General features: G+C 69.8%; 54 protein-coding genes and 1 pseudogene (2 of these 55 only partly in view). 27 read left to right on the forward strand and 28 right to left on the reverse strand.

Going from position 1 to position 55,914, the window contains the following annotated elements; genetic code table 11:
- From ACGFNK_RS23255 to ACGFNK_RS23275, 5 genes are all read right to left on the reverse strand, one after another.
- Positions 1–788, reverse strand: partial view of a cytochrome P450 gene (locus tag ACGFNK_RS23255; protein ID WP_393418704.1) — the 5' portion only. It extends 406 nt beyond the left edge of the window; 788 of the gene's 1,194 nt are visible here — the first part of the coding sequence; it begins with the start codon at positions 786–788; its stop codon lies beyond the left edge, outside the window.
- A 119-nt stretch (positions 789–907) separates the two neighbouring features.
- Positions 908–1,714 carry an SDR family NAD(P)-dependent oxidoreductase gene (locus ACGFNK_RS23260; RefSeq protein ID WP_393418706.1) on the reverse strand — a complete coding sequence of 269 codons (807 nt, stop codon included), beginning with the start codon at positions 1,712–1,714 and terminating at the stop codon, positions 908–910.
- Between the two features lie 86 nt (positions 1,715–1,800).
- Positions 1,801–2,664, reverse strand: coding sequence for a fumarylacetoacetate hydrolase family protein (locus ACGFNK_RS23265; protein WP_393418708.1), 864 nt, complete (start codon positions 2,662–2,664; stop codon positions 1,801–1,803).
- Positions 2,661–3,533: a fumarylacetoacetate hydrolase family protein gene (locus tag ACGFNK_RS23270; protein WP_393418710.1), complete on the reverse strand. Its 873-nt coding sequence runs from the start codon at positions 3,531–3,533 to the stop codon at positions 2,661–2,663. The genes ACGFNK_RS23265 and ACGFNK_RS23270 overlap by 4 nt, the downstream gene beginning before the upstream one ends.
- A gap of 82 nt (positions 3,534–3,615) precedes the next feature.
- Positions 3,616–4,230, reverse strand: coding sequence for a carboxymuconolactone decarboxylase family protein (locus tag ACGFNK_RS23275; RefSeq protein ID WP_393418712.1), 615 nt, complete (start codon positions 4,228–4,230; stop codon positions 3,616–3,618).
- Positions 4,231–4,349: 119 nt separating this feature from the next.
- Here ACGFNK_RS23275 and ACGFNK_RS23280 point away from each other — a divergent pair, with 119 nt between their 5' ends.
- Entirely contained in the window at positions 4,350–5,171 is an 822-nt protein-coding gene (locus tag ACGFNK_RS23280; RefSeq protein ID WP_393418866.1) for an IclR family transcriptional regulator, read from the forward strand.
- Positions 5,172–5,217: 46 nt separating this feature from the next.
- On the opposite strand, the gene ACGFNK_RS23285 is transcribed toward ACGFNK_RS23280, so the two are convergent.
- The gene (locus ACGFNK_RS23285; RefSeq protein ID WP_393418714.1) at positions 5,218–5,973 is read right to left on the reverse strand and encodes an SDR family NAD(P)-dependent oxidoreductase; all 756 of its coding nucleotides are present in this window, start codon (positions 5,971–5,973) and stop codon (positions 5,218–5,220) included.
- Positions 5,974–6,325: 352 nt separating this feature from the next.
- Here ACGFNK_RS23285 and ACGFNK_RS23290 point away from each other — a divergent pair, with 352 nt between their 5' ends.
- Positions 6,326–7,942, forward strand: coding sequence for an MDR family MFS transporter (locus tag ACGFNK_RS23290; protein WP_393418716.1), 1,617 nt, complete (start codon positions 6,326–6,328; stop codon positions 7,940–7,942).
- Positions 7,943–8,003: 61 nt separating this feature from the next.
- Here the strand turns inward: ACGFNK_RS23290 and ACGFNK_RS23295 are convergent, their stop codons facing one another.
- The 4 genes from ACGFNK_RS23295 to ACGFNK_RS23310 all read right to left on the reverse strand — a co-directional run bounded on the left by ACGFNK_RS23295 (position 8,004) and on the right by ACGFNK_RS23310 (position 12,537).
- Positions 8,004–9,353, reverse strand: coding sequence for an FAD-binding oxidoreductase (locus ACGFNK_RS23295; protein ID WP_393418718.1), 1,350 nt, complete (start codon positions 9,351–9,353; stop codon positions 8,004–8,006).
- A gap of 897 nt (positions 9,354–10,250) precedes the next feature.
- Positions 10,251–10,958, reverse strand: a complete 708-nt coding sequence (locus tag ACGFNK_RS23300) for a B3/4 domain-containing protein (RefSeq protein WP_393418720.1) — start codon at positions 10,956–10,958, stop codon at positions 10,251–10,253.
- A 49-nt stretch (positions 10,959–11,007) separates the two neighbouring features.
- Entirely contained in the window at positions 11,008–11,655 is a 648-nt protein-coding gene (locus ACGFNK_RS23305; RefSeq protein ID WP_393418722.1) for an FMN-binding negative transcriptional regulator, read from the reverse strand.
- A gap of 45 nt (positions 11,656–11,700) precedes the next feature.
- Positions 11,701–12,537 carry an EamA family transporter gene (locus ACGFNK_RS23310; protein ID WP_393418724.1) on the reverse strand — a complete coding sequence of 279 codons (837 nt, stop codon included), beginning with the start codon at positions 12,535–12,537 and terminating at the stop codon, positions 11,701–11,703.
- Positions 12,538–12,653: 116 nt separating this feature from the next.
- Here ACGFNK_RS23310 and ACGFNK_RS23315 point away from each other — a divergent pair, with 116 nt between their 5' ends.
- Positions 12,654–13,238 (forward strand): helix-turn-helix domain-containing protein, encoded by a 585-nt coding sequence (locus tag ACGFNK_RS23315; protein WP_393418726.1) that lies wholly within the window; start codon positions 12,654–12,656, stop codon positions 13,236–13,238.
- 231 nt (positions 13,239–13,469) lie between these two features.
- Positions 13,470–14,630 (forward strand): FAD-dependent oxidoreductase, encoded by a 1,161-nt coding sequence (locus ACGFNK_RS23320; RefSeq protein WP_393418868.1) that lies wholly within the window; start codon positions 13,470–13,472, stop codon positions 14,628–14,630.
- 77 nt (positions 14,631–14,707) lie between these two features.
- Here ACGFNK_RS23320 and ACGFNK_RS23325 read toward each other — a convergent pair whose 3' ends face one another.
- Positions 14,708–15,754 (reverse strand): LacI family DNA-binding transcriptional regulator, encoded by a 1,047-nt coding sequence (locus ACGFNK_RS23325; RefSeq protein WP_393418728.1) that lies wholly within the window; start codon positions 15,752–15,754, stop codon positions 14,708–14,710.
- Between the two features lie 107 nt (positions 15,755–15,861).
- Here ACGFNK_RS23325 and ACGFNK_RS23330 point away from each other — a divergent pair, with 107 nt between their 5' ends.
- The 5 genes from ACGFNK_RS23330 to ACGFNK_RS23350 all read left to right on the forward strand — a co-directional run bounded on the left by ACGFNK_RS23330 (position 15,862) and on the right by ACGFNK_RS23350 (position 21,413).
- Positions 15,862–17,019, forward strand: a complete 1,158-nt coding sequence (locus tag ACGFNK_RS23330; protein ID WP_393418730.1) for a phytanoyl-CoA dioxygenase family protein — start codon at positions 15,862–15,864, stop codon at positions 17,017–17,019.
- A 15-nt stretch (positions 17,020–17,034) separates the two neighbouring features.
- Positions 17,035–17,811, forward strand: a complete 777-nt coding sequence (locus tag ACGFNK_RS23335) for an SDR family oxidoreductase (RefSeq protein ID WP_393418732.1) — start codon at positions 17,035–17,037, stop codon at positions 17,809–17,811.
- Positions 17,812–17,908: 97 nt separating this feature from the next.
- Entirely contained in the window at positions 17,909–18,913 is a 1,005-nt protein-coding gene (locus ACGFNK_RS23340) for a Gfo/Idh/MocA family oxidoreductase (RefSeq protein WP_393418734.1), read from the forward strand.
- A gap of 143 nt (positions 18,914–19,056) precedes the next feature.
- Complete coding sequence (locus ACGFNK_RS23345) at positions 19,057–20,394, forward strand: protoporphyrinogen/coproporphyrinogen oxidase (RefSeq protein ID WP_393418736.1); 1,338 nt, start codon at positions 19,057–19,059, stop codon at positions 20,392–20,394.
- Entirely contained in the window at positions 20,391–21,413 is a 1,023-nt protein-coding gene (locus ACGFNK_RS23350; protein ID WP_393418738.1) for a Gfo/Idh/MocA family protein, read from the forward strand. The genes ACGFNK_RS23345 and ACGFNK_RS23350 overlap by 4 nt, the downstream gene beginning before the upstream one ends.
- Positions 21,414–21,488: 75 nt before the next feature.
- Here ACGFNK_RS23350 and ACGFNK_RS23355 read toward each other — a convergent pair whose 3' ends face one another.
- Genes ACGFNK_RS23355 through ACGFNK_RS23375 form a run of 5 tightly spaced genes read right to left on the reverse strand, consistent with a single transcriptional unit; the run spans position 21,489 to position 26,449 of the window.
- Positions 21,489–22,514 (reverse strand): Gfo/Idh/MocA family protein, encoded by a 1,026-nt coding sequence (locus tag ACGFNK_RS23355; RefSeq protein ID WP_393418740.1) that lies wholly within the window; start codon positions 22,512–22,514, stop codon positions 21,489–21,491.
- 16 nt (positions 22,515–22,530) lie between these two features.
- A complete protein-coding gene (locus tag ACGFNK_RS23360; RefSeq protein ID WP_393418742.1) occupies positions 22,531–23,433 on the reverse strand; it encodes a sugar phosphate isomerase/epimerase family protein in 903 nt (300 codons plus the stop codon).
- The gene (locus tag ACGFNK_RS23365; RefSeq protein ID WP_393418744.1) at positions 23,430–24,341 is read right to left on the reverse strand and encodes an ATP-binding cassette domain-containing protein; all 912 of its coding nucleotides are present in this window, start codon (positions 24,339–24,341) and stop codon (positions 23,430–23,432) included. The genes ACGFNK_RS23360 and ACGFNK_RS23365 overlap by 4 nt, the downstream gene beginning before the upstream one ends.
- A 9-nt stretch (positions 24,342–24,350) precedes the next feature.
- Positions 24,351–25,430, reverse strand: coding sequence for an ABC transporter permease (locus tag ACGFNK_RS23370; protein ID WP_386343520.1), 1,080 nt, complete (start codon positions 25,428–25,430; stop codon positions 24,351–24,353).
- Positions 25,430–26,449 (reverse strand): sugar ABC transporter substrate-binding protein, encoded by a 1,020-nt coding sequence (locus ACGFNK_RS23375; RefSeq protein WP_393418746.1) that lies wholly within the window; start codon positions 26,447–26,449, stop codon positions 25,430–25,432. The genes ACGFNK_RS23370 and ACGFNK_RS23375 overlap by 1 nt, the downstream gene beginning before the upstream one ends.
- Positions 26,450–26,737: 288 nt before the next feature.
- Here ACGFNK_RS23375 and iolC point away from each other — a divergent pair, with 288 nt between their 5' ends.
- From iolC to ACGFNK_RS23415, 8 genes are all read left to right on the forward strand, one after another.
- A complete protein-coding gene (gene iolC, locus ACGFNK_RS23380) occupies positions 26,738–27,688 on the forward strand; it encodes a 5-dehydro-2-deoxygluconokinase (RefSeq protein ID WP_393418748.1) in 951 nt (316 codons plus the stop codon).
- 30 nt (positions 27,689–27,718) lie between these two features.
- A complete protein-coding gene (locus tag ACGFNK_RS23385) occupies positions 27,719–28,597 on the forward strand; it encodes a deoxyribose-phosphate aldolase (RefSeq protein WP_393418750.1) in 879 nt (292 codons plus the stop codon).
- Between the two features lie 49 nt (positions 28,598–28,646).
- Complete coding sequence (gene iolB, locus ACGFNK_RS23390; RefSeq protein ID WP_393418752.1) at positions 28,647–29,537, forward strand: 5-deoxy-glucuronate isomerase; 891 nt, start codon at positions 28,647–28,649, stop codon at positions 29,535–29,537.
- An 8-nt stretch (positions 29,538–29,545) separates the two neighbouring features.
- On the forward strand, positions 29,546–31,417 hold the full coding sequence (gene iolD, locus ACGFNK_RS23395; protein ID WP_393418754.1) for a 3D-(3,5/4)-trihydroxycyclohexane-1,2-dione acylhydrolase (decyclizing): 1,872 nt from the start codon (positions 29,546–29,548) through the stop codon (positions 31,415–31,417).
- A 44-nt stretch (positions 31,418–31,461) separates the two neighbouring features.
- Positions 31,462–32,958, forward strand: coding sequence for a CoA-acylating methylmalonate-semialdehyde dehydrogenase (locus ACGFNK_RS23400; RefSeq protein ID WP_393418756.1), 1,497 nt, complete (start codon positions 31,462–31,464; stop codon positions 32,956–32,958).
- Between the two features lie 38 nt (positions 32,959–32,996).
- A complete protein-coding gene (locus ACGFNK_RS23405; RefSeq protein WP_393418758.1) occupies positions 32,997–33,782 on the forward strand; it encodes a GntR family transcriptional regulator in 786 nt (261 codons plus the stop codon).
- A gap of 137 nt (positions 33,783–33,919) precedes the next feature.
- Entirely contained in the window at positions 33,920–36,388 is a 2,469-nt protein-coding gene (locus ACGFNK_RS23410) for a SpoIIE family protein phosphatase (protein WP_393418760.1), read from the forward strand.
- 108 nt (positions 36,389–36,496) lie between these two features.
- Positions 36,497–37,300, forward strand: coding sequence for a VOC family protein (locus ACGFNK_RS23415; RefSeq protein WP_393418762.1), 804 nt, complete (start codon positions 36,497–36,499; stop codon positions 37,298–37,300).
- 61 nt (positions 37,301–37,361) lie between these two features.
- Here the strand turns inward: ACGFNK_RS23415 and ACGFNK_RS23420 are convergent, their stop codons facing one another.
- The 6 genes from ACGFNK_RS23420 to ctaD form a co-directional block, all read right to left on the reverse strand.
- Complete coding sequence (locus tag ACGFNK_RS23420) at positions 37,362–38,597, reverse strand: hypothetical protein (RefSeq protein ID WP_393418764.1); 1,236 nt, start codon at positions 38,595–38,597, stop codon at positions 37,362–37,364.
- 242 nt (positions 38,598–38,839) lie between these two features.
- A complete protein-coding gene (locus ACGFNK_RS23425) occupies positions 38,840–40,291 on the reverse strand; it encodes an FAD-dependent oxidoreductase (protein ID WP_393418766.1) in 1,452 nt (483 codons plus the stop codon).
- Positions 40,292–40,356: 65 nt separating this feature from the next.
- Positions 40,357–41,559 (reverse strand): polysaccharide pyruvyl transferase family protein, encoded by a 1,203-nt coding sequence (locus tag ACGFNK_RS23430; protein WP_393418768.1) that lies wholly within the window; start codon positions 41,557–41,559, stop codon positions 40,357–40,359.
- Between the two features lie 126 nt (positions 41,560–41,685).
- Positions 41,686–42,600 carry a GNAT family N-acetyltransferase gene (locus tag ACGFNK_RS23435; protein ID WP_393418770.1) on the reverse strand — a complete coding sequence of 305 codons (915 nt, stop codon included), beginning with the start codon at positions 42,598–42,600 and terminating at the stop codon, positions 41,686–41,688.
- A gap of 92 nt (positions 42,601–42,692) precedes the next feature.
- Entirely contained in the window at positions 42,693–43,436 is a 744-nt protein-coding gene (locus ACGFNK_RS23440; RefSeq protein ID WP_393418772.1) for an esterase/lipase family protein, read from the reverse strand.
- 260 nt (positions 43,437–43,696) lie between these two features.
- A complete protein-coding gene (gene ctaD, locus ACGFNK_RS23445) occupies positions 43,697–45,382 on the reverse strand; it encodes a cytochrome c oxidase subunit I (RefSeq protein WP_393418774.1) in 1,686 nt (561 codons plus the stop codon).
- A gap of 52 nt (positions 45,383–45,434) precedes the next feature.
- Here ctaD and ACGFNK_RS23450 point away from each other — a divergent pair, with 52 nt between their 5' ends.
- Positions 45,435–45,998 (forward strand): hemerythrin domain-containing protein, encoded by a 564-nt coding sequence (locus tag ACGFNK_RS23450; RefSeq protein WP_393418776.1) that lies wholly within the window; start codon positions 45,435–45,437, stop codon positions 45,996–45,998.
- A gap of 16 nt (positions 45,999–46,014) precedes the next feature.
- The gene (locus ACGFNK_RS23455) at positions 46,015–46,467 is read left to right on the forward strand and encodes a cytochrome c oxidase subunit 4 (protein ID WP_393418778.1); all 453 of its coding nucleotides are present in this window, start codon (positions 46,015–46,017) and stop codon (positions 46,465–46,467) included.
- On the opposite strand, the gene ACGFNK_RS23460 is transcribed toward ACGFNK_RS23455, so the two are convergent.
- The 3 genes from ACGFNK_RS23460 to ACGFNK_RS23470 all read right to left on the reverse strand — a co-directional run bounded on the left by ACGFNK_RS23460 (position 46,410) and on the right by ACGFNK_RS23470 (position 48,792).
- Positions 46,410–48,005, reverse strand: coding sequence for a cytochrome bc complex cytochrome b subunit (locus tag ACGFNK_RS23460; RefSeq protein WP_393418780.1), 1,596 nt, complete (start codon positions 48,003–48,005; stop codon positions 46,410–46,412). The genes ACGFNK_RS23455 and ACGFNK_RS23460 overlap by 58 nt on opposite strands.
- 58 nt (positions 48,006–48,063) lie before the next feature.
- Entirely contained in the window at positions 48,064–48,414 is a 351-nt protein-coding gene (locus ACGFNK_RS23465) for a DUF3140 domain-containing protein (RefSeq protein ID WP_393418782.1), read from the reverse strand.
- A gap of 90 nt (positions 48,415–48,504) precedes the next feature.
- Positions 48,505–48,792: a hypothetical protein gene (locus tag ACGFNK_RS23470; protein WP_393418784.1), complete on the reverse strand. Its 288-nt coding sequence runs from the start codon at positions 48,790–48,792 to the stop codon at positions 48,505–48,507.
- 142 nt (positions 48,793–48,934) lie between these two features.
- On the opposite strand from ACGFNK_RS23470, the gene ACGFNK_RS23475 reads away from it, so the two are divergent.
- The 5 genes and pseudogenes from ACGFNK_RS23475 to ACGFNK_RS23495 all read left to right on the forward strand — a co-directional run bounded on the left by ACGFNK_RS23475 (position 48,935) and on the right by ACGFNK_RS23495 (position 52,298).
- Positions 48,935–49,636, forward strand: coding sequence for an SDR family oxidoreductase (locus ACGFNK_RS23475; RefSeq protein WP_386342762.1), 702 nt, complete (start codon positions 48,935–48,937; stop codon positions 49,634–49,636).
- Positions 49,637–49,705: 69 nt separating this feature from the next.
- A pseudogene (locus tag ACGFNK_RS23480) lies at positions 49,706–49,819 on the forward strand (alpha/beta fold hydrolase); the annotation flags it as partial.
- A 37-nt stretch (positions 49,820–49,856) separates the two neighbouring features.
- Positions 49,857–50,831 carry an NmrA family NAD(P)-binding protein gene (locus ACGFNK_RS23485; RefSeq protein ID WP_393418786.1) on the forward strand — a complete coding sequence of 325 codons (975 nt, stop codon included), beginning with the start codon at positions 49,857–49,859 and terminating at the stop codon, positions 50,829–50,831.
- 265 nt (positions 50,832–51,096) lie between these two features.
- A complete protein-coding gene (locus ACGFNK_RS23490) occupies positions 51,097–51,987 on the forward strand; it encodes an SDR family oxidoreductase (RefSeq protein ID WP_393418788.1) in 891 nt (296 codons plus the stop codon).
- Between the two features lie 56 nt (positions 51,988–52,043).
- Entirely contained in the window at positions 52,044–52,298 is a 255-nt protein-coding gene (locus ACGFNK_RS23495) for a hypothetical protein (RefSeq protein WP_393418790.1), read from the forward strand.
- Between the two features lie 89 nt (positions 52,299–52,387).
- Here the strand turns inward: ACGFNK_RS23495 and ACGFNK_RS23500 are convergent, their stop codons facing one another.
- Positions 52,388–52,624: a DUF6480 family protein gene (locus ACGFNK_RS23500; protein ID WP_386342755.1), complete on the reverse strand. Its 237-nt coding sequence runs from the start codon at positions 52,622–52,624 to the stop codon at positions 52,388–52,390.
- 223 nt (positions 52,625–52,847) lie between these two features.
- Between ACGFNK_RS23500 and ACGFNK_RS23505 the strand changes: the two genes are divergently transcribed.
- Both ACGFNK_RS23505 and ACGFNK_RS23510 read left to right on the forward strand, forming a co-directional pair.
- Positions 52,848–53,744, forward strand: a complete 897-nt coding sequence (locus tag ACGFNK_RS23505; RefSeq protein WP_393418792.1) for a glycosyltransferase family 2 protein — start codon at positions 52,848–52,850, stop codon at positions 53,742–53,744.
- Positions 53,745–53,858: 114 nt separating this feature from the next.
- The gene (locus ACGFNK_RS23510; RefSeq protein WP_393418794.1) at positions 53,859–54,176 is read left to right on the forward strand and encodes a DUF2795 domain-containing protein; all 318 of its coding nucleotides are present in this window, start codon (positions 53,859–53,861) and stop codon (positions 54,174–54,176) included.
- Between the two features lie 80 nt (positions 54,177–54,256).
- Here ACGFNK_RS23510 and ACGFNK_RS23515 read toward each other — a convergent pair whose 3' ends face one another.
- On the reverse strand, positions 54,257–54,457 hold the full coding sequence (locus ACGFNK_RS23515; protein ID WP_386342749.1) for a hypothetical protein: 201 nt from the start codon (positions 54,455–54,457) through the stop codon (positions 54,257–54,259).
- A gap of 341 nt (positions 54,458–54,798) precedes the next feature.
- On the reverse strand, positions 54,799–55,203 hold the full coding sequence (locus tag ACGFNK_RS23520) for a DUF2267 domain-containing protein (RefSeq protein ID WP_393418796.1): 405 nt from the start codon (positions 55,201–55,203) through the stop codon (positions 54,799–54,801).
- A gap of 194 nt (positions 55,204–55,397) precedes the next feature.
- On the opposite strand from ACGFNK_RS23520, the gene ACGFNK_RS23525 reads away from it, so the two are divergent.
- Positions 55,398–55,914, forward strand: the beginning of a protein-coding gene (locus ACGFNK_RS23525) for a molybdopterin oxidoreductase family protein (protein ID WP_393418798.1). It continues 1,952 nt past the right edge of the window; the window shows 517 of its 2,469 coding nt (coding positions 1–517); the start codon lies at positions 55,398–55,400; the stop codon falls past the right edge of the window.

The raw sequence follows: 55,914 nt of genomic DNA on the forward strand, positions 1-55,914 counted from the left end.
CGGTCGGAGCGCAGGGCCACCCACGCGGTCGGGTGCTCGGCGAACAACCACAGCGCACTGCTGATGGCGTTGATCGTCGTGTCCATGCTCGCGACCAGGTAGGCGCGCAACAGCCGTCCCACCTGATGCTCCTCGATCACGCCCCGGTCGGCCGCCCGATACAACGCCTCGCCCCAGCCACCTGGCGCAAGGCTGTCGCGGTTCATCATCGAGATGAGCTCCTCGAGCAGCCGGTCGGAGACCTGCACCGACGCCGTCGTCCGCTCGTTGAGGGGGCCGAAGGTGTTGAAGAACGCGTCGGCGAATACGAGCACCTCGTCCCGCGCGCGCAGGGGCATCCCGATCAGATCCGCCACCACCGTCAGCGGGAACACTCGCGCGAGATCACTCACGACGTCGAATGAACCGCGGGCCACCACGGACTCGACCAGCTCAGTCGCACGCCGGCCGATGTCGTCTTTCAGGCTCGCCAACGCACGCGGTGCCAGGCTCTCCGACAGCACCGCGCGCAGCACCTCGTGCTCCGGCGGGTCCGTCGCCAGCACACCACCCCGGCGGCGTTCGTTCAGCGACGGCTCGTAGCCCACGCTGTCCACGGAGGAGAACCGTTCGTGGTCGCGCAGCGCCGCCCGTACGTGCTCGTACCGGGGCAGGGCCCAGCAGTCGTAGCGCTCCAGGTACACGGCGGCGCCCGTCTCCCGCAACACCGCGTAGGCGGCGTAGGGATCGGTCAGGACATCGTCGGCGAAGATGTCCACATCGGATACCGGAGCAGCGGCCGTAGTCATCCTTGACTCCCGTCATTCATCGCGGTCAACCGCATCCGTCCGTGTTTGCACTTCATTCGTCTCCCACTGAGTCGTGGTGAGGTCATGCGCCGGGCCGGCTTCCGGGGCCGGTGCTCTCCTCAGGCGCCGATCATGTTGAAGCCGCCGTCGGCGTTGAGGTAGGCGCCGGTCATGTGGGCGGCGTCGTCGGTGGCGAGGAAGAGGGCGGTGCCCGCGAGTTCGGCCGGGCCGGGGATGCGGCCCATCGGGGTCTTGGCGATCATGTCTTCGCGGCGGCCGGACTTCCAGTCTTCCCGGCCCAGGAGTGTCTCGGTCTCGATGAAGCCGGGTGCGAAGGTGTTGACCCGTACGAAAGGGGCGAAGGCCTGGGCGTAGGACTTGGTGATGCCGAGGATGCCGTACTTCGCGGCGGCGTACTGCGGGGCTCGCGCGCTGCCGCGCACGATGACGGTGGAGCCGATGTTGACGATCGATCCGTGGCCCTGGTCCAGCATCCGGGAGCCGAACTCGTGCGTGCAGAGCATGGTTCCCTTGATGTCCACGGCGAGTACGTGGTCGATGGACTCCTCGGTGAGGTCCCGCCAGGACATCTGGTCGCCCGCCACGTCACCGACGTTGTTGACCAGCACGTCGAGGCCGCCGAACTGGAAGAAGACCTCCTCGGCCATGCGTATGACGTCGGCGTGGACGGCGATGTCGGCCTGCACGGTGAACGCCTCGCTGCCCACTTCCTTGATGCGGGCGACGGTCTTCTCGGCTCCGGCGGCGGAGCTGCGGTAGTGGACCGCGACACGGGCGCCCTCCTGGGCGGCGCGGACGGCGATCTCGGCGCCGTAGCCGGTGCCGGCGCCGGTGACCAGGACGGTTCGGCCTTCGAAGCGGCGGGGAATCTGCGCGTTGTGCGGGGTGGGAATGCGCTCGGACATGGAGGTCCTTGTCTGCGATGGTCGGACGCCGTCGGACGCGGGTTCCGGGGCGGGGTGACGAGACAGTCGGCGGGCTGTCCCGGCTGTCAGCTCCCAGGCGGCCGCTGGGCGCGGCCGGTGAAGTGCTGGCGGATCTCGCCGATGCCCTCGATGCGGCTGACGAGTTCGTCGCCATCGGTGAGGTAGCGCGGCGGGTTCATGCGATTGCCGACGCCCGCCGGGGTGCCCGTGAAGACCAGGTCACCGGGGAAGAGCGGCAGCACGGCCGAGAGCCGGGCGATCAGCTCAGGCACCGGGAAGATCATGGACTTGGTGCGGTCCTGCTGGACGATCTCGCCGTTCAGCAGTCCGGTGATCTCCAGGTCGTCGGGGTCGTCGAGTTCGTCGGGGGTGACCAGGACGGGGCCGATGGGGCCGAAGCCGGGGAAGGACTTGCCCAAACTGAACTGGGCTGGTTTTCCCTGAAGTTGGGTGACGCGTTCGGAGAGGTCCTGACCCACGGCCAGGGCGGCCACCGCCTTCCAGGCGCGGTCCTCGCTCACCCGGTACGTCTCGCGCCCGATCACCGCGACGAGTTCGACCTCCCAGTCGACCTTGCCCCGGGGGAGGACGACGCTGGTGTGCGGGCCGGTGACGCAGGCCGGGAACTTGGTGAAGACGAGCGGTTCCTCGGGTGGACTGAAGCCGGCTTCCGCGGCGTGCGGCGGGTAGTTGAGGGCTATGGCGAACACCTGGCGGGGGCGGGGCACCGGCGCGCCGAGCGCGGCGGGGTCGACCGGGATGTCGTACGCATCCTCGGGCAGCCCGGCCGCCCAGTCGCGTAGGCGTGGCCAGTCCTCCAGCAGTGCCATCGGGTCGGTGGGCAGTCTGCCCTGCGAAGCCCAGCGGACGTTGGCTGCCCGGTCGCCGCTGACCACGACGGTGTGGCCGTCGAGGACGCCGAGCCTCACCAGTCCACCCTCTCGGGTACGGGGGTCCCGTGCCCCTCCTGCCAGCTGACTATGGGCGTGCGCAGGACGCCGAGGCGCTCGACCTCGGCCTCGACGACATCGCCGGGCTTGAGATACATGTCCGGGTCGCCGCTGAAGCCCGCGACTCCCTGGACGGTTCCGGTGGTGACCAGGTCGCCCGCGCTGTAGCCCTGCGGGGAGTGGTAGGCGACCAGGTGCGGGATGGAGACCGACATGCGGTTGGTGTTGGACTTCTGCCGGACCACGCCGTTGACGCGCAGTTCCATGTCGAGGTTCTGCGGATCGGGGATCTCGTCGGCGGTGACGATGTAGGGGCCGATGGGGCAGAAGGTGTCGATGGCCTTGCAGAAGGAGAAGACCCCGGACTCCATCTCGCGGCGCTGGATGTCGCGGGCGGTGATGTCGTTGAAGACGACGTAGCCGGCGATGTGACCGGGCGCGTCGTCCACTCCGAAGAACTTGCCCGGCCTGCCGAGGACAACGGCGATCTCCAGCTCGTAGTCCAGCTCGCTGGTCAGGTGCTCCGGGTAGATGACCGGCTCGTCGGGGCCGACGATCGCGTCGACGTTCTGGAAGAAGACGATGCCCTTGTGCATGGGGTGCGACCAGTCGACGTGCTTCGACTCGTCCTCGTGCTCACGGAAGTTGCCGGATGTATGGAAGAACTTCTTCGGCACGATCGGCGCGCGCAGCTTCACGTCGTCCAGCAGCAGCCGCTCACCGCTCTCCAGGACCTTGCCGTCGCGCTCGAAGTACTCACGGGTGCTGGGGACTTCGAGTGGCAGCACGAGCCGTTCCTCGAGTTCCAGCCTGCCGACCCGCCCGTCGTCGAAGGTGATCAGCTTCACGATGTTCTGCTTTCTTTCGAAGAGTGAAAGCGACGTTCACTGTGTGAACTTGAGTTGAGTATTGAAGGGCCCGCTTGGACTGTCAAGGCGTCGCCAGGGGTCGAGGTCCGCGGTCGTCAGAACTGGATGCGCTGCCCTCGCCCAGAAAAACGCGCAGTTGGAGGGCGAGCATCGAGTAGTAACCGACCAGCGTCGTCAGCTCGAACACGCCTCGCTCTCCGACCGCGGCCACGGCGTCGGCGTACTCGTCGTCGTTCAATGTGCCGTGCCGCAGCAACGCTGTCGTCGCCCACAGGGCAGCTTGCTCGGGCGGCTCGGTGAGCTCCGGCACCCGGCCGGCCCGCAGTGCGGCCATCTCCGATTCGGCCAGGCCGCCGCTGGTGCGGCCGACGGCTTCGTGAGCTTCCCGCTCGAAGGCGCTGTCCCAGTGGGCCGCGACGGCGAGGATCGCCATTTCACGCACGCGATCGCTCAGCGAGGAGCTGTAGCGCACAGCCGTGCCGAGGGCCTGCGTCGCCAGACCCACCGGGGGGCTCAGCAGCATGGCGTTGAAGGGGCCGCGCAGCCGCCCCTCCTGGTCGGTCAGTGGGAAGGCCTGCGGCCCCAAGGCGCGGGTGCCGCCGGTGACGGCCCGGTAGACCTCGGCCTGCTCCTCGTCCAGTTCACCGGGCAACAGCCCGCCCAGTCGCACTCCCATTTCGTCCTCCTTGTCGTCGCCCCATGGCGGGTGGTGTGATGCTGACTTCCATACAATGAAAGTGACCGTGTTCCGTCGTAGTGCTCACCGTGCCCAGCAGACAGAAAGCGAGACCCTTGGTGCCGCCGCGTGAAAAGCCGACCAGCCCCCTGCCCGCCGACGGCTCCGCGGCGTCCAAACGCAGCTACCAGGTCGAGGCCCTGGCCAAAGGGTTGCGGTTGCTCGGGCAGTTCTCCGAACAGCGGTCGTCGATGAAGCTGACAGACATGGCCGCCGGGGCCGGCGTGCCGTTGCCGACCGCATTCCGGATGGCCGCCACCCTGGTGACCGAGGGGTTCCTGGAGCAGCTGCCGGACGGCGCCTACCGTCCGGCCCCCAAAGTCCTCACGCTGGGATTCGCGGCATTGCGCGGCATGGACGTGGTGGAACTCGCCGACGGGCCGCTGCGCCGGCTCGCCGCGGCGACGGGCCAGACGGTCAATCTGGGTACCCTGTCCGGCGACCAGGTGCTGTACCTGATCCGGCTGCGCAACAACGACCTGGTGACCGCGAACATCCAGGTGGGCTCGCGGCTTCCGGCAGTCGGCACGTCCATCGGGAAGGTGCTGCTGAGCAGCCTGGACGATGCCGAGCTGAAGCAGCGCCTGACGGAAGAGTCCTTCGCCGGCGCGACCGGCCCGAACGCGATCCGGTCGCCGGCAGAGCTGCGGCCGGCGCTGGCCGAGATCCGCAAGCGGGGCTGGGCGGTGCAGGACGAGGAGCTCGCCTACGGGCTGCGCTCGGTGGCCGCGCCCGTGCGCGACGCGTCCGGCTCGGTGGTGGCCGCGGCCAACGTGGCGGTACCCGCGATGGGGTACCCCGTCACCCGCCTGCTCGACGAACTGCGCCCGCGCCTGCTGAACGTATGTCAGGAGATCACGCGGCTGCTCGGCGGAAGTTGACGGATGAGGCGGCCTGCGGTGCCGTCCTGTCCGGCCGGCTCTCGACTCAGACGAGTGTGCGGCCGCCGTCCACATACAGCACCTGCCCCGTGATGAATGACGCCTGCGCCGAGGCGAGGAACAGCACCGCGCCGACCACGTCCTGGGGGGTGCCCAGACGCCCGGCCGGGACCAGGCTGACCATCTCCTCGCGCATCCCCGGCCTGTCCAGGTACTCGCGAGTCAGTTCGGTCTCCGTGTAGCCAGGGCCAACCGCGTTGACCGTCACGCCGTCAGCGGCCCACTCGCGGGCCATCACCTTCACCAACTGGTCCAGTCCGCCCTTGGTCGCCGCGTACGGGGCATGGTGCGGATGGGCGAGCCGGGAGGAGACCGAGGAGAAGAACACCATGCTCCCGCGCCCTGCCTGGCGCATCAGACGTCCCACGGCGCGCCCGGCGTAGAACGCGCTCGACAGGTTCAGCGTGACGATCCGCTCCCACACCTCGTCCGGTGTGTCGACCACCGCCCGGCGGTCGTTGGTTCCCACCGCGTGTACCAGCACGTCCAGCCCGCCGATTTCATCTGCCGCCGCCCGGACGGCTTCCTCGCACCCCACCGAGGTCGTGACATCGGCCGGAATCACGCGCACATCGGCGTCGGCGAGCGCCGGATCGGCTTGCAGAGCCTTGAGCTTCGCCTCGTCCACGTCCACGACGGCCAGGTGCGCCCCGGCCTCCGCGAGCCCCCGGGCGCAGGCGGCACCCAGGCCGCCTGCCCCCATGATGAGCGCCCGGCGGCCCTCGAGTCCCAGCCAGCCCATGGCACACTCCTTTCATTGACTTTCGTGTAATAAAAGTCACTTTCAGAACATGACGATAAGCCGTGCAGTGACGCGATGTCCATCACGCCTGCCGTGCTCGACACTTGACCTCCACCAGGTTGGAGTGCTTTCGTTCGCCGACAGTGAAAAAAGTGACTTTCACGTAATGAAACTCAATGAGATTGCGTGGAGAGGCGGCCTACTCCTGCAAGCCGCTCGCCGAGGCGGTTGCGTCGAGCGCTCGGTGGATCTCCTGCGCACCCTGCCAAGCCCGTGACGGCCGGGCCGACATACGCATGCCCGGACCGCTACGTGCTCCCTTGCCCTCACTCATCCATCTCAGGAGCCCCCCTTGAGCGACTCGACCCCGGCCGTGGAGGCGGAGGAACACAACTCCTCCGGCACTCCTCGCCACTTCGGCCTCGTATTCGCCGCTCTCATGGCAGCGATGCTGCTGTCGTCCCTGGACCAGACGATCGTCAGCACCGCGCTGCCGACCATCGTCGGCGAGCTGCACGGCGTGAACCACATGGCATGGGTGACCACCGCGTACATCCTCGCGGCCACCATCGCGATGCCCGTCTACGGCCGCCTCGGCGACCTGATCGGCCATAAGTCCCTGTTCCTGGGCGGCATCGGCGTCTTCCTCGTCGGTTCCGTGGTGGCGGGTGCGGCGCAGGACATGACCTGGCTGATCATCGGCCGGGCCGTGCAGGGGCTGGGCGGTGGCGGACTGATGATCACCTCGCAGGCGATCATCGCCGACCTCGTGCCACCGCGGCAGCGCGCGAGATACATGGCCCCGATCGGTGCGGTCTTCGGCCTCTCCGCCGTCGCCGGACCGCTGCTCGGAGGCTGGTTCACCGACAGCATCGGCTGGCGCTGGTCCTTCTGGATCAACCTGCCGGTCGGCGTCCTGGCCCTCGCCGTCGGCGCGTTCGCCCTGCGCCTGCCGCGCAGAGCCGCCGAGGTCGCCTTCGACTACCTCGGCTTCGCCCTCATGGCGTCCGCGGTGACCTGCACGGTGCTCGTGACCACCTGGGGCGGCACGGAATACTCCTGGTCCGATCCGCTCATCATCGGCATGGCCGTCGGCGGCCTGCTGGCCTGGGTGGTCTTCTTCTTCTCCCAGAGCCGTGCCACGGAGCCGATCATTCCGCTGTGGCTGTTCCGCAGCCGGATCTTCAACATCGCCACCCTGATCGGACTCCTGGTCGTCGGCATCGGCATGTTCGCGATCCTCGGCTACCTGCCCACGTACCTGCAGATGGTCTACGGCCTCAGCGCCACCGAGTCCGGGCTGCTGCTCATCCCCATGGTCGTCGGCATGATGGCCACCTCCCTCCCGTCAGGAAGGCTGATGAGCAGCACCGGCCGCTACAAGATCTTCCCGATCGCCGGCACAGTCCTCGTCTGCCTCGCCGCGCTGCTGATGTCCACCCTGGACACCGAGACCTCGCTCGTACTGGTCTGCGTCTACGTGTTCCTGCTGGGCGCCGGTCTCGGCATGACGATGCAGCCCCTGGTCCTGGCCGTGCAGAACGACTTCCCCGGCTCCGACGTGGGCACCGCGACCTCCGCCAACAACTTCTTCCGCGAGATCGGCTCCACCCTCGGCACCGCGGCCGTCGGCTCACTGTTCACCCACCGCCTCATCGACCAGCTCGGCGACCGCCTCTCCGCCGACGCCACCAGGACCGTAGGCGACACCCAGTCGCTCACCCCGGCCCTGGTCCACTCCCTCCCGGACAAGATCCAGGACGCGGTGATCCTGGCCTACCAGCACGCCCTGACACCGGTCTTCGGCTACCTGGTCCCGGTGTTCGCCCTCGGTCTCGTACTCGCCTTCCTGCTCCCGGAGAAGAAACTCGCCGACGACACGGACCCCGGCCCCGACACGACATCGGCCGCCCAGCCCGGTGAGACAGGGCAAAACAACGCTGAAGCGCCGGCGCCGACAGGGCGCTGAGCCGCATGCGTCAGTCATAGGAATACCTGGAACACGGCAGAGGGGAGTGGCAGACGGTGTCTCAACCGAGCAGGAACGACACGAAGCGGCGGTCCGGATCCCAATGGTCGCGGAGGGGCTCGAGACGGGACAGTGCGTCGGCGGAGAAATAGGCGTCCGGACCCAAGCCGCGGGACGCCATGGAGTCGGCGCTCATCTGGCTTCCCATGGCCACCGGTTCCAGCCGCCGGGCATGGTCGGTGGCCCACGCCTGCATGTCCGTGTCCCGGCTCGGATCGTCCCAGACCGTGACCAGCTCGACCATGGTGTCCCCGAGCAGGGAGAAAGCCATGTCCGGCAGTTCCGGGCTGCCGGCCAGGTTCAGCCAGTTGACGTGCGACCGGGGGGTGGGGAGCGAGGTGAGAGCCGCGTCGAGGACCGGCACCAGGGCGGATGCCGACGCGTTCGACATGATGTTGTCGTGGGCGTACCGGAGACCGGCCGGGTACAGGTCATCCACGCCCGTGAGGTCCTGCATGCTCCCGACCGCGGCGGGGTCAATGTGCCAGATCGCCTTCTCCCGAAGGGGCGCGTTCGTGAAGGGCGCGAGCGCCTCGTCGGCCTCGCGCTCGGAGTCGGCGAAGGCAAACAGACCCAGCAACATCGTCGGTCCATCCGGGGAACGGGCCACGTGCTGGGTGATGCAGAGGGATGGATCCACGATCGGTGACATCTCGTGACGGATCCCGTGCAGCCAGCCGAAGAGCTCACCACGCGCCGCGAGGGGGTAGTTGTGCGCGGTGGCTTTGATCACGGCCGGCCTTGACTGCAGCTCCAGGTGGAAGGCGGTCACGACGCCGAAGAACCCGGGGCCCGCCCCTCGGGCCGCCCAGTAGAGATCGCTGTTCTGCGACTCATCGGCCCGGACCACTTCGCCGTCCGCCGTGACCACATCCACGGCCCGGACCAGGACACACCCGGGCCCGTAGGCACGCCAGTTCCATCCCAGACCCCCGCCCAGAAGAAATCCCCCCACCGCCACCGTCGAGCAGTGGCCGTGGGGAAAGAACAGTTCAAGCGGGTCCAGCGCCGTATCGAGGTCCTGACCGAGGACTCCGGGTCCGACGACCGCGGTCCCGGCCTGAGGATCGATGTCCATGCTCGCAAGGCGTGACACGTCGATCAGGAGCGCGCCCTCTCGCAAACCGGCGGCTGAGGTGCTGTGCCCGCCCGCGCGCACGGAGACCTGAAGCCCCCGCTCCTTGGCCAGCCGAACGGCCACCGCGACATCGTCGGTGTCCTCGGCCAGCACGATTCCGGCCGGGCGTCGTGCGGGCTTACGGCCGTTCCATACAGCATGGCGACGGGCCTGCTCGTAGCCCTCGTCACCGGACCACAACAGCTTCCGCTCCAGCTTTCTCTCAAGTGGCACGGCTCTTCCTTTCGATGTGACATATGCCGGGCGCTCAGGCACTGGCGGAGGTGATCGTGGGCAGCCGAATCGGGTCAGGTGAGCGCCTCACCCGGCGTCACGGCCAAAGCTTCGACAGCACGGCGCGGTGGCGAGGACCGAGGGTGCCCGGTGGCGAGGTTGCGCTCGTAGTCGAGTCGGTCGACCCGGTTCACCGGCCGAAACTCACCAGCACGCGAACGCCGGCCAGGATCGCGGCGTCGCCGAGCGCGATATCACTGGGGCTGATCCAGTAGCGCACGGCTCCGTCCCGCGCCGGCCGTGCGGCGGGTAGGGGCGGTGCGACTCTTCGGGCTCGCCCCGGCGGTCGTGTCTTCGCTGGACATGGCGTCCTCCCTGTCCGTGCGGCGGCTCGGCGCGGACCGGCTGCGGAGGGCCGGTCCGGGCGCAATGTTGCGTGGCCCCGGCGCGGGGAGGAACAGCTTCTTTCGTTGATTGAAAACGGCGTCCGGCGCAGCCTGGGGCAGCCGGCACCCGGACCGGCTCGCAGCGCCTCCCGCCATCTCACGGCGGCTTCGCGCCCATGAGGAGTCGGTGTGCCGGTCGGCTGCCCTGGCGCTACGACGCAGCCCTCGAACGCCGCCCCGCCGACCCCGTACGGACTGAACTGAAGGCGATGGAGAAGGCGGCCGACCAGATCAGGAAGCAGGAGGCCAAGGGTAAGCGCGACCGTGAGCGCGCCGAGGGCGAGCACACTCCGCGGGACGCGCGGCGATCGGCGTGCGTCCCCGGACCGCACCGGCCCCGCGGGGACGTGGCCGGCGCGGGGAACGACCCGGCCGGGGGCCCCGACCCCCAGGGAGACCGCGGCCGGGTCTCTTCACGCCGACGGCATCGAGATCACAGGTGATGGCGGCGTCAGGCGCCGGCCTGGGGGTGTGCCGGGCTGAGGAAGTGCACGGCGGTCTGTTCGGCGTGAGAGGCGAGCAGGCCCTGGAGTTCCTCAGCCGCGACCTTGAGGAGGTCGCCGTCGCGGGTGGCGTGGAGGGTTTCGAGGACGAAGGCGACGTGTGTGGAGTCCTCGGTGACGCGGGTGCGGTGGGCGTCGCGGTGGTTCCAGTGGCGGGTCAGGACGCCGGTGGTGTCCGCGTAGATGATCTCGCCGGGCTTGGGGTTCTCGACGGTGTCCGGTTCGCCGAGCGGGGTGAAGGACTCGGTGCCGTCCGCGTACCGGATGTCTACGTCGCCGGTGACGTGGTCCACGTCGAAGGCGCCGGCGGGCAGCCCGTGCCGGACGGAGATGGCGTTGTAGGAGTCGACCGCCGGGTTGATGCGCGGCAGCGTGCCCTTCTTGGCGAGGCGGCGGCCGAGCGCGTCGACGCTGGGGCGGATGCGGCGGGGGTTGGTGCCGAAGGAGCGGTAGGCGGTGTGCCAGGCCTCGATGCGGGGGTCGGTCTCGTCGGCGGGGTGCCAGGGGCCGTCGGCGAGTTGCTGCTCCAGGTCCTCCAGGGCTGCGGTGGTGTGGGGCCAGGGTTCATGGCCGCGCAGGCCGGTGGCGGTGACCAGGGCGATGAGCGTGTCGGGGAAGGCGTCCGCGACGGCGGGGGTGATGCGGAAGGCGGGCATGGGCGGGGTTTCCGTTTCCTGGGTCCGGGCGTGGGCGGTCGGGGCGGGGTCAGGGCTTCCAGGGGCCGATGCGGTCCAGGCGGCGGCGCTGCTGGTGTGCGGTGGGCACGTCGAGGCCCTGGCCGCGTGCGCTGAGGCGGTCGGCGACGGCGGTGCGGTGCTCGACGGACTTGTGGTCGTCGTACTTGAACTTGGCCTGAATGTCGCTGACTTCGAGGCGCAGGCCACGAATGCCGGGCAGCATCCGGCCGTAGGGCGGCCGGCCGACGGCGACGGGGGCGTGGTCACCGCCGGGCTGGAAGTGGGCGAGCTGGCGGCGCAGCAGCTCGGCCTTGGCCTCGGGGTCGTCGACGATATGGGCGCGGCAGGTGAACTGGACGGCTGTGTAGTAGCTGGTGGGGACGCCGTCGGCGGGCGGAGTGTTGCCTTGGGCGCGCCAGGGGCCGGGGACGAAGGCGTAGTCACCGAAGACGGTGAAGAGGACGTTCGGGTCGCGCTCGATCGCCTTCCAGACCGGGTTGGGCCGGGCGAGGTGGACCAGGAGATGGTCGCCGTCGCTCGTGAAGTGGGTGGGCACGGCGACGGGCGGGTGGCCGGGCAGGCCGTTGACGTTGAGCTGTCCGAAGTCGTGGCCTTCGGCGATCCAGGCTTGCCATTCGGCTTCGTCCAGGCCGGCGTCCCAGGGCTGGATGAACATGCTGGTCTCCATGCGTGGTAGGTGCTGTGGCGGGCTGCGGGCTTCTCAGGTGAGCGCGAGGAGGCTGACGGCGACGGCGGCGGTGCCCAGGCCGACGAGCTGGCCGCGGTGGATGCGCTCGGCGAGCACGCCGCGGGCGAGCAGGACCGTGCCGGCCGGGTACAGGGCGACGATCACTGCTACGACGGCGAGGTCCCCGCTGCGGGCGGCGAGCAGGAACAGCAGGTTCGCCACGGAGTCCAGCGCACCCGCGGCTGCGGACATCGCGTACGCGGGCCGCTCCGAGCCCAGCCTGCGGTACATCACCCCTGCCGCGGCCAGGGTGATCGCCGAGGAAACGGCCCGGCCCACGATCAGTGGCGCCACCCCGCTGTCGGACGGCGCCTGGTGCAGGAAGATCAGCTGGAGGGCGATGGCGGCGCCCGCGCCGAAGGCCAGCAGCAGCGCCGTACGGGAGGGGCGCGCCGACCCGGCGCCGTGTCCGGCGCTGACCAGGACGACCGCCAACAGCGCGAGCGGCAGACCCACCAGCCCGGCGACTGCCAGGTGCTCGCCCTGCAACAGACCGACACCGACGGGCAGCGCGGCGGACACCAGCGCGGTCACGGGCGACAGGACGTTCATCGGGCCGATCGCCAGCGTGCGGTAGAGCAGGACGAACGCGGCGGCGGAGGCGACCCCGGACGCGGCACCCCAGCCAAGGGCGCCGGCGCTGAACGAGGCGCCGAGCACCGGCCACAGCAACAACTCGACGACGAAAGAGGCCGGGGCCGCGATCATCACAGTACGCAGCACATGAGCCTTACGGGCGCCGAGGCCGCCGAGGAAGTCGGCGCATCCATAGGCGAGTGAGCTGCCCAGGGCCAGCAGCAGAGCGATCACAGCACGTCCCTTACTATTCATTCGAACGACCGCACCGTACAATGTAACGACCGGTCTGTGCCAACCGAACGACCGCGCGGTGCATTGAAGTGGTCGATGGCGAGGGTGGAGATCAGATGGCCGAGACAGCCGCAGCCCTGCGGACGGTCGCGCACAACGTCCGGGCGGCCCGCACTCGGGCGGGCCTGTCCCTGGAGGAACTCAGCCGACGCTCCCAGGTCAGCAAGGGAGCCCTGGTGGCCCTGGAGAAGGCCCAGGGCAATCCCAACCTGGCCACCCTGGTCCGGCTGGCCGACACCCTCGGCATCTCGGTGTCCGACCTGATGCAGGGACGGCCCGAAGGCCGCGTCCGCGTCGTGGCCGCCGACACTGTGGCGCCGCTGTGGACCGGAGAACGGGGGAGTGAGGCCCGGCTGATGCTGACGACCTCAGGCCCGGCCCCTGTCGAGGTCTGGCGCTGGCGACTGGAACCGGGCGAGGAATACCCCAGCCACCCCCACCAGGCCGGCGTCGTGGAAACCGTCAGTGTCACCTCCGGCCGGATGACCCTGATCGTCGACGGCACCGAGCACACCGTGGAAGCCGGACAGACCGCCACGTTCGACGCCGACGCCCCTCACACCTACCGCGGCTCCGGCACCGAAGCCTGCAGTCTGATCATGACGGTCCACCTGCCCCCCGGTCCCGCTTCCACGACCTGACCCAACCCACCGTGGCTGATCGATCGACACCGCACGCCCGAGGCCCGCGGCGTGATCTTATGGATCAAACCCTGATCCCCCGGAGTCAACAGGCCGCTGGGAGGCCGTAGTTGGGCGAGACGTCCCGGGCCTGGCCCACCACGCGCCCGGGAACCCCACGGACTCGCCCGAACCTCCCCCGCATTACATGCGCACCTCACCCCAGCCATACACGGAGGAGCCGAATACATGGTGACCCGCATACTCGTCATCGGCGGCGGGATCGCCGGCACGACGACGGCCCTGGCCCTGCACAAGGCCGGCTTCGACGTCTCCGTGTACGAGGCCCACCCGGACTCGGCCGAGGACATCGGCGCCTTCCTCGCGCTCGCGAGCAACGGCATGCGAGCCCTCGCGCAGATCGACGCCTCCGCCGCGGTCACCGCGGCCGGTTTCCCGCTGACCTCGATGCGCCTTCTCGACGGCGCGGGCGCCGAAGTCGCGCAGAGGCCGCTCGGCGAGGCCGACAACCCCGTCCTGCGGTACCGGTGCCTTCGTCGCGGTGATCTCAACGCCGCCCTGCAGGCCGAGGCCACCCACCGGGGCATCAGCATCCGGCACGGCGCCTCGCTGGCGTCCGTCCAGGACGGCCCCGACCGCGTCACGGCACACTTCGCCGACGGCAGCACCGCGACCGGCGACCTGCTCATCGGCGCCGACGGCCTGAACTCCACCGTCCGCCGGACGATCGCCCCTGCCTCACAACCGCGCCACGCGGGCGAGTACGTGTTCTACGGCTACACCACCAGCTCCACTCCGGCCGACGACGCCGACGACGGGCGCATCACCGTGGTGCGCGGAAGTGCGGCCTCCTTCGGCCACGCGGTGTCGCCCGGCGGGCAGACGTACTGGTTCGCGCGCGTGGCCGGAGAACCCCTGTCCGCCGACGAGATCGCACACGGCACGCCTGCCCAATGGCGCGAACTGCTGCTGCCGCTGCTGCGCGAAGACGCCACCCCGGCCGCCGACATCGTCGCCGCCTCCACCGACGACATCCTGGTCACCAACGCCACCGAGATACCGCCCGGAGCGCCCTGGCACTCGGGACGGACGCTGGTCATCGGCGACGCCGCCCACGCGGCCTCCCCGGCAACCGGGCAAGGGGCATCGATGGCGATGGAGGACGCCGTCATCCTCGCCAAAGCCCTGCGCGACACCCCCGACACCGACACCGCGCTGTCCGTCTATGAGACGCTCCGCCGCCCGCGCGTGGAACACAACACCACCGTCAGCGGAAACATCTCCCGGGGCGTCCCCACACCGTCCCGCACCGGTCAAGCGCCGGCGCGGCCCGGGGATGAGGAACTGGCGCGGCTGCTCGAGTGGAACTCCACCATCGGAATCAATGTCTGAGACGACCGCTGCCGGCATCCGTGCCTTCGATACGTCGGAGGCTGGACCTTCTCCACATGTGCAACTCCAGAGTTGCACTACGAGTCTGCGACCCCCGCCGACTCCGGCGGCATGTTGTACGGCGTGACGACCTGGATCGGGGACGGCAGTACGGGTGCCGTATCGGCGGGCAGCGCGCCATGGGCCCGCATGATGACCCGGCAGGCCCGCCGCATGTCCTGACGCAGGTCGTGGTGGAGTACGGCGGACAACCGCCCCGCCCGCAGCAGCCCCGCGTTGTCGTGGTCCAGGTCGTGGGCGATGAAGACCTCGCACGGCCGGTTCAAGGCGTCGAAGGCGTCGAGCGTGGCGACGTTTCCACCACCGATCGAGTAGACGGCCTTGATGCCGGGGTCGTCCCGGAGCGCGGCCAGCACCAGGTCGTACTGGGTGGCGTCCAGACCGTCGCTGTCCGTGACCTCGACCAGGCGCCGTACGGGATGACGGGCGCGTATCGCGGCGCGGAAACCCATCTCGCGTTCCTCCTCGCCCCGGAAGAAACCCCGGCTGACGGTGGTCAGGACGTGCCCCGGCCGGTCGCCCAGCCACTGGCCCAGGAGGTACGCGGCGGTGGCACCCGCCGCCCGGTTGTCGATGCCGACGTAGGCGAGCCGCGTGCTCGCGGGCAGATCGGTCACCAGGGTCACGACCGGGATGCCCGCCGCCTCGAGCCGGCCGACCGCGGCGGTGACCTCGGGGACGTCCGGGGCCTTCAGGATCACGCCCTGCGAACCGCGCCGGGCGATCCGGTCCAGGGTTTCGACCAGTTCCCCGACCGGGCCGGTCTCGCGGAACCGGAAACGGGAGCGCAGCACGGCCGGGTGCAGAGACGGCAGCTCGGCCTCCAGGGCGGCGCGTACGGCGGTGGTGAAGCGCTCCGGTGCCTGCATCACTATGTCGATCATGAAGGTACGGCCGACGAGCCGGACCTGGGTGCGCTGCCGGTCCAGGTCGGCTATCGCCCGGTGCACCTCCTGCGCGGTGCTCTCCCGCACGCCGCCCCGGCCGTTGAGGACCCGGTCGACCGTGGCCTCGCTCAGGCCCGCCTGACGTGCGATCTCACGGACGGGAAAGGGGTGGCCCATGCGCCGGCTCCTTGAGGGGTTTTTGATGGGTTCCTGCTGGTTGTTCGAGGGGTTTGTACTGACAAGAATGACAGCGCTCCACTGCTCCATGACCCGAAGGGACGACGATGACCGTCACCTCCGTACACCCCCGTCCCTGGCTGTCCGAGCAGGACTGCGACCTGGACTCCTTCCGTGCGCTCGTCGAGCAGGACACCGACCCCACCGACTACCCGCAGGCCTCCGCCATCGTGCGGAACGTGCCGGTCTACGACGCCGACCAGGTCGAGGCCGACCGCGAGTTCCAGGCCGAGCTGGTGCACGCGCTCGCCGAGGGCCCGGGCATCGTGGTCTTCCGGGGCGCCTTTGCGGACCCGGAGGTCGTCGACCGGGCCACCGCCGTCTTCGACGCCCTGATCGCCGAGCAGCATGCCGCGGGCGCGACCGCGGGTGACCACTTCGCCAAGCCGGGCGCCAACGACCGGGTGTGGAACGCGCTGGAGAAGGCGGCCCTGTACGACGCGGAGGCGTTCGCCGACTACTACGCCAACGATGTCCTCGCCCTGGTGTCATCGGCCTGGCTCGGCCCCGGCTACCAGGTCACCTCCCAGATCAACGTGGTCAACCCGGGCGGCGCCGCCCAGACCGCGCACCGCGACTACCACCTCGGCTTCCTCTCCAACGAGACCGCGGCCGCCTACCCGGCGCACGTCCACCGCCTCTCACCCGTACTGACCCTCCAGGGCGCGGTTGCCCACTGCGACATGCCCGTCGAGTCGGGCCCGACGATGTACCTGCCGCATTCACAGAAGTACGAGCCCGGCTACCTGGCCTGGCGACTGCCGGAATTCCGGGCCTACTTCGAGGCACGTCACGTCCAGCTCCCCCTCGCCAAGGGCGACGCGGTCTTCTTCAACCCCGCCCTCTTCCACGCCGCCGGGCACAACCGTTCGGCGGACGTCCGCCGCATGGCCAACCTCCTCCAGGTCTCCTCCGCCTTCGGCCGGGCGATGGAGACGGTTGACCGCGAGGCCGTGGCGAACGCCGTCTACCCGGTCCTGCTGAAGCGCAAGGCCGAGGGCGTACGCCAGGAGTGGCTGGAAACGGTGATCGCGGCCTGCGCCGAGGGCTACCCCTTCCCGACGAACCTGGACTCCGACCCGCCCGTCGACGGACTGGCCCCGCCCTCCCAGGCGGACCTCGTCCGGCGCGCCCTCGGAGAGGACTGGGCCCCGGAACACCTGCGGAACGCACTGCGGGCCGCCACCGAACGCCGCGAGAGCTGAGGAACGAGAGAGCACATGGGACTTCTTGAGGACAAGGTCGTCCTCGTCAACGGCGGCAGCCAGGGCGTCGGCGCGGCCGTCGCCCGGGCCGCCGCCCGCGAGGGCGCGACCGTTGCGGTCACGGGGCGCCGCCCCGAACCCGGCGAGGCACTGGTCACGGAACTGACCGAGGCCGGGACCAAGGCCATGTACGTACGGGCCGACCTCGCCGACGCGCAGCAGGCGCGGGGGAGCGTGGCCCGGGTGACCGAGGCGTACGGCCGGATCGACTGCCTGGTCAACTCCGCCGGGCTCACCTCCCGCGGAACGCTGCTCGACACGACGCCCGAGCTGTTCGACGAGCACATAGCGATCAACCTCAAGGGTCCGTTCTTCGCCATGCAGGCCGCCGTCGCCGACATGGTGGCCCGCAAGGCGCCCGGCACGATCGTCAACATCATCACCTCGTCCGAGCACGGCGGGCAGCCCTTCCTCGCCCCGTACGTCGCGGCCAAGGCCGGACTCGCAGGGCTGACGCGCAACGCCGCGCACGCCCACCGCTGGGACCGGATCCGGATCAACGGCCTGAACATCGGCTGGACCGCGACCGAGGGCGAGGACGCCACCCAGCGCACCTTCCACGGCGCGGGCGACGACTGGCGCGAACAGGCCGCGGAGAAACTGCCGATGGGCAAGCTCGGCCAGCCCGACGAGATCGCCGACTTCGTGGTCCTGCTGCTCTCCGACCGCAGCGGTGTCGTCACCGGCTCGGTCATCGACTGGGACCAGAACGTCCTCGGCGGACTCGACTGACCCTCAACCCGACTACGACGCCCACTTCATCCGCACGACTCAGAAGCGATCAGAAGCAGTACGTACGACGCACAAGGAAACAAGGAGCCCCTGAACCATGCGTATCGGCATCCTCGGCCTCGGCCGCATCGGCGCGTTCCATGCCGAGACCCTCTCCCGGCTCGACGTGGTCGAGTCCCTCGTCGTCGCGGACCCGTTCGCGGATGCCGTCACGGCGGCCGTCGAGCGCTTCGGCGCCGAAGCAGTCGGCTCGCCGGAGGCGGTGCTGGCCGCCGGCGTGGACGGTGTGGTGATCGCCGCCGCGACCGATGCCCATCCCGGACTGATCCGGGCCGCCGTCGAGGCGGGGGTGCCGGTCTTCTGCGAGAAGCCCGTCGCCCGCGCGATGAAGGAGGGCGTCGAAGTGCTGCACGCGGTGCGGGACAGCGGCGTCGAGATCCAGATCGGCTACAACCGGCGCTTCGACGCCGGGTTCGTGGCCGCCCGTGCCGCCGTCCAGAGCGGCGAACTCGGCCCGCTGCACACCGTACGGTCCACCACCCTGGACCCGGCGCCGCCGCCGGCCACGTACATCGCCGCCTCCGGAGGCATCTTCCGCGACTGCTCCGTGCACGACTTCGACATCATCCGCTGGGTGACCGGCCGCGAGGTGACCGAGGTGTACGCCGTCGGCGGCAACCGGGGCGCCGAATACATCAAGGAGGCGGGCGACGCCGACACCACCGGCGCGATCCTCACCCTCGACGACGGGACGATCGCGGTGGTGTCCAACTCCCGCCACAACGCCCGGGGTTACGACGTCCGCATGGAGATCCACGGCTTCCAGGACTCCATCGCGGTCGGCCTGGAGGACAAGCTTCCGCTGCGCTCCGTGGAGCCCGGCGTCACTTTCCCGGCCCAGGCGCCGCACGACTTCTTCATGGACCGCTTCACCGAGGCCTACCGGGCCGAACTCGACGCGTTCACCGAGGTCGTCGCCGGTCGGCGGACCTCGCCGTGCACGGTCGCCGACGCGCTGGAGGCAGGCTGGATCGCCGAGGCCTGCACGCTGTCACTGCACGAGCACCGGCCGGTGACGATCGCCGAGGTCCGCGCCGGCTGAGACCTCTCCTGTGTCCCGGGTGCCTCGGGCGCCCGGGACACCCATGTGTGAACACCGCACCTCCGGGGGCCGTTTACGGCCATGTGACCTCTCCATACGAACATGAGAGCCGTTCACGTCCGACCGATCGAGGAGCGACGACCATGCAGGAGTTACCCGACACCGCCGGCCCCCGGAGCGTGGTCGTCATCGGCGGGGGACCGAGCGGTCTGGCGGCCGCCCGTGAACTGGAGCGTGCCGGGCACCGGGTGACCGTCCTGGAGGAGCAGGACACGGTGGCCGGGAAGTGCCAGAGCGTTCACGTCGACGGCCGGGCCTACGACCTCGGCGGCCACATATGCACCAGCCAGTACGCGCGGGTCGCGGAGTTGGTGACCGAGCTGGACGTGGAGACGGAACGCACCACCCGCTACCGGGTCATCGGCGGTCTCGACGTCGCCGCACGCGCCCCGGGCCGCCAGTCCATGGCGTTCCTGCTCGACGGCGCCCTCCCGCGCTACCAGGCGCTGCGCGAGCGGGAGTTCCCGCGCATCGCCGAACCCGGGCTCGCCCATTCCGCGCGGGCGCTGGCCGCCCCCGTCACCGAGTGGCTTGCCCAGCACGGCCTTCAGTCCATGGCCGAGTCGTTCGGCACCGGATACACGGCGGCCGGATACGGCTATCTCGACGACGACGTGCCCGCGCTGTACTTCGTGAAGTACGCGGAGATGACCGGGTTGTTGTCCTCCCACAGACCCGAACTGCTCGGACACGCAGGCGATTTCACCGTCGTGGGCGGATTCGCCACGCTGTGGCGCCGGGTCGCCGACGAGCTGAAGGACGTACGGTGCGCCGTGCGCGTGGAGTCGGTCGAGCGGCACGCGGGCGGAGTGCGGGTCGGTACCGACTCCGGCCCGGTGGAGGCGGACGACCTGGTGCTCGCCGTCGCCCTGGACCGGATCCTGCCGGTCCTGGACGCCACCGAGGAGGAGCGCGACCTCGCCGCGCGGATCCGCTGCAACGCCTACCACACCACCCTCGCCTCCGCGTCCGGCCTGCCGGAGAACGCCTTCTACTTCCTCGACCGCCACACCGCGACCCGCGAGGCGAGGGGACACTGCGTCTCGTACCACCACCGTTACCCGGGCAGCGATGTGCGCACCTTCTACTCCTACGGCCGCCCCGAGGACGTCCCCGCGCTGCTGCGGGACGACGTCGCGGCACTCGGCGGGCGGCTGGAGGAGATACATCTGCAGCGCCAGTGGGCGTTCATGCCGCACTTCGGCAGCGACGACCTCGCCGACGGCGCCCTGGACCGCCTCGACGCGCTGCAGGGCCGCGCCCGCACCTACTATGCCGGCGGTCTGCCCGCCTTCGAGCTGGCCGAGTGCGCCGTGGCCCACGCCCAGGACCTCGCCCGCCGGCACTTCCCGCCTGTGGACGGTTCAGCGACAGTGCAGGAAGATCGCCCTGTCACGATCGAGGAGGAACAGCAGGCATGAGCGAACCGGGCCGGGAACCACTGCGCATCGGCGTACTCGGGGCAGCACGGATCACCGAACGCGCGCTCGTCGACCCGGCCCGGGCCGGCGGCCACCGCCTGGTCGCGGTGGCCGCACGGGACCGCGGCCGGGCGGAGACCTTCGCCGCACAGCACGGCGTGGAGCGGGTGCACGACTCGTACGGCGACCTGCTCGCCGACCCCGAGGTCGAGGTCGTCTACAACCCGCTCGCCAACGGTCTGCACGGGCCGTGGAACCTCGCCGCCCTCGCCGCGGGCAAGCATGTCCTGACCGAGAAACCGTCGGCGAGCAACGCCGAGGAGGCAGCCGAGGTACGGGAGGCGGCCGCGAAGGCCGGAGCCGGCTTCATGGAGGGCTTCCACTACCTCTTCCACCCGGTCACCCGGCGCCTGCACGAGCTGCTGGCCGGCGGTGAACTCGGGGAGCTGCGACGGGTGGAGACCCTTGTCGCGATTCCCGCCCCGGACGACGCCGACCCGCGCTGGTCGCTGCCGCTCGCCGGCGGTGCCGTGATGGACCTTGGCTGCTACAGCTTGCACGCCGTGCGGATGCTGGCGCCGTGGGCGGGGGGTGCACCCCGGCTGGTGTCCGCGCGGGGTGGGGAACGGGCGGGCGCGCCCGGGGTCGACGAGTGGATCGACGCCGAGCTGGAGTTCCCCGGCGGCGCCACCGGGGCGGCCCGCTGCCACATGGCGTACGGCGAGCTGGAGATGAGCTGCCGGATCGTCGGCAGCCGGGGTGAGGCTCTCGCACCCAACTTCGTGCTGCCGCACCAGGACGACCGGGTCGTGGTGCGCACGGAGGAGGGCGAGCGGGTGGAGCGCCTCGGCACCAGGTCGTCGTACACGTACCAGCTGGACGCCTTCGCCGCGCACGTCCGCGGCGGAGCGGCGCTCCCGCTGGACGCGGACGACGCGCTGGCGACGATGACGCTGATCGACGAGTGCTACACGGCGGCGGGCTTCCGCCCGCGACCGCGTACGGCCCTCTTGTCCTGACGCCATGTCAAGCGGCAGGCGCGGGCCGGGGATTCGCTCCCTGGCCCGCGCCTGATGGTCTGGTATTACGCCCTGTCAGCTCCGGTACAACTCAGGGCGGTCGATCAGCTCCACCTCTCTCCGGCCGCCCTCGGTCAGTGCCGTCACGCCCGTCTCGCAGACCGCGGCGGCCGCGTAGCCGTCCCACACGCTCGGGCCGGTGACCTCGCCGCGGAGGGTGGCGTCCACCCACGCCTGCACTTCACGGTCGTACGCGCTCTCGAAGCGCGCCACGAAGTCCGGAGCGATCGAACCGCCCCACTGCCCGGCCGAGTTGACGAGCATCCCGTGGGCGTCACCGATCCGTGCGGTGCCGTTCTCGCAGACCGCCTCCGCCTGAACCTGGTAACCGAACCGGCAGTTGACGCTCATCTCGACGTCGACGACGGCGCCGCCGTCGGTCTCGAAGATGACGAACTGCGGGTCCTGGAGGCCTTCGGGCGCGTTGGACGACGGCCTGGGCTTCATCACCGTGACCGCGGTGATCTCCTGGTCCAGCAGCCACCTGGTGATGTCCATCTCATGCACGACGGCGTCGTTGATGAGCATCTCGCTGGTGAAGCCGGGGACCGGGAGGGTCGCGTTGCGGTGCCGGTTGTGCAGCATCAGTGGCCGTCCCAGCCGACCGCTGTCCAGCAACTCCTTGAGCTGCATGTACTCGGCGTCGTACCGGCGCATGAACCCGACCTGCACCCGCCGGTGGCCCAGCTTCTGCTCCGCCTCCATGACCCGCAGCGCGGAGGCAGCGTCCGGCGTGAGCGGCTTCTCGCACAGGACGGGCAGGTCGTGCGCGAAGGCCATGAGCAGCGCCGCCTCGTGGGCGGGGCCGGGGGAGGCGATCAGCACCGCGTCCACGTCGTCCGCCGCCATGGCGGCGGCGGGGTCGGTGTACGCGGTGCAGCCGTCGATGCCGTCGGCGAGCCGCTTGGCCCGTTCGGTGTCGATGTCCACGACCGCCACCACCCGCGCACCGCTCGTCACCTCGTTGATACGACGCACATGGTCGGCCCCCATCGTGCCGGTGCCGACGACGGCCACGCCGAGCGTGCCGCGCTGGGTCATGGACTGGTGTCCCCTCTCAGGCGCCGCAGGAGCGGAGGAACTTCCGGGTGCGCGTGGCGATGGGCAGCGGCTTGTCCGGCTCGCACGGGTACATGTCCTGCTCGACGATCGCGAACAGCTCGACGCCGAGGTTCTGCGCGGCGACCAGCACCGGCTCCAGCTCCGGTACGCCGGACGGCGGTTCGCACATCACTCCGCGCTGGACGGCGGGCCCGAACGGGACCTCGTTCTTGACGACGTCGGCGAGGATCTCCGGGTCGACCTGCTTGAGGTGGAGGTAGCCGATGCGCTCGCCGTACGTCTCGATCAGCTTGACGTTGTCGCCTCCGCAGTAGGCGTAGTGGCCGGTGTCCAGGCAGAGGCTGACCAGAGCGCTGTCGGTGGAGTCGAGGAAGCGCTCGACGTGTTCCTCGGTGTCGATATGGGTGTCCGCGTGCGGGTGTACGACGATGTCGAGACCGAAGCGCTCCTTCACCTCATGCCCGAGCCGCTCCATGCCCTTGGTGAGATTCGCCCACTGACGGACGGTCAGCTCGGGCGGCTCGATCAGCTCGGCGGTCTTGTCGTCCCGCCAGAACGACGGGATGACCACCAGGTGCCCCGCGCCCATGGCCCGGGTCAGTTCGGCGACCTGGCTGACGTGCTCCCAGGTGGAGTCCCAGACGTCGGGGCCGCGGTGCAGCGCGGTGAAGACCGTGCCGGCCGACACCTTGAGGTCGCGCTTGTTCACCTCGTCGGTGAGCCTGACCGGGTCGGACGGCAGATAGCCGTACGGGCCGAGCTCGATCCAGGAGTAACCGGCTTCGGAGACCTCGTCCAGGAAGCGTTCCCAGGGCACCTGGAGGGGATCGTCGGGGAACCACACGCCCCATGAGTCGGGAGCCGAACCGACGCGGATGCGGTCAAGGGCGTTGGTCACGATGCGGTCCCTTCGGACGTCACTACGGGGGCTTTGAGGTCCTGCTCCTCGGGGAGCTCTTCCACATCGACGCCGCGGACTTCCGCCAACTCGTGCTTGAGCGCGGCCAGTTCGGCACCGCCCGCCATGTGGTTGGTGAGCTCTTCCAGGCTGACCTGGCTGCGGTCGGCGGACAGCTCCATGGTGCCCAGGCGCAGCACGCTGAAGTTGTCGCCCACCATGTAGGCGTGGTGCGGGTTGTGGGTGATGAAGATGACGCCGAGTCCGCGGTCGCGGGCGGCGGCGATGTACTTCAGCACGACGCCGGACTGCTTGACGCCGAGCGCGGCGGTCGGCTCGTCCAGGATGAGGACGCGGGCGCCGAAGTAGACGGCGCGGGCGATGGCCACGGACTGGCGCTGGCCGCCTGAGAGCGTGCCGATGGGCTGGTCGAGGTCGTCCAGGACGATGCCCATGGCGCGCAGTTCCTCGTCCGCGGTCTTCTTCATCCGCGCGATGTCGAGCCGGCGGATCGGCCAGGGGCCGCTGGTCATCTCGGAGCCGAGGAAGAAGTTCCGCCACACCGGCATCAGCGGGACGACGGCGAGGTCCTGGTACACGGTGGCGATACCGCGGTCCAGTGCCTCGCGCGGGGTGCTGAAGCGCACCGCTTCGCCGTCGACGAGGAACTCGCCCTCGGTGTGCTGGTGCAGCCCGGAGATGATTTTGATCAGCGTGGACTTCCCGGCGCCGTTGTCGCCGAGGACGCAGGTCACCCTGCCGGGGTGCACGGAGAGGGTCACACCGTGCATGGCGCGGATGTTGCCGTAGGATTTGCCCGCGCCGCGCAGTTCGACGATCGGCTTCTCGTCCTTGGGGGCGGCGTCTTTGACGAGGGCCCCGTTGGCCGTGGATCCGTTGCTTGTCATGGGATCAGATCACCTCCGGGTGGCCGCGTTGCGGACCCACAGATTGACGAGGGTGGCGCCGAGCAGCATCACGCCCAGGAAGGCCATGAACCAGTCGGGGTTCCAGCCGGCGTACACGATGCCCTGCTGCACCATGCCGAACATGAAGGCACCGAAGACCGGGCCGATCGCGGAGCCGTAGCCGCCGGTCAGCAGACAGCCGCCGATCACCGCCGCGGCGATGTAGATCAGCTCCTGGCCGACGCCCTCGCCGGACTGGACGGTGTTGAAGGAGAACAGCTGGTGCATACCGACGAACCAGGCGCCGAAGCCCACACCCATGAAGAGCGCGATCTTGGTGAAGGTCACCGGCACACCGACCGCGCGGGCGCTGAACTTGTTGCCGCCGACCGCGAAGGTCCAGTTGCCGAACTTGGTGCGCAGCAGCAGCCAGGTGGCGATCGCCGCGAAGACCAGCCAGTAGAAGACGGTTATCTTCACCCCCACGCCACCGATGGTGAAGGTCGAGGCGAATACCGACTTTGCCCCCTCGAAGCCGTCCATGTCGCTGATGTCGTTCGTCGCGACGTTGCCGGTGACCAGCTTGGTGACCGCCAGGTTGACGCCCTGCAGGATCAGGAAGGTGCCCAGGGTGATCAGGAAGCTCGGCAGTCCGGTTTTCACCAGCAGCCAGCCGTTGAACGCGCCGATTGCCAGCGACACGATCAGGGCGACGATGACGCCCACCCAGACGTTCATCGTCAGCTGGTAACTGACCATGCTCGCGGTGAGTGCCGAGGTGAGCACGGCGACACCTGCCGACAGGTCGAACTCGCCGCCGATCATCAGCAGCGCCACCGGCAGGGCCATCAGGCCGATGGTCGACGACTGATAAAGGATGGTGGCCATGGAGCCGGCCTCACGGACCGGCGGCGCCGCGATCAGGAAGAAGACGAACACCGCGACGGCTCCGAGGAAGACGCCGACTTCGGGCCGGGCAAGCAGCCGCAGCCACATGGGGCGCTGCGAGGTACGCCCGTCGGTTTCCTTCTTCGGGCCGGAGGCCGGCGGTGCGGACACCGCCGGCGCAGCCTGCTGGGTCATGGGGATCACCGAGTACCCTTCGCGGCGAACTTCGCTATGGACTCGACGTTGGACTTGTCCACGAAGGCCGGGCCGGTGAGGACCGGAGCCTCGCCGCCGCCGCTGTAGTTGCCGTTGTTCTTGTAGAGCCACAGAGTGTCGATCGCGAGGTAGCCCTGCAGGTAGGGCTGTTGGTCGACGGCGAACTCGATGTCGCCCTTCTCGATGGCGCCGGTCAGGTCCTTGTTGAGGTCGAAGGTGGCGACCTTGGCCTCGCTGCCCGCCTCGGACACCGACTGCACGGCCGTCAGCGCGTACGGAGCGCCGAGCGTGACCACTTCGTCGATGGAGGTGTCCTGCTTGAGCTTGGCGGTGATGGTCGACTTCACGGACGGCATGTCGGTGCCGTTGACGTAGAGGTTCTCCGTCTTGCCCTTGAAGGTCTTCTTCACACCCGCGCAGCGCGCCTCCAGCCCGACGTGTCCCTGTTCCTGGACCACGCAGACGGCGTTCTTGGCGCCGGACTCGTTGAGCCTGTTGCCGAGGGCCTCGCCGGCGATGCCCTCGTCCTGACCGAAGTACGACAGGAGGCCCATGCTCTTCCAGTCGTCCACACCGGAGTTGAGGCCGACGACGGGGATGCCGGCCTTCTCGGCCTTGGCCACCGCTTCCTTCATGGCGTCCGGCTTGGCCAGGGTGATCGCGATGCCGTCGACCTTCTGGTCTATGGCGTTCTGGACGAGGTTGGCCTGCTCGGCCGCGGTGGGGTTGCTGGAGTAGATCAGCTTGACGTTGTCCTTGGCGGCGGCCGCCTCTGCGCCCTTGCGGACGATGTCCCAGAAGGTGTCGCCGGGGGCCTGGTGGGTGACCAGGGCGATGGTCATGCGGGGAGTGCTGGCCTTGCCCGCGGCGAGGTTCTCGCCGCTCTCCTCGGATTCCTTGCCTCCGGAGCTGCTGGAGCAGCCGGTGGCGATCAGTGCTGTCGCGGCGGCTGCGGCCACGAGTATGGGGAGTCTGCGGGAGCGGGGGCGAGACGTACGGTCCATCTTTCCGGCACCTCACTGTGCTGCGGGGAAATAGGGAGCGGGCGAGGACACGGGCCGGGCAAACGCCCGCACCCTGGGAGCCCGTGCGAAGAACATACGCCGGGCCACATGCCGAGTAACTTTCGGCTGCACTTGTTGGGACGGGATGTAAGCCCCTGATGAGGCACCGTGTCAATACTTTGTTAAGACATCATTTCACGAGCACGTGAGAATGTCAGTACAAACTATTGACAGGGTCCCGTCCGGCGACTTACACCTGAGGACATCCACCAGAACGAGGAGCGACGCATGACCGAGTCCTTCGACCTGATCACCATGGGCCGTATCGGCGTCGACCTCTATCCCCTCCAGACCGGCGTCCCCCTCACGGACGTCGACACCTTCGGGAAGTTCCTCGGCGGCTCCGCGGCGAACGTCGCGGTGGCCGCCGCGCGCCTGGGCCGGAGAACCGCGATCATCACCCGCACCGGTAAGGACCCCTTCGGCGCGTATCTGCACCAGGCGCTGGGGGAGTTCGGGGTCGACGACCGCTGGGTCACCCCCGTCGACGCCTATCCGACGCCCATCACTTTTTGCGAGATCTTTCCCCCCGACGACTTCCCGCTGTACTTCTACCGGCAGCCCAAGGCGCCGGACCTGGAGATCCACACCGAGGAGCTCGACTTCTTCGCGATCCGCTCGGCCCAGATCTTCTGGATCACCGGGACAGGCCTGAGTGAGGAGCCCAGCCGCTCGGCCACCCTCGCCGCCCTCAAGGCGCGCGACAAGGCGGGCACCACCGTATTCGACCTCGACTGGCGCCCCATGTTCTGGAAGAACCCGGCCGAGGCCCGCCCGTACTACGCCGAGGCCCTGCGCCACGTCACGGTCGCCGTCGGCAACCTCGACGAGTGCGAGGTCGCCACCGGCGTACGCGAACCGCACGCCTGCGCCGAGGCCCTGCTCGAGGCGGGCGTGGAACTCGCGGTGGTCAAGCAGGGACCCAAGGGCGTCCTCGCCGTGCACCGCGACGGCACGACCGCCGAGGTGCCGCCGGTGCCCGTCGAGGTGGTCAACGGACTCGGTGCGGGCGACGCCTTCGGCGGTTCGCTCTGCCACGGGCTGCTGGCCGGGTGGGAGCTGGAGAAGACCATGCGGTACGCCAACGCGGCCGGAGCCCTCGTCGCCTCCCGCCTCGCCTGCTCCTCCGCCATGCCCACCCCCACCGAGGTCGAGGAACTCATCGCCTCCCGAGGCTGACCCCGACGCCCCCCTGAACGGAGCCAACCCTTGAGCCTCACCATCCCCGACCTCGTCAGAGTGCGCGCCCGGCACCCGGAGGCCATCGCCGAAGCCGCCGCCCGCCGAAGCCGCCGCCCGCTCATCGGCGACAGCGGACGTCTCATGATCGTGGCCGCCGACCATCCGGCCCGCGGCGCCCTCGGTGTCGGTGACCGCCGTCTGGCCATGGCCAACCGGGCCGATCTGCTGGAGCGGCTGTGCATCGCGCTGTCCCGGCCCGGGGTGGACGGGGTGCTCGCCACCGCCGACATCCTGGAGGACCTGCTGCTCCTCGGCGCCCTGGAGAACAAGGTCGTCATGGGCTCGATGAACCGCGGCGGGCTCGCCGGGGCGTCCTTCGAGATGGACGACCGCTTCACCGGACACCGCCCCGAGGACATCGCCCGGCTGAACTTCGACGCGGGCAAGCTGCTGCTGCGCATCGACTACGACGACCCCGGCTCGCTGGCCACCCTGGAGTCGACCGCGCGGGCCGTCGACGCCATGGCCGAGCGGCGACTCCCGTTGTTCGTCGAGCCGTTCATCTCCCGCCGGGTCGAGGGGAAGGTACGCAACGACCTGTCCGCCGAGGCCGTCATCCGCTCCATAGCCATCGCCTCGGGCCTCGGCGGCACCTCCGCCTACACCTGGCTGAAGCTGCCCGTCACCAGCGACCCGGACGACATGGCCGCCGCGCTGGAGACCTCGACCCTTCCGGTCGTACTGCTCGGCGGCGAGGTGGGCAAGGATCAGGAGGGCGCGTACGAGAGGTGGCGCAAGGCGCTGCGGCTGCCCACCGTGCAGGGCATGGTCGTCGGCCGTTCCCTGCTCTACCCCGCGGAGGGCAGCGTCGAGACCGCCGTGGACACCGCGGTCGGGCTGCTGTGAGCCTGACCCGGAGGAACCACGCGATGACCGGACCAGGAGGAGCCGACCGATGACCAACACGCACCACCTGCCCCTGGGGAAGGCCACCAGCGAGCAGTACGCCGTCGACGTCACCCCCGAGAGCGCCGCCTGGGGCTACTCCAGCCTGCGGGTGCTCGAACTGCCGCCCGGCGGCACCCACCACTTCACGGCCGGGGACAGCGAGTGGATCGTGCTGTCGCTCAGTGGCGGCGCCACCGTCGCCGTCACCGACGACTTCGGCGGTGAGACCTACGAACTGCACGGCCGCGCCGGCGTGTTCAGCGGTCCCAGCGACTTCGTGTACGTCCCGCGCGACGCGACCGCGAGCCTCACCTCCCCGGCGGGCGGACGCTTCGCGCTCACCGGCGCCCGCTGCACCCGCCGCCTGCCGGCCCGCTACGAGCCCGCCTCCTCCGTCCCCGTGGAACTGCGCGGCAGCGGCAACTGCTCGCGCAAGGTCCACAACTTCGGCGCGGCCGGGGTCTTCGAATGCGACAAGCTCATCGCCGTCGAGGTGATCACCCCCGGCGGCAACTGGTCCTCGTACCCGCCGCACAAGCACGATGTGAACCGGCCCGGCGAGGAGTCCGAGCTGGAGGAGATCTACTACTTCGAGTTCGCCGACCACGAGGGCACGCCCGGCCTCGGCTATCAGCGGGTCTCGCCGTCCGGTCACGGCCACGGCACGGACGTACTGGCGGAGGTGCGCGGCGGCGACGTCGTACTGATCCCGGACGGCTGGCACGGTCCCTCCATGGCCGTGCCCGGGCACGACATGTACTACCTCAACGTCATGGCGGGCCCCGGCGCCGAACGCGCCTGGCTGATCTGCGACCACCCCGACCACGCCTGGATCCGCGACACCTGGCCGAGCCAGCCCGTAGACCCCAGACTCACCAGCAACACTCCGTCTCAGTGAGGTAACCGATGAGCCCCACCCGCCGCCTGACCGTCGCCCAGGCGCTCGTGCGCTTCCTCGCCGCGCAGTACACCGAACGCGACGGCGTCCGGCACCGCCTCATCGCCGGCACCTGGGGGATCTTCGGGCACGGCAACGTCGCCGGGATCGGCCAGGCGCTGCTGGAGGCCCAAGAGGAGACCATGCCGTTCCACCAGGGCCGAAACGAGCAGTCCATGGTGCACGCGGCGGTCGGCTACGCCCGCCAGCTCAACCGGCTCTCCGCGCAGGCCGTGACCACCTCCATCGGGCCCGGCGCCACGAACCTGGTCACCGGCGCAGCCCTCGCCACCGTCAACCGCCTCCCGGTGCTGCTGCTGCCCGGCGACTACTTCGCCACCCGCACCGCCGACCCGCTGCTCCAGCAGCTCGAACACCCCGTCTCCGCGGACGTGTCCGTCAACGACACCCTGCGCCCGGTCTCCCGCTACTTCGACCGGATCAACCGCCCCGAGGCCCTGATCTCCTCCGCCCTGAACGCCATGCGCGTCCTCGCCGATCCCGTCGAGACCGGCGCCGTCACCCTCGCCCTGCCGCAGGACGTCCAGGCGGAGGCGTACGACTGGCCCGAGGAGTTCTTCGCCGACCGCGTCTGGCAGGTGCGCCGCCCCGCGCCCGAACCGGCCGAACTCGCGGAAGCCGTGAACGCGATCCGGGCTGCCGAACGGCCGCTGATCGTCGCGGGCGGCGGCGTCCACCACAGCGAGGCCGAGAACGCGCTGAAGGCGCTGGTGGACGCCACCGGCATCCCCGTCGCCTCCACCCAGGCCGGCAAGGGCTCGCTGCGCCACGACCACCCCGCCGACCTCGGCGGCATCGGCCACACCGGCACCGCGGTCTGCGACGACATCGCGCGCACCGCCGACCTGGTCATCGGCGTCGGCACCCGCTACACCGACTTCACCACCGCTTCCGCCACGCTCTTCCAGAACCCCGACGTCCGCTTCCTCAACCTCAACGTCACCGCCTTCGACGCCCACAAGCTCGCCGCCCGCACCCTGGTCGCCGACGCCCGCGCAGGGCTCGACGCACTCACCGAGGCGCTGTCCGGCCACCGTGTGGACGCGGCGTACGAGGCCGAGTACCGCGCGGGCAAGGAGCGCTGGGAGCAGGTCGTGGACGCCGTCTACCGGGCGGACGACGAGAACCAGATCCCGACCCAGACGCAGGTGCTCGGGGCCCTGGACTCCGTGGTCGGCGACGACGACGTGATCATCAACGCGGCCGGCTCGCTCCCCGGCGACCTGCACAAGCTGTGGCGGGCCCGCTCCCCGCGCCAGTACCACCTGGAGTACGGCTACTCCTGCATGGGCTATGAGATCCCGGCGGGCATCGGCGTACAGCAGGCGGCGCCCTCAACTTCCGTATGGTCCCTGGTGGGTGACGGTACGTACCTGATGATGCCGACCGAGATCGTCACCGCCGTCCAGGAGGGCCTGCCCGTCAACCTGGTCCTCATCCAGAACCACGGCTACGCCTCCATCGGCGGCCTCTCCGAGGAGACCGGCGGCGAGCGGTTCGGCACCGCCTACCGCTACCGGGCGGCCGACGGCACGTTCAGCGGCGCGCCCCTGCCCGTGGACCTCGCCGCCAACGCGGCCAGCCTCGGCATGGACGTCCTGCGCGCCAAGACCGTTCGCGAACTGCGCGACGCGCTGGCCACCGCCCGCGCCTCGGACCGCCCGACCTGCGTGTACGTCGAGACGGACCCCACGCCCACCGCCCCCGCGGCCCAGGCCTGGTGGGACGTACCGGTCGCCGAGGTCGCCTCCCGTGAGGCGGCCAACCGGGCCCGCGAGAATTACGACCAGCACGTGCAGGGACGCCGCCGGCACCTCTGAACCCCCTCGCCAGACCCCCCGCTCACGAAAAGGACCCGCACGCCATGAAGACCATCACCCACTGGATCGGGGGCAAGCCCGTCGAGGGCACCTCCGGTCGCTTCGGCCCCGTGTACGACCCCGCCACCGGCGCCCAGGACAAGCAGGTCGCGTTCGCCACCACCGACGAGGTGGACGGCGCCGTCGCCGCCGCCAAGGCCGCGTTCGAGAGCTGGGGAGCCGCCTCGCTAGCCAAGCGCACCGCCGTTCTGTTCAAGTACCGCGAGCTGCTGGATGCGCGCCGCGACGAGATCGCCGCGCTGATCACCGCCGAGCACGGCAAGGTGCACTCCGACGCGCTCGGCGAGGTCGCCCGCGGCATGGAGATCGTCGAACTCGCCTGCTCCATCCCGCAGTTGCTCAAGGGCGAGCTGTCCACACAGGTCTCCACCCGGGTGGACGTGGCGTCCATCCGCCAGCCGCTCGGCGTCGTCGCGGGCATCACGCCGTTCAACTTCCCGGCCATGGTGCCGATGTGGATGTTCCCCGTCGCCATCGCCTGCGGCAACACCTTCGTGCTCAAGCCCAGCGAGAAGGACCCCTCCGCCTCGTACCGGCTGGCGGAACTGGCCTCCGAGGCGGGCCTGCCCGACGGCGTACTGAACGTCGTGCAGGGCGACAAGGTCGCCGTGGACCGCCTCCTGGAGCACCCGGACATCGCCGCCGTGTCGTTCGTCGGCTCCACACCGATCGCCAAGTACATCCAGATGAAGGGCATCGAGCACGGCAAGCGCGTCCAGGCCCTCGGCGGCGCCAAGAACCACATGCTCGTCCTGCCCGACGCCGACCTGGACTTCGCCGCGGACCAGGCCATCAACGCCGCGTACGGCTCGGCCGGCGAGCGCTGCATGGCCGTGTCGGTCGTCGTCGCGGTCGGTGACACCGGCGACGAGCTGGTCGGCAAGATCGCCGAGCGGGCCAAGGGACTGAAGATCGGCCCCGGCACCGACCCCGCCTCCGAGATGGGCCCGCTGATCACGCGCGAGCACCGCGACAAGGTGGCCTCGTACGTCTCCGGTGCGGCGGCGCAGGGTGCCGAGGTCGTCGTCGACGGCACCGGCTACTCCGTCGCGGGCCACGAGGACGGCTTCTTCCTCGGTGTCTCGCTGCTGGACAAGGTGCCGGTGACGGCGGACGCGTACCAGGACGAGATCTTCGGCCCGGTGCTGTGCGTGGTGCGCGCCGACACCTACGACGACGCCATGAAGCTCATCAACGGCTCCCGCTGGGGCAACGGCACCGCCATCTTCACCCGCGACGGCGGCGCCGCCCGCCGCTTCCAGCTCGAGGTCCAGGCGGGCATGGTCGGCGTCAACGTGCCGATCCCGGTCCCCGTCGGCTACCACTCGTTCGGCGGCTGGAAGGACTCCCTCTTCGGCGACCACCACATCTACGGCAACGACGGCATCGCCTTCTACACGCAGGGCAAGGTGATCACCACCCGCTGGCCCGACCCGGCCGACAGCGGCGGCATCAACCTCGGCTTCCCCAGCCACTCCTGACGGCTCTCGAGCAACCGACGCGAAGGGAGGGGGTTCTGGTGGCGAAGAAGGGGCGGGCCGCTCGTGCCAGAACCGCCTCCTCGGTCGACGGCCTCGAGTTCGCGCTGGACCGGGGCAGTCCGATCCCGCTCTACTACCAGTTCGCCCGGCAGCTGGAATCCGCGATCGAGCACGGAACGCTCGCGCCAGGGGATCTGCTGGGCAACGAGATGGAGATCGCCGCGCGGCTCGGCCTGTCCCGGCCCACCGTCCGCCAGGCCATGCAGTCCCTGGTGGACAAGGGCCTGCTGGTGCGCCGCCGCGGCGTCGGCACCCAAGTGGTGCACAGCCAGGTCAAGCGCCCGCTGGAGCTGAGCAGCCTCTACGACGACCTGGACTCGGCCGGGCAGAGCCCCGCCACCAAGGTCCTGCGCAACGAGGTCCTGCCCGCCTCCGCGGACGTCGCCGCCGCTCTCGGCATCCCCGAAGGCGGCGACGTCACGGTCCTCGAGCGGCTGCGCCTGACCCACGGCGAGCCGGTGGCGTACCTGTGCAACTACCTTCCCGCCGCACTCCTGGACCTCGACACCGCCCGGCTGGAGGCGACCGGCCTCTACCGGATGATGCGGGCCGCCGGGATCACCCTGCACAGCGCCCGCCAGAGCGTCGGCGCCCGTTGTGCCACCGCCGAGGAGGGCGAGCTCCTTGACGATCCGGAGGGCGCCGCGCTGCTCACCATGCGGCGCACGGCGTACGACGACACTGGGCGGGCGGTCGAATACGGCACCCACGTCTACCGCGCCGCCCGCTACGCCTTCGAGTTCCAGCTCCTCATGCGCGCCTGAGCTTGCGACGCCCGTGAGCCCGGCCGCCCGCGCGGCGGTACGTTGGGGCAATACCGGACACCGGTGGCGGCAGCCGCACGGGGCACCGGCCGGGGGTGTACGACAACAGGCCACTCTCGGGGACGGAGAGGGTCACGGTGGTGACGAGCGAGGAGAGCGGAGTCACGGGCCGGCGGTTCGACGTGGCGGACGCCGCGCCGGTGCTGCTGGACGCGGCCACGGTGGTGACCGGTTGGAGCGGCGACGCCCAGCGGCTGTACGGATACTCCGCGCCCGAGGTCCTCGGCCGTGGCGCCGCCGACCTGCTGATGCCCGAGGACGCCGCGCGCCTTCCGGACCTGATCGAGCGCTGTGAACGGGGCGGTGGCTGGGGCGGTCCGCTGTCCGTACGCCACCGGGACGGGCACCCGGTCGCCACGATGGTGCGCATCGTCCCCGCCCTGGCGCCGGACGGCCCGGCGCGCTGGATGGTGCTGGCCTCCGACATGACCGGCGCCGCGGGCTGGGACATGAGCCGTACGGTCCTGGAGCGGCTGGCCACCCAGTCGCCGATCGGGCTCGCCATCGTGGACACGGATCTGCGGTACGTGTGGTCGAACACGGCCATGCAGCAGTTCGGCGGCGGACCCGCGCACGAACGGCTCGGCAAGCGCCTTGCCGACATCCAGCCGGGCCTGGACGGCGAGGCGCTGGAAGCCGTGATGCGTCAGGTGCTGCACACCGGTGTGCCGATCGTCGACCACGAACACGTGGGCCGGGTACGGTCCGCTCCGCACCGGGAGTCGGCGCACGCGATGTCGTTCACCCGGCTCGAGGACGACCACGGGAACCCGATCGGTGTGTACTACACGGTGGTCGACGTCACCGAGCGCTACCGGGCCCGTAGGCGGCTCACCCTGCTCGACCAGGCCGGCGAGCGCATCGGCCGCACACTGGACGTACGCCGCACCGCCCAGGAGCTGGCAGACGTGGCCGTGCCGGGGCTGGCCGACTTCGTCGCCGTGGATCTCCTGGAGTCCGTCCTCGAAGGCGGCGAGCCGCTGTCCGGGCCGTTGGACGAGTCGGACGGGGTGCCGCTGCGGCGGGCCGCTCACCAGTCGGTGAACGCTGGCGTCCCGGAAGCCGTCGTCGAGATCGGGCAGGCCGCCCGGTACCGAGCCGGGGCACCGCCGATCCGCTGTCTGACCAGCGGAAGATCCTGGCACCAGGAACGGCTCGACCCGCTGGCCAAGGAGTGGGCCACCGGCATACCCGGAGGCAGGGCCGCCTCCTTCCTCGACCTCGGACTGCACAGCGTGATGATCGTGCCGATCCGGGCGCGGGGCACCACGCTGGGGATCACCACATTCTTCCGGCGGGCGTGGCAGGACCCCTTCGAGGCGGACGACCTGAGCCTCGCCGAGGAGTTCGTCGCCCGCGCGGCCCTGTGCCTCGACAACGCCCGCCGCTATACGCGCGAACGCGACGCCGCTCTCGTACTGCAGCGCAATCTGCTGCCGCACCGGCTTCCCGAGCAGGACGCCATGGAGGTCGCCGCCTGCTACCGGCCGGCCGACGAACTGACCGGCCTCGGCGGCGACTGGTACGACGTCATTCCGCTGTCGGGCGCCCGGGTCGCCCTGGTGGTGGGGGAGGTGGCGGGAGGCGGCATCGAGGCCGCCGCGGCCATGGGCCGGCTGCGCACCGCCGTCCAGACGCTCGCCGACCTGGACCTGCGCCCCGAGGAGGTGCTGGCCCACCTCGACGACGTGGTGGTACAGGCCACGCACCAGGACGACATCGAGCCGAACTCGCGCGGCGGCGGCGTGCACGCGGTGGGCGCCAGTTGTACGTACGCGGTCTACGACCCGGTCGCCGGGCAGTGCGTCTTCGCCGCCGCCGGTCACGCCGCGCCCGCCATCCTGGCTCCCGGCGGCACCGTCGACTTCCTGGAACTGCCGGCCGGCCCCCTCCTCGGCGTCGGTGGCACGCCCTTCGAGTCGGTCGAACTGCCGCTCGCGGAAGGCAGTGTGCTGGCCCTCCACACCAACGGCCTGCTCGCAGGCGTCGGGCTCGACCCGGGTGAGGAGGCCGCCGCGGGCCGGGAACGGCTGCGCCATGCGCTGGAGCGGCCGGAGCCCCTGCTCGACGACCGCTGCAAGGCCGTGGTCGACGCCCTCGTCCCGGCGCGCCCGCCGGACGACGTGGCCGTTCTGATGGCCCGCGCCCGCCGCCTCGACCCGCGCCGGATCGTGTCCTGGGACCTGCCCTCGGACCCCGCGATCGTCGCCGACGTCCGCAGACGGACCGCGCGGCGGCTGACCGAATGGGATCTGGACGAACTGGCCTTCACCACCGAACTCGTCGTCAGCGAACTGGTCACCAACGCCATCCGGCACGCCTCGGCACCGATCCGGCTGCGCCTGATCCTCACCCGGGCCGCCCTGATCTGCGAGGTCTGGGACGGCAGCGCCACCGCCCCACACCTGCGCCATCCCAAGACGACCGACGAGGGCGGCCGGGGACTCTTCCTGATCTCTCAGTTCACCCAGCGCTGGGGCTCCCGCCACACCCGGGACGGCAAGATCATCTGGACCGAGCAGTCCCTCACGGACCCCGCCGTGTGATACGCCGATGCGGTCGGCTCCTCGGCGCGCGCGGATTCGGGGCGCTGGCTAGCGTGAAAGTCGGAGCACGTACTCGCAGCGACCTTCAAGGACGAGGGAGTCGAAGCCATGGCTGTGGAACCCGAGGGAACGCCGTGCTGGGCCGATGCGATGTTCAGCGATGTCGAGGGGGCGAAGAGCTTCTACGGTGACGTGCTGGGCTGGACGTTCGGCGAGGCGTCGACGGAGTTCGGCAACTACACCGAGGCGTACGCGAACGGCAAGGCGGTGGCCGCGGTCGTGCCGCCGATGCCCGGCGCGGAGGAGCAGTCGGCCTGGTGCCTGTACCTCTCGTCGCCGGACGTCATGGCCACCGCCGCCAGGATCCGTGACAACGGCGGCGAGGTGCTGATGGAGCCCATGGAGGTCGGCGACTTCGGCTCCATGCTGCTCGCCCGCGACCCGAGCGGTGTCGTCTTCGGCGTATGGCAGGCCGGCAGGCACGAGGGCTTCGAGGCGAAGGCCGTGCCGGGCGCGTACTGCTGGGCCGAGGTCTTCACCAGGGAGCCCGAGAGGTCGGACGCCTTCTTCCCGGCCGTCTTCCCGTACACCGCCCAGCAGATGGAGATTGAAGAGGAGGAGATGGACTTCCGTCTCTTCAACATCGACAAGCAGCCGGTGCTCGGCCGGATGAAGATGACCGGCGAGTTCCCGCCCGAGGTGCCGCCCTACATCAACGTGTACTTCACGGTCGAGGACTGCGACGCAGCAGTGGCGAAGGCCACCGAACGCGGCGGCGTGCTGCGGTTCGGCCCGATGGACACCCACTTCGGCCGCTTCGCGGCACTCAGTGACCCGCAAGGCGCGTTGTTCTCGGTCATCGACATCACCACGACGAAGGGCGAGATGCCGAAGCTGACGGACGTGTCCTGACGGTTCGGGTGGCGGCCGTTCTGCTAGGAAGCCGGCCGCCACCCTCGTCGTGCGGTGCGCGCTAACAGACGTTCTGACTGCTGTTGACCAGCCGGTTGTTGCGGAACGTCGTGTTCTCGCCGCAGGGGCTTTCCCTGATGGCCGAGTCGGTCACCGTGAGGTTCTGGATGGTGATGTCCCGGTTGTTCGGGAAGTCGGAGCGCGCGGCGAGCCGGATCTCCCCGCTGCCGGTGACGCTGCCGCTCTGGGCGGCGATGTTCACGTTGTAGCAGTTCTCGATCAGCATCGAGTTGTTGCCCGTGTTGGAGATCGACACCTTGTCGATGACCGCGCCGCCGCTCTCCGAGACGCAGAAGACGCCGCGTCCGCCGCCGCGCGCGACGACCTCGCCCACCCGGATGTTCGTCGGGTAGTTGCTGCCGACCCGGCCGTTGCGGTTGGCCATCCGGAAGGCCGCGTAACCGGTGCCGGCGCCCGCGTTGTCCGCGTCCACCTTGGTGACGCTGGCGTTGATGGTCTGGTTCAGCAGCAGACCGGACTCGCCGACATTGCGGGCGGTGACGGTGCCGACGGTGAAGCCGTCGACGCCGTACGTCTCCACGGCGTGGCTGCTCGCCCCGGACACGTACACGTTGTCGATCCGGACGTTCCTGGTCCACTGGCTGGTGTCGCCGCGGTTGTCGATCCGGACGCCGAGACCGCGCGACAGCCGCATGTCGATCTGGCCGAGCACCACGTTCTGGACGTTGCGCATGAAGATGCCGTACAGCGGTGCGCCGGTGAGGTTGAGGTGCTGGACCTCGATGTCGCGGGCGCCGCGTGCGTAGACCGGGGCCTGGTCGCCGGAGCCCGAGCCGGTGACGTTGATGGTGCCGCAGACGTCGAGGACGGTGTAGCTCGGCAGGGAGACCCTGGACCCGGCACTGATGGAGCCGGAGCCGCGCACGACGACCCGCTCCTTCGAAGTACGGCCTGTCGTAAGGCTGTTGACGGCGGCCTGCATCGCGGCGCGCATGTCGGTGCCGGTGTGGACGACGCTGCTGCCACGGCGGGCGGTCCAGGTGCCGCCGCTGAGCACGGCCTCGGCCTGGTACGAGCCGTCGCCGCACGCCGCCGCGACGGAGGCGGCGGCCGGTTCGGGTGCGGCAGCCTCCTTGTCCTGGGCCGCGTCGGCCGGTGCCGTCAGTACGGCCGCTCCGGTGAGCAGGGCGGTGGCGCAGGCGGCGGTGACGCCGGCCCGCTTCTTGCGGGTACTCAAGGTCCTGCCGATGAGGTGAGGTGCGGCTCTGCGTCCCATCTCGTCTTCTCCTGTTGTGGGGGCGGAAGTTGTGAGGGCGGACGCGCCCGCTGCCCTGTCGTCCGGCCCGTCGTCCCGTCGTCGAATCCGATTCGATTGAATCGATTCATGATCAAGGCGTGCGTGACCTGGAGTGACTCGGCTCGGGGAGCGGTGGCGCGTTACCGGAGGTACGCTAGCAAGCGCTTTCTCGCGCGGGTGGTGAGTGTGGCAACGGCCTGACGTGACGAAAGGGTCTGCGGTCAGAGCGCCGCGGAGGCGCTCTCAGGCACGCCGTCCCGCAACCGCGCCCCCTGGCGCAGCAGTTCGCGCTGGACGAGGGAATGCGGCAGCTCACGCGGGCTGCGCCCGAGGCGGGAGGCCAGTGCCGCGCAGACGCCTGCCGCCTGGCCGGTGGCCATCGCGATGGGCATGACGCGGTACGAGGAGTGGGCCACGTGCGTACCGGAGATGCAGCGCCCCGCCACCAGCAGACGGTCGGTGCCCTCGGGTAGCAGACAGCGCAGCGGAATGTCGTAGAAGCGGCCGGTGGGCACCCGCTTGAGGAGCGTGCCGGTGCCCTCCGGATTGTGGATGTCGATCGGATAGGCGCCGTGCGCGACGGCGTCCGCGAAGGTGCGGGCCTCGAGGATGTCGTTGCCGGTCAGCTGGTAGTCGCCGACGATGCGGCGGGTCTCCCGTACGCCGATGTGGCTGCCGCTCTGCGCCACGTACGCGTGCTCGAAGCCCGGCACCCGGGTGCGCAGGAAGTGGTCGATCTGGGCCAGCTGGCGGCGGGCGGCGTGCTCGGCGCGGCTGAGGTCCCAGACGCTGGTGCCGAGCGCCCCGGTGACGCGGGTGCTGTTGACGCTGACCTCGCGGGGGTGCGGGGTGCCGAAGAACAGCACGTCCTCGCGCGGCAGCCGGAGCTCGCCGCCCTCCGTGGCCTCCCTGACCAGGTCCCACAGGCCGTGCACGCCGCGCCACTGGTCGGGATGGGCCCGTACGTACTCGGCGAACCGCGGCCGCAGGAAGTCCACGACGCGGAACATGAGCGTCATCGGCTGCACCAGTCCGTCCTCGGGGCGGCCGATCTCGTACGGGGCTCCGCAGGCGGCCGCCACATCGCCGTCACCCGTGCCGTCGACGACCACGCCCGCGTCGATCACCACGGGACCCGACTTGGTCTCGAAGACCACGCGCCAGCCGTCGTCGAGCGGCAGCGCGGTGGAGGCGAAAGCGTGGAACAGCATCCGTACGGCCGCCTCGTCGAGCATTTCGAGAAGGACCAGCTTGAAGATCTCCGGGTCGAAGGGCACGGTGTAGCCGGTCTCGACGGTGGGCGGTACGCAGCCGCCGCTCGCGGTGAGGCGCTCCATCAGCCGCCACAGGACGCCGGCGACCACCGGCTCGCCCTCGCCGTGGTCGGTGGGCAGCAGCCGGGTGTCCTCGCCGTTCTCGGTGAACGCGGCCTGCTTGTGCTCGTTGTGGAACGACATCAGGGGCATGACGAGCGCCACGGTCGCATTGCCGCCGAGAAACGCGTACCGCTCGACGAGCGTGACCTCGGCCCCCGCGTCCGCCGCGGCGAGCGCGGCGCCGCAGCCGGCGGGACCGCCGCCGACCACCAGGACGTCGGTCCGGCCCGCGTACTCGGCGTCCCGCGGCGGCAGCGTGACGGTACGGAACTCGTCGGGCGGTTCCAGGATCGGCATCGCTTCCTTCCTTCCTTCCTCGTCCTTCGTCTTCCTCCCTTCGGCCCTCGGCGGGCCGCCGCGCATCAGGGCCTCGTACTCAGGTCTTCCAGGTCGGAGCCGGTGCGCAGGCCGCCGTCGATCTCGTCCAGGAGGGCTCCGCAGCGTGTGCAGGTCTCCTGGGCGAGCCCGCACAGCTCCCGGACCCGCGACTGCATCTCCTCGCGCCGCTGCGGATACTCGTCCCAGAGCCGGTCCACTTCCGCCAGCAGCAGCCCTGCCTGCTCCCGCGCCACCCCGAGCAGGGCCGGAGCGCCCACCCGGCGCGCGAAGTCGAAGACCTTGCCCGAGTAGGGGAGCGGCAGCACCGGCAGACCGGAGACCGCCGCGAAGATCAGGAAGTGCAGTCGCATGCCGACGGCCAGATCCAGGTGGCGCATAAAGCCGAGAACCTGCCCGGGGCTGTAGGTGCCGTTCATGATCCGGCCCTGGTCCGGCGCGGACATGTGCGAGAGCACGGCATGGGCGTGGCGCACGTCATGGCGTTCCATCGGCAGGAACACCACATGGGCGTCCAGGCGTCGGACGAGAAAGTCGGCCACGTCGGCGAGCAGCGCGTGATAGCCGCCCTCGTCCAGCTTCTCGGCGGCCCGGCCCGGTTCCCGCACCGACATCCCCACCAGACGTTTCCCGGTCGGGATGCCCTCGTGCGTCATCATCCGGCTGGTGAACGGCTCCGCGGACAGCAGCAGCGCCGGATCGGCGGTGACCGTGAGCTCGCGCTCCACCCCGACCTCGTCGAGGACCAGGCCGGACTCCTCGTCCCGTACGACCACGTCGTCCATCTGGGGCAGCACGGTGCGCACCGCCTCCCGGTCGTCGGGCTCCCGCAGCGGGCCCGCACCGACGGCGTAGGCGAAGGTGCGCACCCCGTGGTCCTGTGCCGCACGGACCAGCCGCAGATACCGGCGTGCCTCTCCGTCGTAGAGGATCCCGCCGCCGCCCAGCACCAGCAGGTCCAGACCGGACAGCGTGTCCAGCAACTGCCGCTGGGCGACGCCCTCCCAGTCCACCACCTCGTCGGCGCAGCGGTGATGGGTGCGGGTGTGCTCGGCGTTCCGGCTGAAGACGACGATCCGGGCGTGCGGGCGATGGGCCCTGAGGCAGCCCAGTACGCAGGCCAGGATGGACTCGTCGCCGATGTTGAAGCCGCCGTACGAACCGAGGACGCCGATCCGCGGGACCGATGTACGGGAGAACTGGGGCGGGCGCTGGGCAGCGTGGGTCATCCATGCGCTCCCGTCGCGTCGGAGTCGGCCGGTACGGGCTCGGGTTGCCCGGCCCGGGCGTGACAAACACCCCGGAAACGGACGGGCTCGGGTGGGCGCCCCGGCCACTGACCCGAGCGTGAGGCGTCACCGACCCTGAGCGTGCGGCTTCGGCGCGACATCGATCAGCCGGTCGTACTCCCACAGCTGGTCGACCACTTCGAAGCCGGCCTCGTGGAAGAGGCGCGGGGCGGTACCGGTGGTGCCGGTCGCTCGCCACGTCGTGCCGACGGCGGCCACGACATGCGTGGCGCCCTCCTCGGTGAGCAGGGCCAGTGCCTGGTCGAGCAGTTTGCCGGCCAGGCCACGGTGGCGGTACTCCGGCGCCGTCTCGATCCAGTACAGGGCCGCGGTGCGATCGCGTGCCGTGCTCACCACGATCTCGGCGATCGGCTCTGCCGCCTTGTGGAGGACCAGCCGGTGCCCCGGCGGATACTCGCAGGGGTACACATCGGCCACGAGTTTGGTGGGCGAAGGGCCGGGGTCGAGCTGCCGGAGCAGATAGTGGCCCCTCAGCCGGCCGGTGAAGCCCAGGCCGACCAGTACGTCATGCGTCGCGGCGCGGTGCGCGCGGGGCAGGCCGCCGGGGCCCAGGGTGCCCGGCGAGGCGGCGGTGAACGCCTCGATCCGCGGGCATTCGCCGAGCGCGGCCAGGGCGTGGGCGACCAGGTCGTGCAGGGCCGGGGTGTCCTCGTGGGCGTGCAGGAGATGGATCAGCCCGGAGCGCAGGTCCTGCCAGGACAGAAACGCGATGGCTCCCCGTGGCCGGTCGTCGGTGTCGGCGAGGACGCTGAGCCGCGCCCGGGCCGGTGCCTGCCAGCCCGCCGCGGACGGGCAGCCGCGCAGCGCGGCGTTCGGCAGCTCCGGTGAGCAGCGCGGCTGCCCGGGCAGTCGGTCGGCATCGATCAACTCCCGTACGGCCGACTCGTCCCCGGCCTGGTACGAGCGCACACGCCATTTGCGCCGGTCAGGCGCCGCGGTGATGTCACCGTCTTTGCGCATGGTGTGTCGTCTTCTTCCGGCATTGCTTCCGGCATTCGCTGGTACTCCAGCCTCTCGCAGGCTGCCCGCCCTGTCCTGGGCGGGCGGCGGGCTCAGCCGGCCAATGGGAGCTCCATGGCCTCGGTGAGGACGTCGCGGACCCCGTGGATGACCGTCCCGTGCACCGGCAGCATCAGATGCCCGACGCCGTCCACGAGGACGTGGCGCACCTGCAGGTCCGGGTGGTCGATACGGGCCCGGCTGCTGGGGATGATCGCTTCGTCCAGGTTGCTGTAGAAGGCGACGAACTGGGTGCGGCAGCCGGCACACGGCTCCGCCAGCTCGGCCAGCAGGGGACTGCCCGGGCGCAGCTGGCGCAGCACGGGGTGCGGGGGAGCCCACAGCGCCATCGCCGTGCCGCTGTGGGGTGTGGCCAGCGTGATCACCAACGGCACACGCGCGTCCCCGCCCAGCCGCTGCACGTAGTAGCGCGCGATCAGGCCGCCCATGCTGTGCCCGATGAGGCACACGGGCCGGCCGCCGTTCTGCTCCTGGACCCGTTCGACCTGCTCGCCCAGCATGCGGGCGGCAACCCGGATGTCCGGATTCAGCACGCTGTACGTCGCCGTGACGAACGGCCCTGCCCCGCAGCCGCGCAGTCCGTTCTGCAGCTTCGAGAAGATCGACGGACGGTCGGCGAGCCCGTGCACGAACACCACCGGCAAGCATGACACTCCGAACTCAGCATCACTGTCGTCCGGCAGCAGCCGGCGGTCGACGGCGCCGAGCAGCCCGGCGAACTGCCGTACCCCCCACAGAGCGAGATCCAGGGGCAGACCCGCCAGCCGCACGGTCATCCACCCCGTCTCCAGAGTGACTCCTCTTAGGGTCACCAACCATGGAACGGGAAGTCGCGGTCCCCTCAGTGAAATGGTCGTGGTACTCATCTCCGAGACGACACCCACCGGCGGCCCGTAACCCCGCTTTTTCAGGGTTCTCCCAGGCGGCCGACTCTGTTCCTTCAGCCTCTCAAGTACCCGGGTGCAGCACCTCAAACGTGCGGAGCACGGCGGGTGACCATGGACCGGAGCCGTATTGCCGGTGGCAAAGCGAAATTCTATGCCTCGTGCCGCTTGCTGTCCTGCTGGGCGAATTCGGGGTGATGCAGGTCGAAGGCCGGGGAATGCGAACGGATCCGGGGCAGCGCCACGAAGTTGTGCCGCGGCGCCGGACACGAGGTGGCCCACTCCAGTGAGCGGCCGTACCCCCAGGGATCGTCCTCCGCCACGCGCCGCCCGTACCGGGCGGTCCGCCACACGTTGTAGAGGAACGGCAGCGTGGACACACCGAGCAGGAACGCACCGGCCGAGGACAGCGTGTTGAGGAGGGTGAAGCCGTCCGCGGGCAGATAGTCGGCGTACCGGCGTGGCATGCCCTTCTCACCGAGCCAGTGCTGCACCAGGAAGGTCAGCTGGAAGCCGATGAACAGCAGCCAGAAATGGATCTTCCCGAGGCGTTCGTCGAGCAATTTCCCGGTGAATTTCGGCCACCAGAAATAGAAGCCCGCGAACATCGCGAACACGACGGTGCCGAACAGGACGTAATGCAGATGCGCCACGATGAAGTACGAGTCCGTGAGATGGAAGTCCAGCGGCGGTGAGGCGATGAGCACCCCGCTCAGCCCGCCGAGCAGGAACGACACCAGAAAGCCCAGGGCCCACAGCATGGGTGTCTCGAAGGACAGCGATCCCTTGATCATGGTGCCGATCCAGGCGAAGAATTTTATGCCGGTCGGTACGGCGATGAGGAATGACATCAGCGAGAAGAAAGGCAGCAGCACGGCGCCGGTGGCGAACATATGGTGCGCCCACACCACCGACGACAGCATGGTGATGGCGACGGTCGCCCCGATGAGTGACATATATCCGAAGATGGGTTTACGGCTGAACACCGGAATGATCTCGCTGATGATGCCGAAGAACGGCAAGGCCACGATATAGACTTCGGGATGGCCGAAGAACCAGAAAAGATGCTGCCACAGAATGGCACCGCCATTGGCCGCGTCGAAAATGTGCGAACCGAATTTTCGGTCCGCCTCGAGGGCGAGCAGCGCCGCGGTCAGTACCGGGAAAGCGGGCAGTACCAGAATCGATGTGAACAGAATGTTCCAGGTGAAGATCGGCATCCGGAACATCGTCATGCCGGGCGCGCGCAGGCACAGTATGGTGGTGATGAAGTTGACCGCGCCGAGCGTGGTGGACACCCCTGTGACCACCAGCCCCATGGTCCACAGATCGCCTCCGGATCCGGGCGAGCGCACGGCGCTGTTGAGCGGTGCGTAGGCGAACCAGCCGAACGCAGCCGCCCCACCCGGCACCAGGAAGCCGGAGACCACCATCAGCCCGCCGAACAGATACATCCAGTACGACAGGGCGTTGAGGCGAGGGAAGGCCACGTCCGGTGCCCCGATCTGCAACGGCATCAAGGCGTTCGCGAAGCCCGCGAACATCGGCGTCGCGAACAGCAGCATCATGATGGTGCCGTGAATGGTGAACAGCTGGTTGTACGAGTGCTCGTTCACCAACTGCAGCCCGGGCCGGGCGAGTTCGGCCCGCATCAGCAGAGCCAGCACGCCGGCCAGCAGGAAGAACCCGAACGCGGTGACCATGTAGAGATTGCCGATCACCTTGTGATCGGTCGTGGTCGCCCAGCGGTACAGGGCACGCCCCAGCCGCAGGCCCGGTGACTGAGGCGCTGCTGACGACGGACCGAGCGGAGCGGTCTTCCTCGCGGACGTGCCCATGAGCCTGGGCAGTACCCTCGCGAGCGGGGCACAAACAAAGGGTGACGACGCCATGGCAGGTGAGACGGACGCCATCAGTGAACTGACCGACGACCATCGCCACGTGGAAGACATATTCCGTCAGATTGAGGCACTTCCCAACGCCGATCACATATGCAAGATGTATACGGACCGGGCCACCATCGAGCTCGTACGGCATTTCGTTTCCGAAGAGGAATTCGTCTACCCGCTCCTGAGCGATCGTGTCGCGGACGGTGCCGAGCTCGCGAAAAAGGGAATGGAAGACCACGGTCGGCTGGAACAGCTGATGAGAAATCTCGAAGACGCCGAGGCGGGAACCGTCACCTTCGCCCGGCTTGTCGACCAGCTGCTGCGCGAGGTCCGCCGCCAGACCAAGGAGGAGGAGGACCTGCTCTTCCCACGCCTGAAGGACGCTCTGCCGCCGCCCGCGCTGACCGATCTCGGCAGCCGGATCCGCCGGGTGAAGTCCATCGTGCCGACGCGCCCCTACCCGGCCACCCCTGGTGTCCCGCCGACCAGCAAGCTCCTCTTTCCGGGGCCCGGGCTGGTCGACCGGGTACGGGCCGTACTGTCGGGCTGGAGCCACGCGTTCTGATGGGTACCTTCTTCTGATGCGGACCGAAGCACGTCTGTTCACCGGGGTGGCGGTCTTCTTCGCCGTCACCGCCGCCGGATACGGCTGGTTCTCCGAGGAGCCCGCCGGCACTGCCGTTCTGGCCATCGCCTTCCTGATGGCGGCACTCGTGGCGTTCTTCCTGCACGTCCAGTACCGCAGGCGCGGCCGACGGGCCCAGGACCGGGGCGACGCCGAGGTGGTGGAGACTGCCGGGCCCCTGGAGTTCCTCCCGCCGCACAGCCCCTGGCCCATCACCACGGCCCTGGGATCGGTCATCGTCGCACTCGGCGTGGTCTACGGGCTGTGGCTGTTCCTGCTCGGTCTCGGGGTGCTCGCGCACGGCGTGTTCGGGATGGTCTTCCAGTACGCCGGACGTCCCGACCGGGCCGGTCAGGGCTCCAACTCGCCCCTGCGGGACGGCGGCTCGTCCCCGACCCGGTCACGGTAGTACCAGGAGCTGAGCGTGGCCCGCAGCCGGCCCAGCCGCGGTACGCCGCCGTCGTGCTCCGGCGGGGGCAGGGGCCGCGGCAGCTCGCGCGTGCGCAGAACGTACTGCCGCTCGGCGTCCAGCGGTTCGTGGCTCTCCTCGTAGCCGCCCTCGACCGACTGCCGCACCTCGCCGGTCTCCTCACCCTCCGCGAGCCGCTTCAGCTCCGCCTCCCGCAGCGCGAGACAGACCCGCTTCGTCACCATGAAGGCAAGCGGGGGCAGCACCACGAGGGCGATCCGGAACACCCACGTCAGCGTGTTGAGCGAGATCTTGAAGGTGTGCGCGAGGACGTCGTTGCCGCCCGCCGCGAGCAGTACGCCGTAGAAGACGATCGCGGCGACACCGAGACCCGTGCGGACGGGCTTGTCCCGCGGCCGGTCGCACAGATGGTGCTCCTCGTCGTCGCCGGTGACCCACTTCTCGAAGAAGGGATACGCGTACAGCACCGCGAAAAGGGCGAGCGGGAGGATCACCGCGGGCAGCAGCACGTTCCACATCACCGTGTGCCCGGCGACGGCCGTCTCCCACGGCGGCACGAGTCTCAGCGAGCCCTCGAGGAAGCCCACGTACCAGTCGGGCTGCGAGCCGGTCGACACATGATCCGTGCGGTAGGGCCCGTACGCCCAGACCGGATTGATCTGCGCCACCCCCGCCAGCAGGGTCAGCACGCCGAAGACGATGAAGAACAGGCCGCTCGAGCTCGTCATGAACTGCGGGAACATGGGCTTGCCCACGGCATTGCGGTTGGTCCGGCCGCGCCCCGCCCAGTGCGTGTGCTTCAGGTGGAAGACCAGGATCAGATGGAGGCTGACGAGCGCGAGCAGCAGGCCCGGCAGCAGCAGGATGTGCAGCGAGTACAGCCGCGGAATCATGTCCTCGCCCGGGAACTCGGCCCCGAACGCGAACATGCTCAGATACGTCCCCACGACCGGGATCGACAGCATGATGCCCTGCGCGATCCGCAGCCCCGTGCCGGACAGCAGATCGTCCGGCAGCGAGTAGCCCGCGAAACCCTCGGCGAGCGCCAGCAGGAACAGCGTCACGCCGATCATCCAGTTCACCTCGCGCGGCTTGCGGAACGCGCCGGTGAAGAAGACCCGCAGCAGATGCACGCCGAGCGCCGCGAGGAACACCAGGGCCGCCCAGTGGTGCAGCTGCCGGATGAGGAGTCCGCCGCGTACGTCGAAGCTGATGTGCAGGGTCGACTCGTATGCCTCGGACATGCGCACGCCGTCCAGGGACCGGTACGAGCCCTCGTACACGACCTCGTTCATCGACGGCTGGAAGAACAGCGTCAGCCAGACCCCGGTCAGCAGGAGGACGACGAAGCTGTACAGCGCGAGCTCGCCCAGCAGGAACGACCAGTGGTCGGGGAACGCCTTGCGCAGCAGCGGGCCGCCCTCGGACACCGGCAGCCGCGCGTCCAGCGCGTCAGTGGTCCGCTCCGCGCCCCGCCGCAGCCGCGCCGCCGCGCGAGCTCTCCGCCTGGTGAACACCCGGACCGGGTGCCCCGCCCCCCTGCCACGGAAACGAGCAAACGGGTGTTCTGCCCGGTCAGGACGGCTTGAGCGGATCGTGCCCCAGGGTCATCAGCCGGTGGCGCCGGCTCCGGTCGGCGGACTCCGGCTCGCGCTCCTCGTCGCTCAGGGAACCGACGACGTCCACGACCTTGCGCATGAGGCGTACGTCGTCGTCGGTGAGGTCCCGGCGGCGTTTCTGCAGGATCGCCAGCACGTGCCGCCCCGCTTCGCTCCCGGCATCCTCGGGCAGCGGCTCCGTGACCGGGCTCGCATCCCGGGTCCTGAGCCACTCGCTGAGCTCGTGCGAGGTCATGTTCACAACGCGATGGAACTCGTCCCACAAGGCGTCGAGTTCGTGGTCGGAGAGGCCGTGGATATCGGCCATGGAGGATCACCTCACATCGCGAGTCGGTGTGCCGCCCCTCGCGGACGACGGGGCGCGGTCATCGGCCTCGGGTACCCGTGCGCGCCGGGCTCATCCTCGACCGCGGCGCCGAGGGATGCTCGGTGTGGTCTTCGATCGGTGGCTGACCAGGGGCACTTCGATCGACGCGGCCGCGTCGTCGGCGCCGGCCGTCAGGCACAGCTCGCGCAGCCAGGCCGCGTCGATCACCGCCGGCGGGCTCGCGACGCCGCCGGCCGCCCGCCGGGCGAGCACGGCCTGCACCGACGGGTGGCCGGCCAGCTTCGCCGGAAGCCTGGGATCCGCCGACTGCCCCTCGACGCCGCGCCCGGTTGTCAGCCGACCTCCTTGTGAGTCCAATTTTCAAACTTACTAGGGTTGCTGGTGCGTTTGAAAACAAGACGCGCCCCTGTGGTTCGTTCCCCGCTTGAACTTGCGCATGGAAACCGATCGGTTTACGTTGGGTCGGAACCGATCGGTTTCCCATTTCCTGGAGGTAGTCGTGACAGCAATCAAGGGCGCCAACGTCTTCGTCACCGGAGGCAGCCGGGGTATCGGCAAGGTGCTGGTCGAGGAGCTCTACGCGCGCGGTGCCCGCAAGGTCTACGCCACGGCCCGTGACCCGCGCACGGTGACCCACCCCGATGCCGTTCCGCTGGCGCTCGAGGCCACTGACCCCGCATCCGTGGCAGCCGCCGCCGAGCAAGCCCAGGACGTCACCATCCTGATCAACAACGCCGGGGCCTCCGTCCGCGCTTCGTACCTCAACTCCCCCATGGAGGAGGTGCGCCGGGACCTGGAGACCAACTTCTACGGGCCACTGCTGGTCACCCGGGCCTTCGTGCCGATCATCGAGCGCAACGGCGGGGGCCACATCCTCAACGCCCACTCCGTCCTGTCATGGCTGGCCGACGGCACGCCCTACGGCGCCTCCAAGGCCGCCCTGTGGTCGCAGACCAACTCCCTGCGCCTGGAGTTGCAGCCGCGCGGCATCGCGGTGACCGGACTCCACATGGCCTACGTGGACACCGACATGACGTCGGGCGTCGACGCACCCAAGGCCGACCCCCGCGACATCGCCGTGGCCGCACTCGACGGCATCGAGGCGGGGTCGCACGAGGTGCTGGCCGACGACACCACCCGCTGGGTCAAGTCCCAGCTGTCGGCCGCCCCGGAAGCCATGTACGCCCAGCTGGCGAAGTAGTAGCACGCACTTACGCACGTCAAGGAGATCCGGGTGGAAGGTAACCCGCTGAGCGCTGTCGCGCCTGAATTGCACGGCCCGGTGGTGCTGCCGGGCTGTGGGCACTGGACACAGCAGGAGCGTCCCGCGGAGCTCAACGCCGCACTCGTCGACTTCCTTGCCCGCATCGACGGCCCTTTCTGAACAGCCGACTCACCCCCACAAGACAGAGGACGCATTGATGCCAGAGCGCAACCCCATCCTGATCACCGGTGCCGCGGGCGAGATCGGTGGTGTGAGCCGAACGATGGTCGACATGCTGCTCGAACAAGGGCACCAGGTGCGCGCGTTCGTGCGCCAGGACGACGAACGCGCGCACTCGCTCCGCCAGGCAGGGGCCGAGATCTTCGTCGGTGACCTGCTCAACATCGCCGACGTGACCGCCGCGCTGAAGGGCTGCCGCCGCATCTACTTCAGCATGAGCCTGTCGCCGTACTACACCGACGCCGTCAGCCTGATGGCCGCGGCGGCGCGGGCCCAGGGCGACATCGAGGTCTTCGTCAACATCTCCGAGTACGAGCAGTCCTTCATGACGTTCGAGAAGATGACCGCGCCCGAGGGAGAACGGCGTTCATGGCTAGGTGGACTCGTCACCCAGTGGTCGCCGCAGCAACGGGCCCACTGGGTCGCCGAGCAGGTGCTGGACTGGTCCGGCCTCCCGACCGTCAACATACGGGCGGCCATGTTCGTCGAGAACCCCCTGATGACCTGGCTGGCGCTGGAACCGCTGAGCAACGGCGAACTGCGCCTGCCCTTCGGCCACCACCAGCTCGCGCCCATCGCCGGTTACGACGTAGCCGAGCTGTGCGTGAAGATCCTGGCCGACCCGGCGCCACACATCTCGAAGTCCTACGCCCTCAACGGCCCGGAACTGAAGGACATGCACGGGTTCGCGGAGGACTACGCGGCCGCGCTGGGACGCCAGGTCACTTACGTTCCCGAAGATGTCGAAACCTGGAACGAGACCTACGTGGACACCGCCCTGGCCGCGTTCCCGCACACCGCCGAGCACCTGAAGACCCTGACCCGGCTGATGGGCGGCGGCGGATACCGCGGCGCCACCGACCACCTGGAAACCCTGCTCGGGCGCTCACCGAAGACCGTGCGGTGGGCGCTGGAGAACCATCCGCGCATCCGGAAGCTGGCGGCTGCCTGAGCCGCGGCGCGGCCCGGAGCAGAACAACGACGCCACGCCTCTCGGCGTGGCGCAACCTTGGAAGTGGAGCACTTCGCCGCCCTCACGTCCACGCCCACTCTGGAGGAGGTCGTCGAAATCAACCGCTCCGCCCACCGCTGACATCCCGCTGCAGCCGTGCTCGTGCACGGATGGCACCTGCGCTGACTTTTCGGCTGGGGCGGGACGGGAACTCGCCAGCCTGACCGGACTACCAGCAGTCAGCCCAGCGGTCAGGGAGGCCGACGTGACCGATCCGCAGCACGCGCAGCAGAATCCAGTGACGCAGCATCCTCAACCCGAGTTCCCGGCACAGGACCAGCCCCATCCGGGCTGGACGGGACCGATGGACCCGCCGCCCGACCACGGCGAGGAGTCCTACCGCGGCAGCGGCCGGCTGGAGGGCCGCAAGACCGTCATCACAGGTGGTGATTCCGGCATCGGCCGGGCGGTGGCCCTGGCCTTCGCCCGGGAGGGCGCCGACGTGCTGTTCACCTACCTCGAACAGGAGGCGGACGAGGCGAGCGAGACGTCCCGGCTTGTGGAGGGCACAGGGCGCAAGGCGGTCGCCGTCTCCTGCGACATCCGCGAGGAGGAGAACTGCCGGGCGCTGATCGAGCGGGCGGCCGGGGAGTTCGGGCGCATCGACGTCCTGGTGAACAACGCGGCGTACCAGATGTCGCAGCCGGAGGGCATCGAGGCGATCTCGACCGAGCAGTTCGACCGGGTCATGCGCACCAACCTGTACGGAATGTTCTGGCTGACGAAGTTCGCTCTGCCGCACATCCCGGAGGGCGGCAGCATCATCAACTCCACGTCCGTGCAGGCCTACAAGCCCAGCCCTCATCTACTGGACTACGCGACGACCAAGGGCGCGATCGTGACCTTCACCCAAGGGCTGGCCCAGATGCTCGTGGACCGCGGCATCCGCGTCAACGCGGTCGCACCGGGCCCGGTGTGGACGCCGCTGATCCCCGCAACGCTGCCCGACACGGCGAAGTTCGGCAAGCAGGCCCCCTTGGGGCGCCCGGCACAGCCCGCCGAGCTGGCGCCGGCGTACGTCTATCTCGCCTCCCAGGAGGCGAGCTTCATCACGGCGGAGATCCTCAACGCCACGGGCGGCACGCCCCTGCCATAGGGCGCGTGGCGGTTGTTGCTCTCAGAACGACGCATTCGACGAAGGGAGCGGTCGGCATGGACGAGAAACGGTCCGAGAAGGCGGGCACCGAGACCGGGGTGCCGCGGGATCTGCCCGCGTCGCCGGAGCAATCCGAGCGGGAGAAGGCCATCGTGGACGTTCCGTCCGCCGAGTCCGCCGGCCAGGAGCCTCCCGAGGCCTATCCGGACCCGGACGAGGCGGGCTCAGGACATCGTGGCGACGACGACGCCCGGGTTTCCCCGGTCGAGCCGGTCGAGGAGGAGCCCAGCCCTCAGGAACAGCCCGACTGACGGCACGGAAGACGGCACGATCGACGCAACGTACGTGCTCACGGAACGTACGTGCTCACGGAACGTACGTCCTCACAGAACGTACGTCCTCACAGAGCGAGCGCGATCGCGAAGGCGAGGAAGCCCGCGGCGACCAGCACCACGAGAACCAGGATGAGGGTCAGCGGGCCCTTGGCCCAGCCGCGCGGCGGGTTGTGGGTCTCCTGCGGTCCGGCGCCGGGCATGCTGCTCTCGGCAGGCGGCGTCTCGCCTGGCGGAACGCCACCACCGGGCTCCAGGCCGGGGGTCCGCAGCGGATCGGGATCTGGGTTGCTGTGCTGCTGCATACTGCTCGGGTTCCCAGGCCATCCCCTGACGAACGGCGAAGAACCTCCCTATTCCCGCCGATTTGTCGCCAAGGGTTTGAGGCAGGCACACAGGGCTACCGCGTAAAGCGCACAGTACGCACGAGCGATCGGGGAGCCTCCGATGGCAGGAGCAGCGTGCGTGCCCGCAGGCCGCTGCCCCCGCACATCGAGCGGGCCGTGCGCCGCGTCGAGGAGGCCTCTCGTGAGCGATGACCGGACGACCGTGGTCGTGATCACGCACAACCGGCGGACCGAACTCCTGCGCACCCTCGACCACCTTGCCGAACTGCCCGAGGACCCGCCGGTGGTCGTCACCGACAACGCTTCCACCGACGGCACCGCCGAAGCCGTCGCCGACCGTCATCCCGGCGTACGGCTGCTGCGCCCGGGCCGCAACCTCGGCGCCGTCGGCCGCAACCTGGCCGTACGGCAGGTGCGCACCCCCTACGTGGCCTTCTGCGACGACGACTCCTGGTGGGCGCCCGGAGCGCTGTCCCGAGCCGCGGACCTCCTGGACCGGCACGACCGGCTCGCGGCCGTCACGGCACGCATCCTCGTCGAACCGCACGGCACGGAGGACCCGATCGTCGAGGAACTGCGCAACTCGCCGATCCCCGGTCCTCGTTGGCTGCCCGGCCCGGCGCTGGGATCCTTCCTGGCCGCCGCCACCGTGCTGCGCACCGACGCGTTCCGCGCAGCGGGCGGCTTCTGTCCGCGGCTGTGGCTGGGCGGCGAGGAGGAACTGCTCGCCGTGGACCTGGCGGCGGACGGCTGGTGGCTGGCCTACGCCGAAGAGCTGACGGTCCATCACAGTCCGTCGCCGCTTCGGGACTCCACGCGACGCCGCACCCAGGGCATCCGCAACACCCTGTGGTTCACCTGGCTACGCCGCCCGGCCCCCGCCGCACTGCGCCGGACCTTGCACCTCGCACGCACGGTCCCCCGAGACCGGGCTTCCCTCCGGGCCTTCGGCGAGGCGGCCGCCGGACTGCCCTGGGTTCTGCGCGAGCGGACCGTGCTGCCGCCGCATGTCGAGGCCCGGCTGAAACTGCTGGACCACGCCCAGCGCCACTCGAGGGCCCGCAGGTACACGGGCTGAGCGGGCGGTGACGCGCACCTGGCCGATCATGCGCCCGCGCATGGGAGCCGAACGTCCGGGGTACTCGCGGAAGCCGTACGAGACCGGTCCGGAGGACCGAGTGAGGGGAGTCCCATGGCTCACACGAACGTTCAGGAGGTCCTGCACGCTCTGAAGGGCGTGACCTTCCCCGCGGACAAGGACGAACTGGTGCGTGCGGCACAGGTCGCCGGAGCGTCGGACGAGGTTGTGCGGGCGTTGCGCGCCGTGCCGCCGGAGGAGTACACGAACAAGGAGGACGTCGCACGCTCCGTGCGCGTGGATCCCGACTCCGACCTGGACCTCAGCCCCTCTCAACGGGCCGAGCAGGCGCGTCAGGGCGGAAAGCCGGGACAGGCGCAGCGGTTGCGTGCCGTGGGGAAGCCGCCGGTTGAGGATGAGCTGGACCAGTGATGATGAGGCCGGTCTCACGCGAGCGTGAGACCGGCCTCATGATCGGATCGGGCCGTTGAGCGAAATCCGACCGGGGCGGTTCAGTCCGCGCTCTCCGGGCGTTCGCCCTTGGGGCCGCGGCCACGTTCCGTGCGGGGCCCGCGGCTGCGCCAGTCCGGGTCCTCCCGCAGCCTCTCGTTGGCCTCTTCGTTGGCCTGCTGATCGGAGGTCCCGGCCGCCTCCGCGTCCTTGCGCAGCCGCGCACGCCGGGTGTCGTACTTCTTGCTTCCGGGCTCGGGCATGTCGATCACTTCCTGCGTAGTTCAGAGCCGCAGCTTGGTCTCGAAGCGCGGTCCCTGGTCCGGGGCGTCGGATGCCTGTAGTGCGCGGAACACCTGCTCATGCTCTTCGCTGCAGTGGGGACGGCCGCGCGGGTAAGGCGTGCTCTCCGGCGTCTGCCCCACTGGGCCGGCTTGCGCGCGCACTTGGCGCTTCCTCGGACTTGTGCGCCTGGTGTGCCGCCGCGCGCCGCTGGTCCTCGTCGCCTTCGACCTTCTTGCGGACCATGAAACTTCCCTCCGGATCTGACGAGTCCGGGCTTGTGCTGTCCAGTCGGCTGGGCCTTCCAGTCGGCCGCCGCGCGCTAGTCCGTACTGCCCGCGAAGAGGACCTCGGCGAGGTCGTCGTCGAGTGCCGGACGGATCTGCGTGGCCAGGGCACCCTCGGTGGCCTCGGTCGCGACCTCGATCACGCAGCGGGCTTCGTGTATGGCCTTCGGATAACTGGTTCCGGCACGCTCTGCCACCCGGTTGAAGAACTCCTCCCGGTCCATCCGGATGCCGGTGTAGGGCTCGCCCGGCGTGTACGCCACCCGGCGCAGATGCTCGCCGACCTCCTGCGGCAGCTGGGCCGCGGCCTTCTCCGCGACCGAGGCCGGAACGCGTTCGGCGAGGGTCTCCAGGCTGGCCCGGGTGACCCTCTCGGCCGCACCGCGGCTGTCCAGTCGGGCGCGGGCCTGAACCTGACCGATAAAGGCATCGTGCTGCATGGTTCACCTCGCTTCATTGCCGTTCACCCAGAACGGGTTACCCCCGCCTTTGGCACGAAACGGGAAGAGGGGTGTATCCCGGCATGGCGTCGGCCCGAGCTGAGCGCGCGCCGCGGTTTGCCCGGCGCACGAAGGGCACTCGTCGCCAGGTGACCGACGCGGACTCCGGGCGGCAGGAGGGGAGAGGCGGGCCGATGGGACGAGTGGACCGGATCGCTGAGCCGTGGGGGACCCGCACGCCGTACGCGCGAGGCGAGAAGTGGCCGGTGCGAGTGGACAGCTTCCTGGCCGAGGGCATCGGCGCCGAGCACCCCGACCGCTGGGTACGGTCCGCTTCGGTACTGCACTCCAACGGTGACGCGCTGGACATCGCGGTCAAGGACGGGCGGATCTTCGGAGTGCGCGGCCGTGCCGAAGACCGGGTGAACCACGGCCGTCTGGACCCCAAGGACTTGTTCGGGTGGCAGGCGGGCGCGTCTGCGGATCGGCTGACACGGCCGTTGGTGCGGCGGGACGGCCGGCTGGTGGAGACGGACTGGGACACCGCGATGGACCACATCGTGGCCCGTACGAAGGAACTCCTGCGGGACCAGGGGCCGAGCGCGATCGGCTTCTACACCACCGGGCAGCTCTTCCTGGAGGAGTACTACACCCTGTGCCTGATCGCCCGCGGCGGGCTGGGCACCAACCACCTGGACGGCAACACCCGGC

Source organism: Streptomyces sp. NPDC048825, assembly GCF_043198355.1.
Classification (GTDB): Bacteria; Actinomycetota; Actinomycetes; order Streptomycetales; family Streptomycetaceae; genus Streptomyces; species Streptomyces xiangluensis.

What these genes read in the sequence shown, in the direction of transcription:
- ACGFNK_RS23260 (WP_393418706.1), bottom strand. Translation starts at nt 1,714, where the DNA reads ATGTCCGAGCGCATTCCCACCCCGCACAACGCGCAGATTCCCCGCCGC.
- ACGFNK_RS23275 (WP_393418712.1), bottom strand. Translation starts at nt 4,230, where the DNA reads ATGGGAGTGCGACTGGGCGGGCTGTTGCCCGGTGAACTGGACGAGGAG.
- ACGFNK_RS23285 (WP_393418714.1), bottom strand. Translation starts at nt 5,973, where the DNA reads ATGGGCTGGCTGGGACTCGAGGGCCGCCGGGCGCTCATCATGGGGGCA.
- ACGFNK_RS23300 (WP_393418720.1), bottom strand. Translation starts at nt 10,958, where the DNA reads ATGCCCGCCTTCCGCATCACCCCCGCCGTCGCGGACGCCTTCCCCGAC.
- ACGFNK_RS23305 (WP_393418722.1), bottom strand. Translation starts at nt 11,655, where the DNA reads ATGTTCATCCAGCCCTGGGACGCCGGCCTGGACGAAGCCGAATGGCAA.
- ACGFNK_RS23315 (WP_393418726.1), top strand. Translation starts at nt 12,654, where the DNA reads ATGGCCGAGACAGCCGCAGCCCTGCGGACGGTCGCGCACAACGTCCGG.
- ACGFNK_RS23325 (WP_393418728.1), bottom strand. Translation starts at nt 15,754, where the DNA reads ATGGGCCACCCCTTTCCCGTCCGTGAGATCGCACGTCAGGCGGGCCTG.
- ACGFNK_RS23330 (WP_393418730.1), top strand. Translation starts at nt 15,862, where the DNA reads ATGACCGTCACCTCCGTACACCCCCGTCCCTGGCTGTCCGAGCAGGAC.
- ACGFNK_RS23335 (WP_393418732.1), top strand. Translation starts at nt 17,035, where the DNA reads ATGGGACTTCTTGAGGACAAGGTCGTCCTCGTCAACGGCGGCAGCCAG.
- ACGFNK_RS23340 (WP_393418734.1), top strand. Translation starts at nt 17,909, where the DNA reads ATGCGTATCGGCATCCTCGGCCTCGGCCGCATCGGCGCGTTCCATGCC.
- ACGFNK_RS23345 (WP_393418736.1), top strand. Translation starts at nt 19,057, where the DNA reads ATGCAGGAGTTACCCGACACCGCCGGCCCCCGGAGCGTGGTCGTCATC.
- ACGFNK_RS23350 (WP_393418738.1), top strand. Translation starts at nt 20,391, where the DNA reads ATGAGCGAACCGGGCCGGGAACCACTGCGCATCGGCGTACTCGGGGCA.
- ACGFNK_RS23355 (WP_393418740.1), bottom strand. Translation starts at nt 22,514, where the DNA reads ATGACCCAGCGCGGCACGCTCGGCGTGGCCGTCGTCGGCACCGGCACG.
- ACGFNK_RS23365 (WP_393418744.1), bottom strand. Translation starts at nt 24,341, where the DNA reads ATGACAAGCAACGGATCCACGGCCAACGGGGCCCTCGTCAAAGACGCC.
- ACGFNK_RS23375 (WP_393418746.1), bottom strand. Translation starts at nt 26,449, where the DNA reads ATGGACCGTACGTCTCGCCCCCGCTCCCGCAGACTCCCCATACTCGTG.
- iolC (WP_393418748.1), top strand. Translation starts at nt 26,738, where the DNA reads ATGACCGAGTCCTTCGACCTGATCACCATGGGCCGTATCGGCGTCGAC.
- iolB (WP_393418752.1), top strand. Translation starts at nt 28,647, where the DNA reads ATGACCAACACGCACCACCTGCCCCTGGGGAAGGCCACCAGCGAGCAG.
- iolD (WP_393418754.1), top strand. Translation starts at nt 29,546, where the DNA reads ATGAGCCCCACCCGCCGCCTGACCGTCGCCCAGGCGCTCGTGCGCTTC.
- ACGFNK_RS23400 (WP_393418756.1), top strand. Translation starts at nt 31,462, where the DNA reads ATGAAGACCATCACCCACTGGATCGGGGGCAAGCCCGTCGAGGGCACC.
- ACGFNK_RS23415 (WP_393418762.1), top strand. Translation starts at nt 36,497, where the DNA reads ATGGCTGTGGAACCCGAGGGAACGCCGTGCTGGGCCGATGCGATGTTC.
- ACGFNK_RS23420 (WP_393418764.1), bottom strand. Translation starts at nt 38,597, where the DNA reads ATGGGACGCAGAGCCGCACCTCACCTCATCGGCAGGACCTTGAGTACC.
- ACGFNK_RS23425 (WP_393418766.1), bottom strand. Translation starts at nt 40,291, where the DNA reads ATGCCGATCCTGGAACCGCCCGACGAGTTCCGTACCGTCACGCTGCCG.
- ACGFNK_RS23430 (WP_393418768.1), bottom strand. Translation starts at nt 41,559, where the DNA reads ATGACCCACGCTGCCCAGCGCCCGCCCCAGTTCTCCCGTACATCGGTC.
- ACGFNK_RS23435 (WP_393418770.1), bottom strand. Translation starts at nt 42,600, where the DNA reads ATGCGCAAAGACGGTGACATCACCGCGGCGCCTGACCGGCGCAAATGG.
- ACGFNK_RS23440 (WP_393418772.1), bottom strand. Translation starts at nt 43,436, where the DNA reads ATGACCGTGCGGCTGGCGGGTCTGCCCCTGGATCTCGCTCTGTGGGGG.
- ctaD (WP_393418774.1), bottom strand. Translation starts at nt 45,382, where the DNA reads ATGGGCACGTCCGCGAGGAAGACCGCTCCGCTCGGTCCGTCGTCAGCA.
- ACGFNK_RS23450 (WP_393418776.1), top strand. Translation starts at nt 45,435, where the DNA reads ATGGCAGGTGAGACGGACGCCATCAGTGAACTGACCGACGACCATCGC.
- ACGFNK_RS23455 (WP_393418778.1), top strand. Translation starts at nt 46,015, where the DNA reads ATGCGGACCGAAGCACGTCTGTTCACCGGGGTGGCGGTCTTCTTCGCC.
- ACGFNK_RS23465 (WP_393418782.1), bottom strand. Translation starts at nt 48,414, where the DNA reads ATGGCCGATATCCACGGCCTCTCCGACCACGAACTCGACGCCTTGTGG.
- ACGFNK_RS23485 (WP_393418786.1), top strand. Translation starts at nt 49,857, where the DNA reads ATGCCAGAGCGCAACCCCATCCTGATCACCGGTGCCGCGGGCGAGATC.
- ACGFNK_RS23495 (WP_393418790.1), top strand. Translation starts at nt 52,044, where the DNA reads ATGGACGAGAAACGGTCCGAGAAGGCGGGCACCGAGACCGGGGTGCCG.
- ACGFNK_RS23500 (WP_386342755.1), bottom strand. Translation starts at nt 52,624, where the DNA reads ATGCAGCAGCACAGCAACCCAGATCCCGATCCGCTGCGGACCCCCGGC.
- ACGFNK_RS23510 (WP_393418794.1), top strand. Translation starts at nt 53,859, where the DNA reads ATGGCTCACACGAACGTTCAGGAGGTCCTGCACGCTCTGAAGGGCGTG.
- ACGFNK_RS23515 (WP_386342749.1), bottom strand. Translation starts at nt 54,457, where the DNA reads ATGCCCGAGCCCGGAAGCAAGAAGTACGACACCCGGCGTGCGCGGCTG.
- ACGFNK_RS23520 (WP_393418796.1), bottom strand. Translation starts at nt 55,203, where the DNA reads ATGCAGCACGATGCCTTTATCGGTCAGGTTCAGGCCCGCGCCCGACTG.